At 47.5% G+C, this 57,671-nt stretch carries 38 protein-coding genes, 1 tRNA gene and 3 pseudogenes (1 of these 42 running past the window's edge); 24 read left to right on the plus strand and 18 right to left on the minus strand.

Annotated elements, in window-relative coordinates; genetic code table 11:
* Positions 1 to 412: pseudogene (locus PJF56_RS15000) on the minus strand (RNA-guided endonuclease TnpB family protein); the annotation flags it as partial.
* Between the two features lie 203 nt (positions 413 to 615).
* Positions 616 to 703, minus strand: a tRNA-Ser gene (locus tag PJF56_RS15005).
* Between the two features lie 151 nt (positions 704 to 854).
* Between PJF56_RS15005 and PJF56_RS15010 the strand changes: the two genes are divergently transcribed.
* Positions 855 to 1,196 carry a hypothetical protein gene (locus tag PJF56_RS15010; RefSeq protein ID WP_283763497.1) on the plus strand — a complete coding sequence of 114 codons (342 nt, stop codon included), beginning with the start codon at positions 855 to 857 and terminating at the stop codon, positions 1,194 to 1,196.
* A 97-nt stretch (positions 1,197 to 1,293) separates the two neighbouring features.
* The gene (locus PJF56_RS15015; RefSeq protein WP_283763498.1) at positions 1,294 to 1,446 is read left to right on the plus strand and encodes a hypothetical protein; all 153 of its coding nucleotides are present in this window, start codon (positions 1,294 to 1,296) and stop codon (positions 1,444 to 1,446) included.
* A gap of 10 nt (positions 1,447 to 1,456) precedes the next feature.
* Here PJF56_RS15015 and PJF56_RS15020 read toward each other — a convergent pair whose 3' ends face one another.
* Positions 1,457 to 4,168: an adenylate/guanylate cyclase domain-containing protein gene (locus PJF56_RS15020; RefSeq protein WP_283763499.1), complete on the minus strand. Its 2,712-nt coding sequence runs from the start codon at positions 4,166 to 4,168 to the stop codon at positions 1,457 to 1,459.
* Positions 4,169 to 4,327: 159 nt separating this feature from the next.
* Here PJF56_RS15020 and purB point away from each other — a divergent pair, with 159 nt between their 5' ends.
* The gene (gene purB, locus PJF56_RS15025; RefSeq protein ID WP_283763500.1) at positions 4,328 to 5,623 is read left to right on the plus strand and encodes an adenylosuccinate lyase; all 1,296 of its coding nucleotides are present in this window, start codon (positions 4,328 to 4,330) and stop codon (positions 5,621 to 5,623) included.
* On the opposite strand, the gene PJF56_RS15030 is transcribed toward purB, so the two are convergent.
* Both PJF56_RS15030 and PJF56_RS15035 read right to left on the minus strand, forming a co-directional pair.
* Entirely contained in the window at positions 5,605 to 6,483 is an 879-nt protein-coding gene (locus tag PJF56_RS15030) for an SH3 domain-containing protein (RefSeq protein ID WP_283763501.1), read from the minus strand. The genes purB and PJF56_RS15030 overlap by 19 nt on opposite strands.
* A 332-nt stretch (positions 6,484 to 6,815) precedes the next feature.
* Complete coding sequence (locus PJF56_RS15035; RefSeq protein WP_283763502.1) at positions 6,816 to 7,688, minus strand: S-layer homology domain-containing protein; 873 nt, start codon at positions 7,686 to 7,688, stop codon at positions 6,816 to 6,818.
* A gap of 263 nt (positions 7,689 to 7,951) precedes the next feature.
* Between PJF56_RS15035 and PJF56_RS15040 the strand changes: the two genes are divergently transcribed.
* From PJF56_RS15040 to PJF56_RS15055, 4 genes are all read left to right on the plus strand, one after another.
* Positions 7,952 to 9,787, plus strand: coding sequence for an NAD(P)H-quinone oxidoreductase subunit F (locus PJF56_RS15040; RefSeq protein ID WP_283763503.1), 1,836 nt, complete (start codon positions 7,952 to 7,954; stop codon positions 9,785 to 9,787).
* 21 nt (positions 9,788 to 9,808) lie between these two features.
* Positions 9,809 to 11,365, plus strand: coding sequence for an NADH-quinone oxidoreductase subunit M (locus PJF56_RS15045; protein ID WP_283763504.1), 1,557 nt, complete (start codon positions 9,809 to 9,811; stop codon positions 11,363 to 11,365).
* A 126-nt stretch (positions 11,366 to 11,491) separates the two neighbouring features.
* A complete protein-coding gene (locus tag PJF56_RS15050) occupies positions 11,492 to 12,793 on the plus strand; it encodes a CO2 hydration protein (RefSeq protein ID WP_283763505.1) in 1,302 nt (433 codons plus the stop codon).
* 65 nt (positions 12,794 to 12,858) lie between these two features.
* The gene (locus PJF56_RS15055; RefSeq protein ID WP_283763506.1) at positions 12,859 to 13,260 is read left to right on the plus strand and encodes a fasciclin domain-containing protein; all 402 of its coding nucleotides are present in this window, start codon (positions 12,859 to 12,861) and stop codon (positions 13,258 to 13,260) included.
* A gap of 131 nt (positions 13,261 to 13,391) precedes the next feature.
* On the opposite strand, the gene PJF56_RS15060 is transcribed toward PJF56_RS15055, so the two are convergent.
* On the minus strand, positions 13,392 to 19,712 hold the full coding sequence (locus tag PJF56_RS15060; RefSeq protein ID WP_283763507.1) for a translocation/assembly module TamB domain-containing protein: 6,321 nt from the start codon (positions 19,710 to 19,712) through the stop codon (positions 13,392 to 13,394).
* 304 nt (positions 19,713 to 20,016) lie between these two features.
* Between PJF56_RS15060 and PJF56_RS15065 the strand changes: the two genes are divergently transcribed.
* Complete coding sequence (locus PJF56_RS15065) at positions 20,017 to 20,418, plus strand: DUF3110 domain-containing protein (protein ID WP_283763508.1); 402 nt, start codon at positions 20,017 to 20,019, stop codon at positions 20,416 to 20,418.
* Positions 20,419 to 20,422: 4 nt separating this feature from the next.
* A complete protein-coding gene (gene murQ, locus PJF56_RS15070; RefSeq protein ID WP_283763509.1) occupies positions 20,423 to 21,334 on the plus strand; it encodes an N-acetylmuramic acid 6-phosphate etherase in 912 nt (303 codons plus the stop codon).
* 41 nt (positions 21,335 to 21,375) lie between these two features.
* Here murQ and PJF56_RS15075 read toward each other — a convergent pair whose 3' ends face one another.
* Together PJF56_RS15075 and PJF56_RS15080 are read right to left on the minus strand one after the other, a co-directional pair.
* The gene (locus PJF56_RS15075) at positions 21,376 to 21,696 is read right to left on the minus strand and encodes a DUF5615 family PIN-like protein (protein ID WP_283763510.1); all 321 of its coding nucleotides are present in this window, start codon (positions 21,694 to 21,696) and stop codon (positions 21,376 to 21,378) included.
* Position 21,697: 1 nt separating this feature from the next.
* Positions 21,698 to 21,916, minus strand: coding sequence for a DUF433 domain-containing protein (locus tag PJF56_RS15080; protein ID WP_283763545.1), 219 nt, complete (start codon positions 21,914 to 21,916; stop codon positions 21,698 to 21,700).
* 368 nt (positions 21,917 to 22,284) lie between these two features.
* On the opposite strand from PJF56_RS15080, the gene PJF56_RS15085 reads away from it, so the two are divergent.
* The 4 genes and pseudogenes from PJF56_RS15085 to PJF56_RS15100 all read left to right on the plus strand — a co-directional run.
* Positions 22,285 to 22,521: an HNH endonuclease gene (locus tag PJF56_RS15085; RefSeq protein WP_283763511.1), complete on the plus strand. Its 237-nt coding sequence runs from the start codon at positions 22,285 to 22,287 to the stop codon at positions 22,519 to 22,521.
* 200 nt (positions 22,522 to 22,721) lie between these two features.
* Positions 22,722 to 23,459 carry a ribonuclease III gene (rnc, locus tag PJF56_RS15090; RefSeq protein WP_347179554.1) on the plus strand — a complete coding sequence of 246 codons (738 nt, stop codon included), beginning with the start codon at positions 22,722 to 22,724 and terminating at the stop codon, positions 23,457 to 23,459.
* An 80-nt stretch (positions 23,460 to 23,539) separates the two neighbouring features.
* Positions 23,540 to 23,887 carry a DUF433 domain-containing protein gene (locus PJF56_RS15095; protein WP_283763513.1) on the plus strand — a complete coding sequence of 116 codons (348 nt, stop codon included), beginning with the start codon at positions 23,540 to 23,542 and terminating at the stop codon, positions 23,885 to 23,887.
* Between the two features lie 44 nt (positions 23,888 to 23,931).
* A pseudogene (locus tag PJF56_RS15100) lies at positions 23,932 to 24,078 on the plus strand (ACP S-malonyltransferase); the annotation flags it as partial.
* A gap of 119 nt (positions 24,079 to 24,197) precedes the next feature.
* Here the strand turns inward: PJF56_RS15100 and PJF56_RS22430 are convergent.
* A pseudogene (locus PJF56_RS22430) lies at positions 24,198 to 24,839 on the minus strand (PIN domain-containing protein).
* Positions 24,832 to 25,089: a UPF0175 family protein gene (locus tag PJF56_RS15110; protein WP_283763516.1), complete on the minus strand. Its 258-nt coding sequence runs from the start codon at positions 25,087 to 25,089 to the stop codon at positions 24,832 to 24,834. Before PJF56_RS15110 ends, PJF56_RS22430 begins: the two are co-directional and overlap by 8 nt.
* A 183-nt stretch (positions 25,090 to 25,272) precedes the next feature.
* Between PJF56_RS15110 and PJF56_RS15115 the strand changes: the two genes are divergently transcribed.
* From PJF56_RS15115 to PJF56_RS15125, 3 genes are all read left to right on the plus strand, one after another.
* The gene (locus PJF56_RS15115; RefSeq protein ID WP_283763517.1) at positions 25,273 to 25,563 is read left to right on the plus strand and encodes a hypothetical protein; all 291 of its coding nucleotides are present in this window, start codon (positions 25,273 to 25,275) and stop codon (positions 25,561 to 25,563) included.
* 5 nt (positions 25,564 to 25,568) lie between these two features.
* Positions 25,569 to 25,736, plus strand: a complete 168-nt coding sequence (locus PJF56_RS15120; protein WP_283763518.1) for a hypothetical protein — start codon at positions 25,569 to 25,571, stop codon at positions 25,734 to 25,736.
* A 175-nt stretch (positions 25,737 to 25,911) separates the two neighbouring features.
* Positions 25,912 to 26,544, plus strand: coding sequence for a nucleotidyl transferase AbiEii/AbiGii toxin family protein (locus PJF56_RS15125; protein ID WP_283763519.1), 633 nt, complete (start codon positions 25,912 to 25,914; stop codon positions 26,542 to 26,544).
* Positions 26,545 to 26,592: 48 nt separating this feature from the next.
* Here the strand turns inward: PJF56_RS15125 and PJF56_RS15130 are convergent, their stop codons facing one another.
* Both PJF56_RS15130 and PJF56_RS15135 read right to left on the minus strand, forming a co-directional pair.
* The gene (locus tag PJF56_RS15130; protein ID WP_283763520.1) at positions 26,593 to 26,904 is read right to left on the minus strand and encodes a type II toxin-antitoxin system RelE/ParE family toxin; all 312 of its coding nucleotides are present in this window, start codon (positions 26,902 to 26,904) and stop codon (positions 26,593 to 26,595) included.
* A gap of 2 nt (positions 26,905 to 26,906) precedes the next feature.
* Entirely contained in the window at positions 26,907 to 27,167 is a 261-nt protein-coding gene (locus tag PJF56_RS15135; protein ID WP_283763521.1) for a ribbon-helix-helix domain-containing protein, read from the minus strand.
* A 22-nt stretch (positions 27,168 to 27,189) separates the two neighbouring features.
* Between PJF56_RS15135 and PJF56_RS15140 the strand changes: the two genes are divergently transcribed.
* A complete protein-coding gene (locus tag PJF56_RS15140) occupies positions 27,190 to 27,429 on the plus strand; it encodes a hypothetical protein (RefSeq protein ID WP_283763522.1) in 240 nt (79 codons plus the stop codon).
* 32 nt (positions 27,430 to 27,461) lie between these two features.
* Here the strand turns inward: PJF56_RS15140 and PJF56_RS15145 are convergent, their stop codons facing one another.
* The 3 genes from PJF56_RS15145 to PJF56_RS15155 all read right to left on the minus strand — a co-directional run bounded on the left by PJF56_RS15145 (position 27,462) and on the right by PJF56_RS15155 (position 44,544).
* A complete protein-coding gene (locus tag PJF56_RS15145; protein WP_283763523.1) occupies positions 27,462 to 40,853 on the minus strand; it encodes a DUF4114 domain-containing protein in 13,392 nt (4,463 codons plus the stop codon).
* Between the two features lie 500 nt (positions 40,854 to 41,353).
* Positions 41,354 to 43,663, minus strand: a complete 2,310-nt coding sequence (locus tag PJF56_RS15150) for a protein kinase domain-containing protein (protein WP_283763525.1) — start codon at positions 43,661 to 43,663, stop codon at positions 41,354 to 41,356.
* 44 nt (positions 43,664 to 43,707) lie between these two features.
* Positions 43,708 to 44,544 (minus strand): PP2C family serine/threonine-protein phosphatase, encoded by an 837-nt coding sequence (locus tag PJF56_RS15155; RefSeq protein WP_283763526.1) that lies wholly within the window; start codon positions 44,542 to 44,544, stop codon positions 43,708 to 43,710.
* A gap of 166 nt (positions 44,545 to 44,710) precedes the next feature.
* Here PJF56_RS15155 and PJF56_RS15160 point away from each other — a divergent pair, with 166 nt between their 5' ends.
* Positions 44,711 to 45,229 carry a hypothetical protein gene (locus PJF56_RS15160; RefSeq protein WP_283763527.1) on the plus strand — a complete coding sequence of 173 codons (519 nt, stop codon included), beginning with the start codon at positions 44,711 to 44,713 and terminating at the stop codon, positions 45,227 to 45,229.
* A 34-nt stretch (positions 45,230 to 45,263) separates the two neighbouring features.
* Positions 45,264 to 45,746, plus strand: coding sequence for a DUF1824 family protein (locus PJF56_RS15165; protein WP_283763528.1), 483 nt, complete (start codon positions 45,264 to 45,266; stop codon positions 45,744 to 45,746).
* 116 nt (positions 45,747 to 45,862) lie between these two features.
* Here the strand turns inward: PJF56_RS15165 and PJF56_RS15170 are convergent, their stop codons facing one another.
* On the minus strand, positions 45,863 to 46,009 hold the full coding sequence (locus tag PJF56_RS15170; protein ID WP_283763529.1) for a hypothetical protein: 147 nt from the start codon (positions 46,007 to 46,009) through the stop codon (positions 45,863 to 45,865).
* A gap of 358 nt (positions 46,010 to 46,367) precedes the next feature.
* On the opposite strand from PJF56_RS15170, the gene PJF56_RS15175 reads away from it, so the two are divergent.
* The 4 genes from PJF56_RS15175 to PJF56_RS15190 all read left to right on the plus strand — a co-directional run bounded on the left by PJF56_RS15175 (position 46,368) and on the right by PJF56_RS15190 (position 50,655).
* Positions 46,368 to 47,711 (plus strand): nicotinate phosphoribosyltransferase, encoded by a 1,344-nt coding sequence (locus tag PJF56_RS15175; protein WP_283763530.1) that lies wholly within the window; start codon positions 46,368 to 46,370, stop codon positions 47,709 to 47,711.
* 192 nt (positions 47,712 to 47,903) lie between these two features.
* Complete coding sequence (locus tag PJF56_RS15180) at positions 47,904 to 48,491, plus strand: COP23 domain-containing protein (protein WP_283763531.1); 588 nt, start codon at positions 47,904 to 47,906, stop codon at positions 48,489 to 48,491.
* Between the two features lie 119 nt (positions 48,492 to 48,610).
* Positions 48,611 to 49,498: a S1 family peptidase gene (locus PJF56_RS15185; protein WP_283763532.1), complete on the plus strand. Its 888-nt coding sequence runs from the start codon at positions 48,611 to 48,613 to the stop codon at positions 49,496 to 49,498.
* A 44-nt stretch (positions 49,499 to 49,542) separates the two neighbouring features.
* Positions 49,543 to 50,655, plus strand: coding sequence for a S1 family peptidase (locus PJF56_RS15190; RefSeq protein WP_283763533.1), 1,113 nt, complete (start codon positions 49,543 to 49,545; stop codon positions 50,653 to 50,655).
* Between the two features lie 169 nt (positions 50,656 to 50,824).
* Here PJF56_RS15190 and PJF56_RS15195 read toward each other — a convergent pair whose 3' ends face one another.
* The gene (locus PJF56_RS15195; RefSeq protein WP_283763534.1) at positions 50,825 to 51,727 is read right to left on the minus strand and encodes a hypothetical protein; all 903 of its coding nucleotides are present in this window, start codon (positions 51,725 to 51,727) and stop codon (positions 50,825 to 50,827) included.
* A gap of 457 nt (positions 51,728 to 52,184) precedes the next feature.
* Here PJF56_RS15195 and PJF56_RS15200 point away from each other — a divergent pair, with 457 nt between their 5' ends.
* Positions 52,185 to 57,194, plus strand: coding sequence for a CHAT domain-containing protein (locus tag PJF56_RS15200; protein ID WP_283763535.1), 5,010 nt, complete (start codon positions 52,185 to 52,187; stop codon positions 57,192 to 57,194).
* Between the two features lie 316 nt (positions 57,195 to 57,510).
* Here PJF56_RS15200 and PJF56_RS15205 read toward each other — a convergent pair whose 3' ends face one another.
* On the minus strand, positions 57,511 to 57,671 hold the 3' portion of the coding sequence (locus PJF56_RS15205) for a toxin-antitoxin system TumE family protein (RefSeq protein ID WP_283763536.1). 223 nt of this gene lie beyond the right edge of the window; the window shows 161 of its 384 coding nt (coding positions 224–384); its start codon lies beyond the right edge, outside the window; it ends in the stop codon at positions 57,511 to 57,513.

Consider the following 57,671-nt stretch of genomic DNA (forward strand, 5'->3'; position numbering starts at 1 on the left):
TCCCTTTTAACTTAAGTGTTCCAATCTCCTTTTTATCACTAAAATAAATAGTTTTAGGATTAATAAGCTTCCATCCTGTTGTTTTGTATTCAACAGAACGGGAAAACTTCTTAAACTGAGGATAGCCTTTTTTTCCTACTACTTTCTTTTTACAGTTCTCTAAGAAACGGGAAATAGAAGACCATGCTCTCTCAGCCGATGCTTGCCTTGCTTGGGAATTTAACTCACCAGCAAAATTAAAGTCGTGCGCTAAGACCCGACAATAAGCCGATAGGTCGTACTTGCCCACACCTTTGTTGTCCATCCAATACCTTAAGCATTTGTTACGGATGAATTGAGCGGTGCGGATAGCATCGTCTATAGCTTGATATTGTTTTGTTTTAGCCTCAACCTTAAATTCTAAGACAAACATTTACGCTAAGTTTGACAGAATAAACTTAGTTTAGCGCACTTAACGCTAAATTGACAACGGAAAAAAATTAACATCACGGCGGTTAAAACCGCTCGTGTCGCATTTCATCCCCCACTTAAAAGATGGAGGCTTTCATGCTCCCGCTATTTTCCCGTAAACCCGCCCCTACTTAATTGGGGTGGTTGTTCCAAACGGGTTATCAACGGAGAGGGGGGGATTCGAACCCCCGAACAGCTATTAACTGTTAACACATTTCGAGTGTGCCGCATTCAACCGCTCTGCCACCTCTCCAGGGGTTAGGTTTTATGGATCTTAACATAAAGTGGCAAGATCGATCCAAAATTCGTACAATCAGTTACTTAAAACCAGGCGATCGCCGATTATAGTCAAATCTATCAGCTCTCAAAGAGCGATCGTACCCTAAGATTGAGGAGAAAGGTCTATGAATTACACCTTTGACATTTTGGGGATTTCACCCATCCTACATTTTTTCAATCATCAACAAGAGAAAGCCACAGAAGATCCTCGCCAAGGAGCCGAGTATGTTGCCACCTATGAATGTACCCTAGACGCATTTCTGCAATCTGTTGAACCCGTTCCTCCCTCCAGGGGTTGGGAATTAGATCGAGTGGTTGATACAGTCATCCATTACTGGATGAACAACGCGGAAGGGATTCAACATTGGAAAGAGCGCTTAGACCGGGCTGGAAATGATAACCTACTGGTGGCGCGACTAGCAGATATCAAAGCCTTACAAGCCGAATTTGATTCCTTACTCGGTTAGCGCTTTGCCCTAGGCAATAGGGGGATAGGCAATAGGCAAAGATCCCCCCAAGCCAGACCCATTTTTAATTTCTAATTTTTAATTTTTAATTGATATCATGTCCCTCAAACGTCCCTATGTATTCAGTAGTCTTCTACTGTTAGCCCTGATCCTGCTCTTATTAAATCGACCATTTAACATTGTGGGGATGGCTGGACTCACGACTTTTGGTTTAGCCTATTTCACTAAGGGAATGAGACGCACATCTTAGCCGTAGCCACTCACGATCTGAGGGTTGGTTGATGTGCAACTAACCAGTAAGTATCCATTTCTCCTTTCCCTTTCACGAAAATTTTACCCCGTTTTTCCAAAACATATTGCTCTTTTAAGGATTCATAAACCGCTTCCGTCACTTGAATTTTCCCCGGTTCTCCAGATGATTCCATACGGGAAGCCACATTCACCGTATCTCCCCATAAATCATAGATAAATTTCTTCTTCCCAATTACCCCCGCAATCACCGAACCGATATGCATCCCAATCCGGATCTGGAAATCATCTCCCATGGGAGTTTTGAATTGACCCATATAAGCTTGCATAGACAAGGCCATCCGAGCCATAATATCCAGATGATTCGGCATCGGATCGGGCAATCCTCCAGCTACCATATACGCATCACCAATGGTTTTAATTTTTTCGAGTCCATAGGTTTCCGTCAGTTGGTCAAAGCTGGAAAACACTTGGTTGAGCATATCGACGAGTTGAATGGGTTGAACTTGAGCTGCAAGCGGCGTAAATCCGACAATATCAGCAAATAATATCGTCACGGATTCAAAATCTTCCGCTAGAGAGCTTTGATTGTGTTTGAGCTGATTGGCGATCGCCTCCGGTAGAATATTCAATAGTAGCTTTTCTGACCGCTCCTTTTCCTGTCTAAGCGCCTCTTCTGCTTGCTTGCGCTCCGTAATATCCCGGAATCCCCACACCCGTCCCATGATTTGATCGCCGACTTTTTGGGGACGGCTAAATTGCTCAAAGACTCGACCATCCTTAAACGGAATAATGCCAACCCCTTCCGCGTCTAGACTGTTCACCATTTCTTGTTGACGTTTCAGGAAAGCAACCGGATCTTCCACTTGCTGCGCTAGAAAATTACGCTGCTGTTGTACATCTTGAGAAGCTAACACTTCTGGAGTCACATTCCACATTTTGAGAAATTGATTGTTGTAGGCGATAATCCTCTCCGCGCGATCGACAGCAATAATACCATCAGCAATCGATTCCAATACCGCTTTCTGCAACGCCAGAGCATTTTCTAAGGCTACTTGAGCCTCTTTTTGAGGCGTAATATCTCGGACAACCCAGATTACCGACCAATCGGAAATGGGAGAAACATTCGCAGCAAACCAGTGTTTTTCTCCTTGGATATCCATCTGATATTCGACTCTCTGAGTCTCACCTATTTCTAGAACATGAGCAATGGTTTCTAAATGCCAATTAGCTAATTTTGGCTCCATAAACTCCCGGATGTTATGATTAAGTAAATCTTCCTTATGATGAACCAAAAGCTCCTCACTTCCGGAAATAATTTTTTCATACTCTCCCTGTCGATTAAACACTAAAATCAGTTCAGTCATGGCTTCAAACAAGCCTCGTAATTCCGCCTCAGCCGCCGCTAGAGATTCGGTTCTTTCAGCCACACGCTGTTCTAAATCTTTATTGCTTTGATCGAGAATCGAAAAGGTTTTAATAAGCTGCTCTGCCATACTATGAAAAGATAGGGCAAGTTGTCCTAATTCATCGGAGCGATCGGGTAATTCGGGAGAGTTCCAACTCCCGGCAGCTAGGTCTTGAGCGGAGCGATTTAAGGTTAAAATGGGATAGGTAACCCAGCGAGCAGTCAAGATACCAATGATTACAGCTAAAATTAAAGCGATTACACATAAGATAATGGTATTTTTTGTGTTGGCATGAATGCGATCCATAAAATCAGATTCTGGCACAACAATCACAATTAACCAATCTAAACCGTAGTCATCTTGCAAGGAAAAAACTTGTAAAAAGTTTGGCTCTCCTTGTACATCAAATTTTATTTTACCCGTATTTTTTATGTCTTCAAAATTGCCGAATCGATTTTTGAGAAATGCGGCAGAATCTTTAACGATCTGATTGTCGCTTTGGTCTACAGGAACTTGTTCCGCAGAATCTTGAATAAACAGTTGCTGATCCCGATTGGATGAGGCAACCAATTCTCCGTTGCGCTCCATGATAAAAATTTGTCCCGATTGACCAATATTTAAGTCTTGCAGAAATTGACTAATATTAGATAAGGAGACATCCACGCCTAATACGCCCTGAAAGTCCCCTTGACGATCGTAAACGGGTAAACTGGCTGTTAATCCTAAACTTTGGGTGGAGACAAAGGGATAGATATCACTCCAAACGGCTTTTTGGTTGGCTTTTGCTTTTTGAAACCAACCGCGAGTTCTCGCATCATAAGTAGTGGTCTCTAGCAGGTTTTGGCGGTTGCCTTCGCTATCGACGGAATATTTATAATAATCACCACTGACTAAGTTTTCAGTGACCCGAATAATGGACTGTCCATCATCTCCTTGACCGGATAGGATGATTCCACCTTCAGGAGTGCCAAAATAGATAAAGGTGACGGACTCATGAACTTGGCTTTGGTTCCAAAATCTCTTTTCTAGGAGTTGAGGAAAATCGAGATCGAGAATGTTTAAGCGAATGTCTTGGGCGTTGCTTTGATTAATTTGATGGGGTTCCTTAAGACGGTGGAGTAAGTCACCTTCTACGCGATCGCCAATTTCTGTCATTAATTGATCCGCTAAATCCTGCACAGCCTCCTGTCCAGCCCGATAGGAGAGATAACCGACAACTCCCACCGTGGCGCAGATTTGCACGACAAAAGGAACGACTAAAACCAGGCGCAAAGGAAGGCGTTTTAGGTATTGGGACGTTGCTTGCCAAACCATTGAGAGGATTGTGGAGAAGTGCAGAAAGAGGAAGAGAGTGACAAGGTTGACAGATGGGCCAATCTTGTCCTTAAAGTTAGCACACTCGATTCCACCCGATCGCCAACAAATGGCCCTTCAAGGGTAAAATAAGTCGTTGGTACTTCTGCAACACAAGCTGTGATTGAGCGTTATACTCTGCCCGAAATGGGCAAAATTTGGACAGATGACTTTAGGCTAAAGACTTGGTTACAAGTTGAAATTGCGGTCTGCGAAGCCCAAGCTAAACTGGGTTATATTCCGACTGAGGCCGTGGAGGAGATCAAAGCGAAAGCCAAGTTTGATCTCAAGAGAGTTTTAGAAATTGAAGCCGAAGTCCGTCATGATGTGATTGCCTTTTTGACCAATGTCAATGAGTATGTGGGGGATGCTGGGCGGTATATCCATTTGGGATTAACCAGTTCAGATGTTCTGGATACGGCTTTGGCTTTGCAAATGGTGGCCAGTTTGGATTTAATCCAACATCAGGTGGAGGAACTGGTGCAAGCGATTCGCTATCAAGCGGGCCAACATCGGGATACGGTGATGGTGGGCAGATCCCATGGTATTCATGCGGAACCGATGACCTTTGGCTTTAAGTTAGCGGGATGGTTGGCGGAAGTTTTGCGTCATCGCGATCGCCTTTGTCGTCTCCAGTCCCAAATTGCTGTAGGTAAAATTTCTGGTGCAGTGGGAACCTATGCCAATATTGATCCTAAAGTGGAAGAGTTGGCTTGTCAAAATTTGGGATTACAACCGGATTGTGCCTCAACTCAAGTGATTTCCCGCGATCGCCATGCGGACTATCTGCAAACTCTGGCCCTGCTTGCGGCCTCAATAGAACGGTTTGCGGTGGAAATTCGCAACCTCCAGCGCACGGATGTTCTGGAAGTGGAAGAATACTTTGCTAAAGGGCAAAAAGGGTCTTCTGCTATGCCCCATAAACGCAATCCCATTCGCTCGGAACGACTCACCGGTTTAGCTCGGATTATTCGGGGTCATGCGATCGCTGGTTTAGAAAATGTGGCCCTGTGGCACGAGCGCGATATTTCCCACAGCTCCGTCGAGCGGGTTGTTTTGCCGGATTCTTGTATTCTCATGCACTTCATGCTGCGTGAAATCATCAACCTGGTGAAAAATTTGTTGGTCTACCCCGAAAACATGAAGCGCAACATGAACGTTTATGGCGGGGTGATCTTCTCCCAACGGGTTCTCTTAACCCTGGTAGAAAAAGGACTACAGCGCGAAGAAGCCTATAAAATTGTCCAAGAGAGCGCTCACCAAGCTTGGAATAATCCTGATGGAGATTTTCGTGCTTTGATTAGTGAGCATCCCCAGGTGACTCAAGCTTTGTCTTCTGAAGAGCTGAACGCCTGCTTCGATCCCCATCAGCATCTGAGACACCTGGATCGGGTGTATCAACGGTTGAGTATCTGAGCGTATTCCTGAAGGGGAGTGATTTCCACAGACAAGGCATACTGCAACTGAGCATCATGGGAAACGACTTCTATGGTGTAGTCTCCAGAGGCGATCGGTTCCCCGATCCATTGCGGGCGACCTTCCTCAGTGGTGTCCCAGGGCTGACTCAATAGCTCCCCATCAGGACTGAGAATTCTCGGTATCGTCCCTTCCACGTTTTTCAGAGTTAAGGTTTTTCCGGGTGGAACATGGACGACATAACGGTGGACTCCAACGCCAACCATTTCTTCTTGAATGCTTACGGAAGCTTGGCGCGGGCCTAAATTTAACCGTTCTACTTTTTCATTACAACTGCTCGCCACATCTGAGCGTTGTACCCAACCTTTGGTGGGGTCAATAATTTCAAACCATTGGTCAGTGGCGTTCATAATGCTAATCCATCGTCCGGTTTCTAATTCGCCGACAATCTCTCCCTCTTTTTCTGGATGCGATCGCACATATAAGGGAGATTTTTCCGTAGACAGTTGGGCCATGCTAATTACACAGTATTCTAAGTCTCGAATTTCAGAGGGTTTAGAGTTATTTAGGGCTACTGGAGTCCAGTTTTCATGTAAATGGGGAGGAAGTAGAGATCCCGTTTGGGAAGTGTTATTCGGGTCTACCCAAGTGGCTGTTGTTTCAGTTTCTTCAGGTGCTGTTGTTTGGGTGGACAGGGTCTGGCTGGACACTCGGTCTGTTTCTTGGCCTCGATCGAGGGTTGCTTGCTGTTTCTCCGTAGCAGGCGATCGCCAATATTCTGAGGCTTCTAGGCCAAGGGCGGTAAACAAACCGGCCAACACTAGACCCATAACTTGGGGGCAATTTAAACAATTATACATATTATAATATCCTCTGATTCATCGGGACTGATACTATTACCGGTTTTGTCTGACAGCGTTTAGCTACATTGGCTTCTATTCTTGACACCATAACCGATCCTCTCCAGAACTGCAAACCCTATTCTGGCAATGATCCCCGGTTTTTTTTATTTTTTTATCCGTAGAGTTTTCGGAAGTAGCAGTTGGCAATAATACTATTTCTTGGCCCATCAAAAAAGGGTTTGGAGATCAAACCCTAGCTTTAGCTTATTTTAAGAATTTTTCCTCTAGGTATAGAAACCACCCAGATCGGGTTAATCGATGAACCCAGTTGTACCTTTTGCCTAGCACTTCTATTGCTCTCTAGAAATTTTGTCGTAGAGTCGCTTGAGCATCACCACCATTTCCGCCCGGGTAACCAGTTGGTTCGGTCGGAAAGTTCCATCTTGGTAACCACTAATCAAGTTTTCTTGGACGGCCCATTCCAGAGCGTCATAATACCACCGGCTTCGACCATCGGGAAATACATCTCTAAACATGCGCTTTTTCTCCGTTGCAAACATATAGCCAGAATAATAAAACACGCCATTTTCCACCAGACGACTAATATCGCCCACTCTGACGCGATAGTTATTAAACCGTTGGACTCCATAATAATTATCGATCATCACCCTGGCATAACTGGGATTTTGCCGATCCTGGGTCATTCGTACTGCATGGCCGTAGGTGAGATCGCCAAACGACGTTTGATCCAAAAACCCATCGGCGTTAAAATCCGCATTATATTGGGCACTCCCTCGATAACCCGTGACCACACTATAGCCTTTACCCAGGACTGAACCGAGTTGCGAACCGATCATATCCACCCGATAAGAAACAATTGTCTCTCGACGGTTATTCCACCATCGGCGCAACAAGTCTACAGCCTGATTAATATACCACCCCTCAGTATCGGAAAACCCGTAACGCCGGGCTTCCTGAATCAGTTGCCCAAAGTCCGCTAGACTAAATCGATACCCAGTTAAATCCGAAATTGCCCCAGCAGCCGCAAACAGGGTACAGGACATCGGATGCAGATCGAGTTGATTGTATTGGATTTGGCGATCCCAAAAGTTCGAGGGAGCAACGGGAACATCTTCCAAGACATTACCCAATCGCCAGTCTAAGGTACTATAGGCTTCCTTGGCTGCATAATAGCCATAAGGAACCGTTTGTTGTTGAGCCATAATTCCCTACGTTTGAGCCAAACTGATTTTAACCTGAGTTTGACCCAGAGTGATACAGCGCTATGGGCGGCAGAAGGGTAAAAAGTAGGCGATCGCCCCAGCCCGATTACGTTTGTTTTTTGATCGAGAAGACTTTATAATCCGTAAAGGTATAGACTTTTGGTAATGCAAAGTTGCAAAAATGAGGATAAACCTAATCCTCTACTTTTAGGTTGCTTAAGTCTAGCTTATGTTTTCCTCCCAAAGGGATCGCTGATTCACCCATGAACACCTTTAGTCAAACGATTTGGTTAGTCCCGATGTATGCCGTACTCGGTGCATTATTGACCCTTCCCTGGTCACCGGGTTTCATTCGTAAGACCGGCCCCCGGCCGGCGGGTTACATTAATTTATTGATGAGTTGTGCGGCTTTTATCCATAGCCTCCTCGGTTTACGGGAAGTGTGGGGTGCGCCTGCTCACTATTCCCTCAATTGGCTCCATGCCGCTAATCTGGATATTACTTTTGATGTGGAAGTTTCCGCCACCACCGTCGGCGCATTAGTGGTGATTTTGGGCTTGAATATCCTCACCCAAATCTATGCCATTGGCTATATGGAAATGGATTGGGGTTGGCCCCGGTTCTATGCGCTCCTGGCGGTGTTTGAAGCGGGAATGGCTACCCTGATGCTGACCAATTCCCTATTTTTCAGCTATGTGATGCTGGAAATCCTGACTTTGGGAACCTATCTGCTGATTGGCTTTTGGTTTAATCAATCTCTGGTGGTTACGGGAGCAAGGGATGGGTTCCTGACGAAGCGGGTGGGGGACTTGGTGCTGTTGATGGGTGTGGTCGCGCTCTATCCTCTGGCGGGAACCTGGAACTATGATGAATTGACAGTTTGGGCCAGCAGAGTCGAGCTGAATCCTAGTGTAGCTACCTTCCTGGGTTTAGCCCTTTTAGCCGGGCCGTTGGGTAAATGCGCCCAATTTCCCCTGCAACTGTGGCTTGATGAGGCTATGGAAGGGCCGATGCCAGCCACAGTCCTGCGAAATTCGATCGTGGTTTCTACAGGGACTTGGGTGCTGATTAAGATGCAGCCGGTTTTGGAGTTATCGCCTTTAGTGGTGAATACAGAAATTGCGGTGGGGGCGTTTACGGCGGTGAGTTGTGCGGCGATCGCCTTAGCCCAAGTGGATATTAAGCGGGTATTTTCTTATGCCACCAGTAGTTATTTAGGCATTGTGTTTATCGCCGTGGGCACGGGAAACAGCCAAGGAGCCTTAATGCTGCTGTTGACCTATGCGATCGCCATGGCCCTGATGCTGATGGCGGTAGGCGGTATTATCCTCAACAACGTTGCCCAAGATATTACCCAACTGGGTGGCTTGTGGTCTCGTCGCCCCATTTCTGGCATCTGCTATGTCGTCGGCGCTCTCTCGTTGGTGGCGGTTCCTCCCCTGGGCTGTTTCTGGGGATTAGCAGAAATTGCCAACGGTTTACCCCCAACCTTATTAACCGTTTTGTTGTTGGTGAATGGATTAACCGCCTGTAGTTTGGCGCGGGTGTTTGGACAACTGTTTATGGGTTCAATTACCGACTGGACAAAGCGATCGCCAGAAGGATTATGGGCCTTAGTGATGCCGATGATGATTTTACTCGGTATAGCGCTCCATTTGCCCCAATTATTGGCAGTTTTAGGACTATTACCGGCTTTAAGTCTGGTGACTCAACCAACTTCTATCTTCTTAGTTGGCTCGACAGTTATCGGTGCTGGCATAGGTTTATCCCTCTATGGGCGCGAAAGCGTACCTAAACCCATTCAGCTACCGGTTCGAGGGATTCAAGATTTCTTTGCCTATGATTTCTACACCGCCAAACTCTATAAGGTAACGGTGATTGCCATTGTCGGATTTATGGCGAAAGTCATTGATTGGTGCGATCGCATCCTAGTCGATGGAGCCGTGAATTTTGTCGGCTTGTTCACCCTCGCCAGTGGCGAAAGCTTGAAATACAACACCACCGGACAAGTGCAGTTTTATGCCCTGTCTATCCTCTTCGGTACACTCCTCTTTGGATTATTACTGGTTTATCCCTTACTTTCTGCCCTACCTCAATAACAATCAACCGTTGTCATTCCTATGCTATCAGCCTTACTCCTGATTCCTCTCTTAGGCGCGATCGCCATTGCCCTCTATCCTAAACCCCAATCGAGTCGGGCGATCGCCACTCTGACTACTCTCGCCAGTTTAGGGTGGAGCCTGTATTTACTCACTCAATTTGACCTCAACCCAAGCGGACTGAGCGGAGCAGAAATCCAATTTAGTGAATTCCATACTTGGATTCAACCCCTGGGACTCAACTATAGTGTCGGTGTCGATGGACTCTCCTTACCCCTACTGGTTCTCAATAGTCTTTTAACCCTTATCTCCCTCTATACCAACCGCAAAGATCTAGACCGCTCTCGGCTCCATGACAGCCTGATCCTGCTGATTAACGGCGGAATTTCAGGCGCTCTAATGGCCCAAAATCTGCTCTTATTTATCATCTTTTATGAATTAGAACTGGTTCCCTTTTATCTGCTGATCGCCATTTGGGGAGGAGAAAAACGGGGCTATGCTTCCACCAAGTTTCTGCTCTATACGGCCGTTTCTGGCTTAATGGTGATTACCGGATTCTTGGGGGTTGTCTTCCTAGGTGATACGGGTAGTTTTGAATTTAGCCATCTGCAAATCAATAACCTGGATCTGATTACCCAATTGCTGCTCTTGACTGCCCTACTGATTGGGTTTGCCATTAAAACTCCCCTGGTTCCCCTACACACCTGGATGCCAGATGCCTATGTGGAAGCCTCCCCCAGTACCACGGTGCTACTCGGTGGTGTTTTTGCCAAATTGGGAACCTATGGCCTATTGCGCTTTGGACTGCAACTGTTTCCCGTGGCTTGGCAAGCCATGGCTCCGGGTTTAGCGATTATTGGTACAGTGAGCGTGATTTATGGTGCTTTGAGTGCGATCGCCCAACGGGACATCAAACGCATGGTCGCTTACAGTTCTATTGGTCACATGGGGTATATCCTAGTGGCTGGAGCTGCGGGGACTGAATTAAGTGTTTTAGGGGCGATCGCCCAAATGATAGCCCACGGCCTCATTCTCGCCCTCCTCTTCTTCCTCGTCGGTATCGTCGAACAAACCACCGGAACCCGCGATCTCGACGTTCTCAACGGCCTAATGAACCCCATTCGCGGCCTACCTCTCACCAGTGCCCTGCTCATTTTAGCCGGAATGGCCAGCGCCGGTATCCCTGGGTTAGTGGGCTTCGCGGCTGAATTTGTCGTCTTTCAAGGCAGCTTCGCCACCTTCCCCATTCCCACCCTAATCTGTATCCTTTCTTCAGGATTAACCGCCGTCTATTTCGTCATCCTGATTAACCGCACCTGTTTCGGCAAACTAGACAACCAGAGAGCCTACTATGCCCGCGTCACCCTCAACGAACAATGGCCAGCCCTAGTCCTAACCGCCATTATCCTCTTTCTAGGCATTCAACCCAACTTCCTCTTGCGCTGGATGGAACCCACCACCACCCGCATTGTCGCTGAACTCCATCAACCCCAAGTTACACTAGCATTTGCCCCTCATCCCCCAACCCCCTTCGGCTTCGCTCAGGGCAAGCCTTCTCCCGCAGGAGAAGGGGAGTAGAAGTCCCTAACCCCTTCTTCCATGAGAGAAGAGGGATCAAAAGTCCCTCTCCCCTGGGAGAGGGATTTAGGGAGAGGGCATTCCCCATTCCCTATTCCCTAATTACCCATTCCCTATAAAAAAACCATGACTACAACCCTAGATTCATCAACCACAAAAATCCCTCCTTCAACCCACAAATACGCCGAAGTCATCCATCGCCTAGAAGCCGGTGGCTCCATGTTACCGGACACCCCAGAAAACCTAATGCAAATTATCGGCATTTATAAAGCCTATGCCGTGCCCATGGATTTCTATTGGCGGGATTTACTCTATATTGCCGAGCGCGTTTTTCTCGATCCTTTGCCCTTCTTTAAATACTTCTTACCCCAAGAATATTTAGACCTGCCCAATCACTATGCAGGAGAAACTGCCGATTTTCGCGTGTGGCAAAACGGAGAAGCCAGCGCCCACCCGGAATTATTAGAATTTATGGACAAGGGAGAACTGAAGAAAAAACTCCCCAAATTATTCCATCATCTCTGGCACGATCGCATTAACATGGAGTTCGCCGAAGCCTGTATGCGTGCCATGCTCTGGCATCAGGGAATGGGCGGCCAGTTTTATGACTACCTAGAGAGCGAGGAATATATCGCCAACTGCGACAAAGCGATTAAAGCCTACTTTAAGGGTAATCCTCTGATGTTGGGACTCTATAAGCTCTTCCCGCAAATGTTCTACGAGAAAGTGCGCGAGCTGTCCTATTACGCCAACTTGGGCTTATTCTGGGAAGTCATGGCTCCCGTCTTCTTTGAAATGAGCGATCTTTATGATGCCGGAGAGTTCAAAACCGTCCCTGATGCCATGAATTTCCTGGTTAATGGCATCTTCATTGCCGCCGGACGGCCCATTTATCACCATGTCTACATCGGCGATGAATGTTATGAAATTATCCCCAAATCAAAAGGGTTTATGTGGCTCTACGAAGCCGCTTTGCCCTATGTCGAAGCCGTGTTCTATCGCACCGCTCCCTTCCGAGGCACAAAATCCTATAACGCCCAAGCCAAACAAGTGCCAGAAGAGCAAAAAGACTTCCACTATGGCATCCTCTACGCCGATGTCTTCCCCGTGGGAACCGCAGGCATCCCCCCCACCCTGCTCATGCAGGATATGCTCCACTTTCTCCCCCCCTATTTAGAGGAGTATTACCAAAAATACTGTCGGGGTGAAGATGATATGCTGATTCAATTGGGCATCACCTTCCAGCGATCGATGTATAATGTTACCTCGGCGGTCATTCAAGCTCTAAGAGTGGCTCTCCTCTATCCCTTAGACGATCCCAACCCCGAACACCTATTAAAAAATCGTCAATTCTTTGAAGCGCAAATGGACAGATTTATGCGTCCAGAAGCCCGTTTATCTGACATTCAAAGCCAAGATTATCGTTAACTCCGCCCAGCCCAAGAAACCGGGTTTTCCCTATTGCCTATTCCCCATTCCCCATTCCCTAAAATATGCCTAACATTGTTGAAATTGCCGTTAGTAATGATGCCTTCTCGACTCTCGTCACTGCGGTTAAAGTAGCTGGATTAGTCGAGGCCTTGCAACAACCTGGGCCGCTCACGGTTTTTGCCCCCAATGATGATGCCTTTGCCAAGTTGTTACCGGGAACCGTAGAAAGTTTGGTACAGAATGTGCCCCAACTCCAACGTATTCTGACCTATCATGTGGTTGCCGGACGCTATACCACGGCAGAATTAAAAGAGCTAGAGAGTGTAACCTCTCTAGAAGGTTCCCCCATTCCCATTCGCTGTGGTGAAATTTTTGAAGTGAAAAATGCCACGGTTTTAGCCCCCGATATTGAAGCCAGTAATGGAATTATTCATGTGATTGATACGGTGATTTTGATGGGGTAATGTCAAGTCCGCTTGTTTCTGTCCGCGAAGCGGAAATACCCTAATTAAGGAGCTAGGGAGCGAGACGCTCCCACTCCTTAATATTAAAGGTTTTAGGGTTTTCCCATTACCCTTCTGCCGCGCGGAGCGCTCTAAAACCGCTTGCGAAACTCAAACTGAAGACGACTATCTGTCCGGCGTTGTCCTGAGTTTTCATTGGCTAAATCAGTGGCTGCCCGCAGCACTAAATTATCGCTCAAGCGATAGCGCAACCGCAGACGTACGGGATCGCTAGAGGTTAGGGTTTTACCCAAAGAGGTAGAAAACTGATCCGTAATATCTAAAGTGGCTTCTCCGGCTAAACCGATCGCCCCTTGACGCGATCGATCTTCCACCGGATAGAGTCGTAACTCCGTCAATCCCAGGGCATCCCCCAGACTCGTTTGTAAGTTGGATAACACTGTCGATCCGGCAATATTTACCAGTGCCAGGGTGGTATTGCCACCCCCGCCAATGGTATTCAAAAACCCACCCCCAATCAGGGCAACAATTTCTGAGCGGCTGCGTACCGGAGAACTGGTTAATTCCAAGTTGCTTTCTAAGCGGGACGCGGGTCCAGTGACTGCGGCTTGAATGCGTACTGTTTCCGTCTCATTATTATCTATGGGTGGGGTGTCATCAATTTCATTTTGTCCCCAGAATACAACCTCTGGTTGCCGACTGCCTCTGACTTCAGAAATTGAGGCTTCTAGACGCAAGTTTAGGTCAGGATCTAAGCCTTGAGTGGGAATAAATCGAGCTTTATTCTCCTGTTCGCGATCGATGCGGAACTGGGTGGCAATAATATTAATCCATCCCCGGTCAAGATCGATTTCACCATCGGCACGAATATCATCAACTGGGCCATTAATGGTGAGGGTTCCTTCACCCCGAATATCGACAAAACCGGGTTGTAAAATAGCAATTCCATCGGTTAAATCGACCTTAAAGCGATCAAATACCGGAACCAATGGATTAGACGAAGGAGCCGCATCATCTTGATCCGTCTTTTGGAGCTTCGTGGCTTCTGCGGGAAAGATTTTTCCTTCGGTGAGGACAATATTACCTTTAAGCACCGGTTCTAAGGCGGCTCCGGCAATTTCAATATTGCCATTTACGCCCCCATTGTAGATATCTTGGAAGTTCAGATCGATCCCTTCTAACTGAATTTTTAGGGGGAGTGCTGCTTCTTGTTCCGATAAGGGTATATCTGGATCGGCTAGGGGAATTAAACCAGAAACTTGCACTTTTCCTTTGCTAAAATCTCCGGTCAGCCTCTCGATATAGACCTTTTCACCGTTAAACTTAACCAATCCATTGACATTATTCAAGGGTTCTGACAGGATTTGAGATTGTAGGGTGGCATCAGTGATGGTGGCTTCTCCGTCAGCGATGGGGTTATCCACGGTTCCAGAAACTTCGATGTTGACGTTTCCTGTGCCTGCCACCCAATTGACCTGTTGGCGGGTGAGAACATTTAAGATAGCTAACCCTTCATTTTCTAGGTTTAAGTCTAACTGAATCTCTTGGGAAATGGGAGAGACAGAACCAAAGGGTAGGGGGCTGGGAATACTGCCGGTTAGAGTTACGGGCGAGTCTCCGGTGACTAAGAGTTTACCGCCAAATCGTAAGCGTCCATCAGAGAGGGAAAAATTACCGGTGGCTTCTTGAATCGGCTCTTCATTTAACGTGCCATCGGACACACTTAATTGACCAATGACTTGGGGATTTTGGATGCTTCCTCCTAAGAGTGTAGCGGTTGTATTTATATTACCGGTTAAATCGACCGGTAAATCGGGGATAAATTGCTGAATTAAGTCTACGGGAACGTTTTCAACTTTGAGCTGACCGGATTGTTGTTCGCCGCCAACTTGTCCGGAAAATGTGATTAATCCTTCACTCGATTCAATGCGAACGGGGAGTAAGGTGAGGACATTATCTTTCAGGTTTCCTTTGACAATAATGGGGTTAAAACTATATTTACCCCAGACCCAGTTTTCACCCAATAAATCGATGTTGGCAGATAGGCCTTGTTTGAGGGAACCGGAAACTTGAATATCACCATCAAATACGCCCTGAAGTTGGGCTAGGGCAGGAATGGGGTAGCGATCGCGCTCTTGTTGTCGTAAATCCTGTAATCTGAGAATTTCGGAGAAGCGACGTAACTGCTTTTGTACCGTCTGCTCCCCATCACTAACATCATTGACGGTCAAAACGCCTAGATCGGCGGCTGTTCCAGTTGGCGGTGCAAAACCCTGGGCAATATCTTCTAGGTCAAAAATCTGCAAGGCTTGCAGGATATCTTGCACGCTGCCTTGGGCAATTTTCACTTCGGCTGCAAATTGAGGATCGCTCAGATCGCTCAGATTAACTGCCCCTTGTAAATCGTATTGACTCTCACCAATCTTTAACTGCGTATCGGTTAACTGTCCCTGACCTCCCGCATAGTTCAATTTAGCGGTGAGTAACTCGCCCTCAACTGCACCAATGGAGGGTTTAACGATTTTGATTTCCCCTTGGGCAATGACTGCCATGGGATAAGGCTCCCCATCGCTGGCGCGATCGAAGGTTTGGGGGAAACTGAGGTTAAAATTACCGGAAACTTGACCCGAAACTGGCCCTAGGGGACTAGCTGTAGGAATGAGATTCACCAAATCTAGGGGAAATTGGGCGATATCGACCTGGAAATTGGTTAACGGTGAGCCTTCAGAGGGTGGGGTGCGTTGTCCGGTGGCGATCGCCTCCCCAACCTTAAAGGTAAACGACTCTGGCATAAATGTGGGGCCAATGACTGCCGAAATCTCATCGGATTCTCCTGTTAAGGCGATTCTTGCCCCTTGACTGGGTGTAAACTGGATCGGCCCCTCGATCGTTGGATCGAAGGCCAGTTGATTAACGGCCATATTTCTCAAGCGCAATTGCCCGTCTAAACTCGGCTGTAATCCTGTCCCAGAAATGCGTCCGGCAAAATCCACTCGACCTCGCACCGCCACACCATCGGGTAAGGTAAAGGGTAGAGTCGCTACATTAAAATCCCTTACTTCGGCATTGAAATTGTACCGAGAAGCCATTAAATCCTGGAAATTGGGCACAATTTGACCGGCAACTTGTAGACCAGAACCTGGGGTAGGGGCGGGTGTGAATGGGGTAGGGGCGGGTGTGAATGGGGTAGGGGCGGGTGTGAATGGGGTAGGGGCGGGTTTCAAACCCGCCCCTACGGGTGACTGGGAAGACGAGGAAGGAACCACCACCGAACCTGCCCCAGCGATGATATCCAAAGAGCGGCCATTCCAGACCATTCGAGAGAGAAACGGCCCTTGCTCTAAGATCGGTAACTTGGAGAGTAAGACCTCTGCTTGGGCTTGTATCGCCGTCGGATCGAAATTATCCAACCGTCCCCCTGCTACCATTTTCCCTGCCCCCGTGAGCCGTTGAAACTCAGGCGGTAAGGCTAAACCCAATTGGTCTAACTCCACCTGTTCGGCGTTTATTCTCGCTTGCCATTGGCCTTGCTGGGCGATCGCCTCCACATTAACCACGCTCTCACCCACATTCACAAAACCTTGGACTTGGGCAAAAACACTATTCAGAAGACTATCAGGCGAAAGATTATCTAATTGTCCCTGGGCATTGGCTACGCCACTAAAGGGTAAACGGGGCACATCGGCCGGCACTTGGGGCGATAATTGGTCAACGTTGACACCATCAGCGCGGACTGAGGCTTTCCATTCTCCATTCAGGGCTTGGGCGATGGCATTCACTCGACCGCCAGCAATATCTAAATCGGCTTGGGCTTGGGCGACGATCGCTGCCGGTGAAAAATTATTGACCGGCCCCCTTAAATTCACGGTTGCGGTTAGGGGAGTTTGCAGAAAAGCTTGTTCCCTTGCTGCTAACTGTAACTGGGGAGACAAGCGTGTGGCTTGCACCTGGTTAATGTCGAGGGCTGCTTCCCATTGTCCCCCCTCTAATCTGCCCCGGCTTCTGATTGTGCCTCCGGCTAATTCCAGAGTTCCTTGCAATTGTGCTTGAAATGCTGCCAGATCGGGGTTATCAGCCGGGCCAACAATTTCCACGACTCCGGTAAAGGGTGCAGCTTCGGCAAAGGGGAGTTGAAATTGTTCTGGGGGCACGAATTGCTCCAGTTGAGTGCGAAATTGCCCCAATTGCAGATTATTGGCTTGGACTAAGCTGGCAATCTGGTTATTCTGCAAGCGGCTCGATATATTCACCCGTCCTCCGGCTACATCGAGTTGCCCTTCGGCGATCGCCTCTACCTGATTCAGACTAAAGTTTTCTAAGGGGATAATCATCCTAGCTCCACCGCTAAAGGGGGCAGCCAGTTCAGGGGGAACAAGGGGAGAAAGGTTAGGGAGTTGGATGTTTTGGGCCTTAATTTCCGTTTGCAGTTGTAGGGGGATTTTGGGTGTAGGTTGCGTTGCCGATCCCCCCGTAGGGGCGGGTTGAGCAGTGGTTTGGTCTGCCTGCTCAGATGTTGGTGTAAGGGCGGGTTCATCAGTTGTTTGGTTTTCCAGGCGAGAGTTGGGTGAACCCGCCCCTACGGAACCCTCTGTATCTGTGCCTATATTTAAACCGATAAGGCGGGAAACGGCTTGTACTTGTCCCCCGGCGAGATCGGTTTGGGCGATCGCCTGTAAATCATTCAGGGGCCCCATCACGCGCAGTTGTGGGGAAACCGTTCCCACGGTAATATCTGAAGGCACTTGGTAAAGTTGGGCGATCGCATCTACAGGCACATTTTGCCCTTGAGCTTCAAAGACGAGAAAGGGTTGTTGCAAGTTAGGATTAGGAGGATTAGGATCTTCTATCGGCGCAGACGTAGGGGCGGGTTCACCCAATTTTTCGTCTTCCAAGCCAGAGCTTAGTGAACCCGCCCCTACATTACCTCGATCGGGGTTGGCTTCCTCAAGGCTTGGTGAACCCGGTTCACCATCACCTTGACTTGGATCTGGATTGGCAGGCTCACTAACAGGTAATTGCAACTCTCCCCGGCCTAGGATTTCGCCGCCCAGGGTAGGAACTAATTTCAGGTCTTGAACGGCGATCGTAGAATTAGCATAGGCAAATTGGGTACTAATTTCCGTAAATTCCAGGCGATCGATTTGCGTCGGTTGGGTGGTTTCAAACAATCCCACCAGCAACGGTTGCTCAAACGGCCCCTCCAACTTAGCCTTCACTTGGAATTCTCCAGTCGCCTTTACGGGCAATTCGGTCTTTATCGTTTCCTCTAGGGTTTCAAACGTCACCGGAGGCAAGGATGCCACCACTTGAATTCCCTGTTGCAGATGAATCCCCCCTTCTAGGGTGAGGGGAATCGTATCTGCATAGAGAATAGACCCTTCTTCGACTAACACCAACTGATCCTGGAATTGTAGAGTAAATGCCCCTTGGGAGAGATACAAGGGAACTTGGGTGATATCAAATTGAGGGGTTTCTTCGCTCTCTTCTGGTTGCTCCTCTTGCTGATTCTCTTCTGGGGTAGGCTCTGGTAAAGTATACTGTCCCGCCACTTCACTGACGAAGAGCGTCCCATTAATCAAAGAGCCTTGAATATCTTGTAAATTAATCTGTCCATTGAGATTTCCATTCACTGTACCGCCCGTTAATGCCACTTCGGGCGGTAGATTGGGCACTAAGTTAGTTAAGGGAATCAGGTCTAGATCTTGCGATCGCACCTGCACCCTTACCCGTTGCTCCTGCTGCAAAAATTCTCCCTTGGCTTGCACCTCTCCCGGACTGCTATCCTGAGCCACAGTTGCATCAAAGCGAATTCGATTATACTCATCGAAAAAGTCGGCAGTGGCGCGAATCGGCTTAAACGTCACGCTATGTTCAAGACTCGCCCCTTCTCCTTTCCAGGGAACCAATTCCACGGTGGCATCTTGAACCGCAGCCTTAATCACATTAATCTTAAATTGCCCTTCCTTCGGCTCTTCCGGGGTAATCTCCAGATCCAGCCATTGATGTTCTGCATCCTCTTCTAAATAAACTTGGGGATTAATTAACGTCAGATCGAGATTAATCTGATTGTCAATCACATCAATGGGATTAAACTTAACCTCCACCGCTTGCACCGTAGCGTTATCAGGATCGGTGGCTGTTGCGGGCATTCCAGAACGGCCAAAACGAATACTATTGAACGAGACCCTCTCTACTGGGCCAATTTCTAGGGGACGCTTGAGGATTTCACTTAAGGCTTGAGCCACCATCGGCCCTAGTCCATTATGCACCCAATGCCAACCATAGCCTCCTCCAGCAACGAGCAGGAGTGCCACCCCTCCTAAACCGAATCCAGCCCAACGTCGCCATTGCCCAGGCTCGTCCTCATCTTCCCATTCCTCGTCTTGATCTTCAGCATCCATCGCTTCAAGCTCTTCTTCTGGTCGTTGATTGCGATCGTTATTGCTCGTCATATTCTCACACCGTTCTGAATACTCACACCTTGGATCGATCATGCCACGAGAATGGGGGAATGGGGGAATGGGGGAATAGGCAATCTCCGTGTCTCCGTGTCTCCGTGTCTCCGTGTCTCCCCATCTCCCCATCTCCGTGTCCCCGTGTCCCCGCGTCCCCGCGTCCCCGCGTCCCCGCGTCCCCGCGTCCCCGCGTCCCCGCGTCTCCGTGTCCCCCACTCCCCCATCTCCCTACCCCCCATCCCCTAACTGCTATAAGATAAGGGAAAATATCGAATTTGGGAGCGTTAACTTCTAGTAGCTTATGCGAGTTTATGTCCTGTTGTTTAATGTCGGCACGGAAAATGAGGGGATTCATACGATTAAGGTTCCCCACCCCGATCCTAGGCAAGCGCGGAATAAGGTTTTAATCTTTGAGATGGAGGATGATGCCACTCGGTTTGCCTTACAGTTAGAGGCTCAGGATTTTCCTTCTCCTAGTGTAGAGGCGATCGATGAGGAGGAGATTAAGGCGTTTTGTGCAGAGGCGGATCTAGATTTTGAGTGGATTGGTGAGGGTAAGCTGGTGATTCCGCCAGATAGTAATGTGGATTCTTTGGATTGGAGTGAGGAGGAGTCTGATGTACCGAGTGCTGAGGAGTCGGACTCGGATATGAGTTCTGAGGAACTTGAACGTATTCGCAAAAATTTGGAAGGATTGTTATAAGGGTATGGAAAATCGCGGTCATCTGTTAACGGAGCAAATTAATCCCCAAAGTTTGACTTTAGATGAACTGGGGACGGTGGAGTTGGTGGAGTTGTTTAATCGGGAGGATGGCCAAACGGTGGCAGCTTGTTCCGAAGCGAAGGAACAGTTGGCAGAAGCGATTGACCGGACGGCGATCGCCCTTCAGAATGGAGGACGGTTGTTTTATGTGGGTGCGGGCACGAGCGGCCGCTTGGGGGTGCTGGATGCGGCGGAATGTCCGCCTACATTCTGTTCTGACCCCCAGATGGTACAGGGGATTTTGGCAGGGGGTGAGGGGGCGCTGGTACGCAGTTCTGAGGGCTTAGAGGATAGGTTTGAGGATGGGGTGCAGGTGGTTGAGCAGTATCAGGTGACCTCGAAGGATGTGGTGGTGGGGATTACGGCTGGAGGGACAACACCTTATGTTCAGGGGGCATTGCAGGGGGCGAAAGAGCGGGGGGCAACGACGATTTTTATGGCTTGTGTGCCGGTGGAGCAGGTTTCGGTGGCGGTGGATGTGGATATTCGCTTGTTGGTGGGGCCGGAGGTTTTGGCGGGTTCAACGCGCCTGAAGGCGGGAACGGCGACGAAGATGGCGCTGAATATTTTGTCTACTGGGGTGATGGTGAGGTTGGGTAAGGTGTATGGGAACCGGATGGTGGATGTGGCGGTGACGAATACGAAATTACGCGATCGCGCTTTACGCATTTTAGAGGATTTAACCCAGTTGGGGCGATCGCAATGCGAGCAACTTTTAGATGAGAGCGGACAACGGGTGAAGGTGGCTTTACTGATGGCTTGGACAAGTGTGGATGCTGAAATGGCTCAAGAGTATCTGGATCGAAACCAAGGAAATCTGCGATCGGCCTTGGCAACATTTTCTACCCGCGAGTAGGGTTCAAGTTTAGCCTAGAAAAAGACTTAATATTGATTCCATTAGGCGCTTACTATGGTTGCTTGTCCCTTTGCTACCCGATCTAAAATCGCTAGAACCGAGGGAACTAAAGGCTGGAGATCTACTAAACGATTAGAAGTTGCTTGTAACACGATTACTGCGATCTGAAACTGTGGTAAATTTTGCTGAAATGGCAAATTGTGATCCACTGTAAGAAAAACATCAAACTCTGTTTCCGCAAGGGAAAGGAGCTGACCATTTTTGATTCCAGACCATCCCATCTGAGGGACAGTGACGATCTCGTGACTCACAAACTCTCGCGCCAGTTTACGATCGATACATTCGTCTAACAGAATTCTCATCTTAGGCAACCTGACCAAAAATGTGTTTTCCCGCTTCTTCAAGAACCTGAATCACTTGCTCTTTAGTCACTGTGGGAAATCCATCTAAAAAGTCATTAATGGATTCACCCGCTTTGAGATAATCCCAAAGCGTTTGCACCGGAACCCTAGTGCCTGCAAACACTGGCGTTCCACTCATGATATCAGGGGATATAGTAATCAGTGAGCTATCTTTAAGCATTAGTCTGGCATCTCCCATAGTCTAAACTCTGTTATTTTATCAATGTATACCTGAGAATCTTGACATTAAAGATTATTTTGTGCCATAATCCAGGGTAAGAATATCCATGGGTGTTCGTCTCATGGGTACTACCTCCGATTCTCAGGTGAGTGCAAGTCCAGTATTCTGGCCTAGCATGGATCTGAATCAGGAATGAGTCCTTCAGATAACTGGTAGTTCAGCAGACTGGATCTGCACTGGTTTGAGGGTTGAAGGTAGTAAGTTTGAGACGTTTACTAAGGTGTCATAGAAAAACTGTCGCTTATTTACTTAAGCGTGTCTTTTTGTTGCACGCGATATTCCAATTGTAGTTATTGGAATAATCAACTATGAATTCCAAACAAAAACACAATAAAATTGCCAAACTTACTGAACTGTTTGGCAACGAGTGTTATTGGTGTGGATGCATTTTATCTCCCCAACAAATCACCCTCGATCACCAGATTCCTAGAAGTAAAGGAGGTTCTAACTCTTTAGAAAATCTGCGTATTTGCTGTTTTTCCTGCAATAATCAACGAGGAAATAGCCTTTTTCCTCCCCCATTTTTTAGGAAAAAAGTGAAGTAGTCTTGTTGTAGTAGGGGCAGGTTTCAAACCTGCCCCTACAATTCAAACCTGCCCCTACAATTCAAACCTGCCCCTACAATTCAAACCTGCCCCTACAATTCAAACCTGCCCCTACTTGAATTGAATATACAGTATAATAAAAGATAGCAATAAATCATCAAAAAACCATATCTATGACCTTTGATATAGACCATCAAGAGATGAATTCAAAACAAAAAAAAAAGCAAAAATCACGGGAAGAATATGGTAGTCACTTCCACAAACTGTTGATGTTTAAGGATGAAAAACTTCTCCATCGTGCCTTAACCCATCGTTCTTATGTGAATGAAAATCCTGGAACCATAGGACACAATGAACGATTGGAATTTCTCGGTGATGCCATTTTGACCTTTATCAGTGGTCAATATCTCTATCAGCGCTATCCGGAAATGGGAGAAGATGAAATGACCAGACGGCGCTCTGCTTTAGTCGATCAAAAACAATTGGCTAGATTTGCAGTTGAAGTGGGTATAGATTTAAGAATGCGTCTAAGTCAAGGATTAATCAAAGAAGGGGGATATCAAAATCCGAATTTACTCAGTAGTACCTTTGAGGCGATTGTTGGGGCGTACTATTTAGATTGCGATCAAAATATGGAAAAAGTTCGTCCTGTAATAGAAGAACTGTTTGATTCTGTTCCTCAAGAGCAAATGATTGCTCGTTCCAACATCGACTCAAAAAATCGATTACAGGAATTAGTCCAATCGAGAGGAGCCAAAACTCCACCCAAATATGTGACTGAAAAAATAGGGGGTATGGATCATGCTCCAGAATTTATGTCTAAAGTTTTTATTAGTGATAAAGCCTGGGGTAGAGGCAAAGGACGCAGTAAAAAAGATGCAGAGAAGGAAGCGGCTGCTGATGCCCTAGGAAAGTTGAAGGAAAAGGGAATTATCTAATATAATTCTCATCTTAGGCTATAATTTTAGAGACTATCTGTTGTAAAGCTCATGATTCTCAGACTTCAGGACAACAAAGGATGATTATTCGCACAGAGCGTGGATTAACTATTAAGGGCAGCCGCGTTACGCTGTATGATATTTTGGATTTTCTAAAGCTTGAGTATCCACCGAAATTAATCCGCGATAAGTTTAATTTGAGTCAGGAACAAATCGATGGCGCTTTATCTTATTTGCAAGGTTATAGGGATGAAGTCGAAGCAGAGTATCAGGAAGTGCTGAAAACTAGAGAAGAAATTCGTCAATACTGGCAAGAGCGAAATCGAGAGCATTTTGCGCGAATATCTGCCCATTCTCCCGCACCTGGAAAAGAACATTTATGGAAAAAACTTGAGGAGCAAAAAGCTAAACATTCCTCGGAAAAATAATAAATTTTTTGGTTGATTACAATTTGGATGGCTATGCTTTCATTACCAGTACATCATTGCCTGTAGTGACCATTGGAGATCTAGAACGCCTTGATGAATTTTTCTATCGAGAGCAGTGTATCGATCGTCTTCTGGAAATCGTTCTGGATATTGAAAACTATAGGGGAGTAGGTCGCCTATTTATTCCTTAGTGTATTTATCCAGCAGGCTGTAGTTGTGGTTGTTTTTCTTCCGGTTCAGGATATTTCAACTTGACATTAGAGAAATCCAACATGATCGGTTCAGAGGCGGAAGATGAAGATGATGAGTTTTAGATATGCGATCGCTGAGGTAATGATGGATTATGGTAAAGGCGATCTGAAAGATACATACCTGATTGGCGTAATTGTTCTAAAATTGGCCTAGCTCTGGAAATATGACCTCTTTGTTTCGCTATCAATACTAATCCTAAAGTTCCTCTAGTTGGAATACCCAAAGTATCTGCACAACGGCGAGCCGCTAAGTCGTCCAAAATAACTTCTGTACCCGGGTTATTATATCCCCAAGTTAACACTTCTGATTCGCCAAAACCTAAATCATTCTTCTGAATAACTTCAGGAATACAGCGCTTCGCGCGGTAATGGGTAATGGGTAATTGGTAATGGGAAAACCATTTTTTACGCTATGCGTGCCCATTCTTCAGGCTTTTCATGGGACAACACTCTCAAGGAACATTTCGATTACTGTACCTCATAACATCGAAAAACGCTGTAAGTCCCACATTTTTAGCAATTAACCAATCTGTTTCGTTTAGAGTTTTGACTGTAATATCTTCCTCTCCATAAGCGGTAACTTCTATAACTACTGCTTGAGGAACTAGGATCTCAGGACTGAAGGCTTGTAATAAATCAATTAAACTGGCTTTGGATAAGAAAATCAAAGGGGATGTATCGATTGCTGGAGATTTAACCACGTTCTAGCTCTCGGTCTAAGTCCTCGAAATCTACTGGAAAAACATTGATTTTTTCTTGTGCCAGCTTGACTAAAAAATCTCGGCGGTTCAATCCCGCAATTTGTGCTGCTTTTTCTTGGGATATTTCTCCTTTTTGATACCAAAAAGCTGCGGCAGCTAATCGCATATCTTGTACAAATTCTTCTGGCGATCGCTTTTCCCCTTGGCTGACAAAGGCTTCTTCGGGTAAATCAATGGTGACTGATGTCATGGTTATTTTATTTATTACTCAGCAGTTTATTATACTCTAGAATTAAAGTGAATTCAAGGGAGCGATCGCCCCCAACCCCACAAAGAAACCGGGCTTGTGCCATAAGTTCCGACGCTCAACTGCCATCTGGCTTGAGAAACCCAGTTTCTAGTCATCTGGCGATCGCTGAGGTAATGATGGATGATGGTAAAGGCGATCGCGACTCAAGCTACAGAAGGTGTAGATTTAGTCCAACAACTGATGTCAGCATTTCCAGATAACGCTATACTCATCCAATTTTTTGCTTACTTCAATACTTCGTTATTTTTTATTGAAACTTCGAGAAAGCAAATAGAAAATATACGGCGTACCCTAGCCTCATCGAATGTACCTGATGAGGTGATTCAAGTGGCGGGTGAAGATTTAGGAGATCTGTTGGGTCGAGTTTTAGAGGTTAAACTTAAAGTTGAACGTCTTATCAGTCGATTGGAGTAAGGGTGATGGAAACACTTCCCGATGAGCAAACGATGCTAGAGATTTTGGAACTCGCTAAAGATTTTGAACATTCGACCAGAGAACTATCAGAGCAGTCAATGGCGATCGCGATCGCGTATGAAAAACAAGTTCGTGAATCTCAAGAGACTCAATCTAAACCAGCAACGATTTAGAGTTGTCTGTTTCTAGCCAACAGAGGCGATCACCCCCCAACCCAAAAAGAAACCGGGTTTCTGCCATATGTTCGGACTCCCACCTGCCATCTGGCTTGAGAAACCCGGTTTCTAAGCCTTGCGAGAGGCGATCGCTGGTATAGTCATTAAGAAGAGAGCGAGGGAACGGAATGTTATGGTACTTAGTGCAGATGCCTTGAGCTTTCAAGAATTTATGAATCGCGAATCTTTTCCATTAGCAACATTACATGGTGCGGTATTTGAGTTTCTGCGCGATCGCCAAGATGTGGTTGTTTTTGGAGCGCAGGCGGTGAATGCTTATGTCGGCGAGCCTCGCATGACTCAGGATATTGATGTGCTGTCTCCACAAGCAGCAGCTCTGGCAGAAGAGTTACGAGGATACTTAAGCGATCGCTTTTACATTGCCGTGCGGGTGCGAGAGGTGAAGGAAGGACAAGGTTATCGCTTATACCAAGTGCAGAAGACTGGAAATCGCCATCTGGTCGATCTTCGGCAGGTGGATGTTTTACCCGCTCATCGTTGTATCGAGCAGGTATTGGTAATGGCTCCTGTAGAGTTGGTGGTGAGTAAGGTAATTTCTTACCATCAGCGACGGGGGAAACCGAAGGCGGGGACAGATTGGCGAGATTTGGCTTTGTTATTGCTAACGTTTCCAGACTTGAAGGTGGAGTCAGGGGAAGTGTTGGAGGGTTTAATGGTAGCCGGTGTGGATGAGTCGGTGGTGTCATTATGGCGAGAGATTGTGAATATGGAGATTGAGGCAGAAGATGAAGATGATGAGTTTTAGATGTGCGATCGCCGAGGGAATTCTGGATTATGGTAAATGCGATCGCCTCTATCCGCTTTCTTCTTCATCTGGCTCAAACAATGGGTTTAAGTTTCGAGAACCATGGACTACCCGCAGAATTTCTAGAGTATCATCAGTAATTTGATACAGAATAATATATCCATTTAAGGGAATGCCGCGTAAACCTTCTCTAATTTCTCCATAGCTACGTCCTAGCTGGGGAAAGTTCATTAGGTTTTTACACTTTTTCTGGAAAGCTGCAATAAAACGCTCTCCTACTTCAATGTTCAATTGGGCAAAGTAATCTATAATCTCATTGAGATCGCGACTAGCTGAAGGAGCAATAATGTAACGGTTCATCGTTAACTTTGACGAGCTTGGTTGAGTTTATCTTTCAGTTGAGCAATAACAACTTCACCATCAATACCTTCACCTTGCCTGAGTTCTTCAATGGCTACATCTACTTTCTGTCGGGTTTCTTCTACCCAATTCTCGTAGTCTCTATCTCGTTGATTTAGTAATTGTAGAGCTTCAGAAATCACTTCTTCTGGAGTCTGGTATTTTCCACTATTTATTTGTTGTTGAATTAACTCAGCTTGTTCGCTCTTTAAGGTAATATTCATCAGTTTAGTGTTGCCAAGAAGCATGTATGATTGTAGCATTAGCGATCGCTCCAGGGATGGGTCACATTATCGCCCCCCAACCCCACCAAGAAACCGGGTTTCTGCTATAAGTTCCGACGCTCAACCGCCAGGCTTGAGAAACCCGGTTTCTAAGCCTTGCGAGAGGCGATCGCTTTTAATCCCCAAAGACCGAGAAACGCCAGCGTCCCCACAGCACTCGGTTCGGGGACAGATTGGGGAGTCGAGTCCGGTTTGTCGATAGGGTTTTGATGAGGTTCATGGGATGCTTCTACACTATGGCTTTGATTTATTTTGATTAGTAAGTTTCTTCCAACCTTGTTGTAGCCACTTGACAGTGGATTGACCCACAGAAGAACCCCCCAATGCTCCACCTACGCCAAAAATTATCGCACCAGCACCAGCACCCACAGCAGTACCAACACCTGGAACAACTGAACCGAATGCTCCACCAACTTGTGCCCCAAATACTGCACCGCCTGCGCCACCTCCCCAACCGCCAAGTACGCTACCTGTTGTTTGTTGGAAATTTTCTCCGAAGTTTCCGCCATCTGCTTGATATGCTTGATGGAGATCGTGTGCATCAAGTGCAATTGCTAGAGGTCCCAACACTTTTTGACCCGCTTTACCAACCTTACCTAGCAATTTTATACCTGAATTGGGCTTTAAATTAGGTTTTCCTTTTGGAAGTTTAGGTTTTTCACGTAACTTTTGTGTGCTAGTGAGGGTTTCAACTTTATCCCATTTTATCGCGTTATCTTTTCTTACTAAACTATTCCTTTTGAGTTGATCATTTAAACGAATTTGAGCATTGGGATCATTGATTTTATTAACCACATTCCACTGCTCTCTGGGAATACCAGCCTTTTCTAGTGCAGCCGATGAACGAGTATTGAGAATCAAAGTTCTTCCTTCTTTACGAATATATTCGATCGGCAGATCTTTGGGCTGGATTTTTCCAGTATCTAGTTCACTCACTAAATCATCAACAGTCTTACCTGAAAATTTTGCTCCTGGCTCTTCAGAAAATGCTGTAGTGTAATATTTTTGTGCAAAAAGACCATTATTAACAACTCCACCATTATGTAGCTTATCAGGAACTTCTTGAGCTAAACCCTTAAGGATTTCATTTGTCCATGGATGATGATAACTACCATCACTATGATAATAACCACCATCTGTGTCGTAATAGCCACCATCTGTGTCGTAATAGCCACCATTTGTGTCGTAGTAGCCTCCATCTGCGTCATAGTAGCCTCCAAATGCATCATAATAACCTCCTTCTTCATCATAGTAACCTCCTAAGAAGTCATAGTAACCACCTTCTTCACTATTAGAGTTAACGTTTTGACCATAAACACGAGTAACACCACCTCTCAAAACAGTCTCCTGAGAATTTCCTTTTTCATCGGGTATAGTGTCTTCTTTCCCAGGAGAAGAACTTTGTTCTGACTCAACAAAGTGATTAGATAAAGAAAGTACAAAATCCGGATCGGTTAATTCTTGATCGACTTGTGACATTAAATCTGAAAATTCTTCAAGAGTCATAGATTTAACATATTCCTCTAAAGATCCCGCAGGTAAGCTATTATCTTGTTCTATTGCCCGTGCAATTTCATTAAAATCTGGATCATTTAAAAGCTCCTGTCTATCTTCTTCGGAAACTATATTTTCATTTTCAGGCTCTGATTTATCAGAACAAATACACTCCTCTTTACCAGAAATTTTATCCACCAAACCAACGAGATCGTCTTTCCAGATATTCAAAATACTATTGAGACCAGAAAGCAACCCTTCAATGCCACCATCCTTAATAACTCCCGCTAATACCAAACCGGTATTACCGACATTACCGGTAACTTCCAAAACTTTAGACAGAGTGCTATTGAAATTACCGGCAAAACTCTGACCAACGGAAAGAACGGCATTGAAAATATTGCTAATGGCGTTCAACCAGTCGCCATTCTGAATCGCCTTAATCCCTCCATAAATCATTTGTGGGGCTTTTTCCAGACTTTGCACCACGGAGAGCATCACTTTTTGCGTAGTTGCGCTCAAGTTTTTAACCAAGCCACCCACACCCGCAGAGGCAACACTAGCAATACTACCGAGAATTTGTAAGAAGCCCAGAATGCTCTCGCCAGACATAATGGAACGTGCGCTACTAAAAGCACCCGCAGCCACAGATTGTAAGGATTGCAAAGCTAATTTAGCTCCGGCTGTAAGGGTATTACTCATGCCCATGGTAACCGCATTTAAACCCGCCATCACCACACTGAAAATACCACCTAACCAATCTCCGTTCATGACGGCTTGAATCGCAGTAATTCCAGCAGTTGCTAGGTTTAAACCAATGGCAAAGGGAACCAACACAGGGAAAGAAACGCTGAGAATAGAGACAATAGTGCTAAGAACAGTCATGACTTGCGAAATCAGTCCCAATGTGCTGTTCCAGAAATATTTTTTCCGCGCCTTCCGTTCGGCAACCCGTTGTTGGATAATTTGCTCCAACATCTCCTTCGATTGTTGGGCGAGTTCGTTGGAAATATCAACCGCTTGCTCGGCTAGAGCGACTTTATTTAACGTCTCTAAATAGAGCGGGTTGATAATTTGTTGTTCGCCCTCCAACTCTTCCATTCGCTGCAACTCTTTCAGGAAATCTTTAGAGGCTTTCTGGACATCTTGCTCGGCAGTTTGTAACAGGGCAATATCCCACTGTTCCTCTAGCTCGATGCGATTAATATCGGCTTTATAGTGTTGAACTTGGCCAATTAAACCGCCCATCACCTTAAACAGATTGTCCTGAATAGTTGCCGCTTCTTTCCCTTGCAACGCCTGATGAATATCGCCCTCAACCTCAGCCAACAGCGCCTTCAAATCATCGGGTAAATCCGGTTGTTGCTGTTCCAAGTCTTGCAACTGAGTTAACAGTGTCGCCATTTGCGACTGCACCTGCACCGGGTTAAAGTCGCCATCAACGCCGTCTAAACCGACTTCACTACGCACCGCATTCACGCCTTGCAGCAGGGCATCTTCTGCCTGTAACTGCTCTAGTTGCTCCAACTTCGCCCGCGCTTCCAACCGTTGACGCTCTAGCTCAATAGCTTCACGCTCCAGGCGCTCCTCTACCGCTTTCTCGATGTCCTCTTGCCGTTGGGTAGCGATGGTTTGTTCTAACTCCGCTTGGGCGAGGTTCAGTTGTTCTAAATTTACCAGGGTGATAAACGTTTGCTCCGTTTGTTCCCGGATGCGAGTAATGCCATCGAGACGCGCTTGGGCAACCGCTAACTCTTGTTGTTTCTGCTCCCGCTCCTCCTGAGTTTCGGCAATGCGGTCATTAATTTCTTTCAGCATTTTCGCTGCCGTATCTTGTCGCGCTTGCAACGCATTTTTCTGAGCTTGGGCCGTGCGCTTCAGGTGGCCGAAGTGGTTGGCTTGCGCTTGGGCGCGTTGTTGCAACTGCCGGTGGGTCAGCATTTCGTGATAGTAGCGGTTCGCTAGGGCGCGGTCTTCCGGACGGGCAATACCCCCGGCACAACTGCCACCAGTATCGCTGGCAATATCGTTGTAATCTCGATAGTAGATTTCCGCAGCCGTCGCCATATCATTGTGCTGGGCTACATCTAGCAGGTGTTCGGCTTCCTTATTGCCTGCGTCAATCATCTGCTGTAACCGTTGCTGAATCTGGAATTCCAGGTCATTGACTTCCCGTTGTTTCTGGGCAGCTTGCAAGGTATAGTTGGCGTTCAATTCCGTCGCTTCCAACAAGTCGCGCAGAATTTGCTGATGTTCTTTGGCTGCGCGTAAATGCTCGTCATTTTGCGCCAATAAGTCGGCTTGCACCTCTTGCAATGGAGCGGTGAGCGCCTGACTGCTGGCTTCCGCTTGTTCAGCTAACCGTTGGGCTTCGGCGAGTGCGGCGCGAGCATCAGCGAGCTGTTTTTGCAACTGCTCTAAGTCGCCGGGAGAGGTGAGATAGGCATCGAGCAGCCGTTGCTCGGCGAGAATGACTTCATGTTCGGCAGTCAATAAGGTGCGTTTTTGACTGAATGCCCGTTGCTGTTGCTGCAAGACGGTGGCTTTATTATCCAGCAGCCCTAGGGCGTTTTGCAGTTGCGCCTGTTTGGTTTGCAGGTCAACATTGCTGGGAGATTGGGCAATTTGTTCGGACAGGGTTTCCCGTTGGGCAATTAAGTCTTCCCGCAGGCGGTTGACTTCCTCGGTTTCTGTCGTCAGGGCAACGGTTTGCCGCTCTACCCATTGCTCGACATCGGCAAGTTGATGCTGCAATTCCTGGGACTTGCGGTTGAGTTCGCCGCGTTGCTGGAGAATATCTTCGACAATGGGCAGATATTCGCTGTCGTTGTCTTCGAGTTCTTTCCACTCGGCGAGAACTTTGGCGTTATAGGCATCCGCTTCTTTTTGCGCTTGGGCTAACTGTTGTTCTACTTCGGGTAAGATTTCTTCGAGCTGCTGCAATGCTTCCTGGGCGGCAGGAATTTGTTCGCGAGAGGCTTCTAACTGTTCGACTAAATTGCGACTGGCAGTAATAGATGGTTCGGCTGCATTGATGGCGTTGACGGTGCTTGCCCATTGTTCGGCTAGGGGTTTCAGCCGCTCTTGTTGCTGAGACTGGTTATCGGTGGCAACGAGTTGACGAACGGCTTGTTCGCGCAGTTGCTTGGCATATTTAGTATAAGTATCCCAAATAATCCAGTGATGATCGATATGGGTGAGGGTAACCCAATGCTCTTTCTTCTTACCAGATTTACCGCGTTTCCAGGTTTTCCGTTGTTCTGTCCAAGTGGGGCCGTTTTTGCGACTACGATGCCAGTGGTGGGCTGCTCGTTTTTCGTACCAGTCGGCTTGGGCAATGGCAGCAGAGGCTTGGGCGTTGGTTTGCGCGAGTTCGGCGCTGACTTGGGCGAGTTGGTTGTTGTATTTTTGGCTGTTGATTTCTGCTTCGGTTTGCAGGAGGTCAATGGCTGTACCATTATTGGGAGCATTGTTTACAAACTCGGTGCGGTAGGCGTTAGCGGTGGGCAGTTGTAAAGCTAGATTCCGTTGGTGAGCCGCAACATTAGCGGCATGTTGAGAGGCATTGCGTTGAGCTTCAGCATGGTGGTTGTGAATCCATCCGTAAACAGGGGTACGCTTTCTCTTGCCAAAGAAATTGCGTGAGTTGTTATAACCCGTAATCCCCCAAGTGCGAATCTGGCTATTCCAATGATTGGCATTCATTTGATGCTGATGCCGTTGAGCTTCGTATTGTTGTGCCCGCGCTTCATCCTGTTGCTTGTATATTTGATATTGTTGCTGATAAGCTTCTAACTCCTCGGACTCTGCACCGTAGCGCTCGGCAATGGGGGCAATTTCTTCCCATAGCTGGGCATCTTGTTCAATCCACTGTTTGAGCTTGTCGATTTCTTGAGTTAGCGTGGTTTGTCCTTGTTCGAGTTCGTCAGAGCGCGGCGCAACCACTTCCAGGGTAGTAATAGCATCGCGCAAATTGGCTAACGTGCGATCGCGCTCGCCATCAATTTCTCCCAGATTTTCCTCAATATACGCCACCAAGTCATCGACAGATTGGGATAATTCTTGCTGACGTTCGCCAATCTCAATAGTTTGCTGATGTCCTTCGAGCAGTTGTTCTGTCCAGACTTTGGCTGCATCGCCCAGGTCTTGATGGAGGCGATCGCCCAATTGCGCGTAAGCTAAGATAGTATCCTCGCTCAATGCTGTCTCTGTGGCTTCTTCCGTCTCCAATTGACGCTCAAGCGCGGCTAACCGCTCATCATTGGTTTCCAGTTGTTGGCGAATTTCCAGTTCTTGCTGTTGACGCAAGGGTTGAATGGCGTTGGTGGCTTCTTCCAGACGGGTAGTGAGAGCGGCAATGATATCATTATTATCATTTTGGCGGGTTAAGAGGCGATCGCGCTGCTCCTTCGTTTCTGCAATTAACTTGCTCAATGCTTCCCGACTCACCTCATCCGTAGTTTGATTTAACTCATCTTCCCAATCAGCAATCATGCCACTTAATGTAAGGGCGGGTTCACCCAGATTTTGGCCGCTAGACGAGCCGCTTCCTGAACCCGCCCCTACGGTTAATTGGGTATTTCGGGCTTTCAACTGCTCGATAAACTCATTAACCTTGGGTTCCACTTCCGTCGCAAAGAAATCCACATCCGATTCTGTTCCCAAAACCCCAAAGCTAATCATCCGTTGCAGCGCTTCCGCTTGTTCGGAGGTCGTTTCCGCCAACGCATCCGCCGCCTCAGTCGCCTCATTCACCGCATTTTGGAACGCCCCTAATTTAGCCTTTTCAGCCTCTTGCAGAGGTTTTAATCGCTCAACAATCGGGGTCATATCCCCTTCAATTCGAGCCACTTCTGCCGTCAACTGAGTCACTTTCGGAGTCACTTCAGCTAGGGCTGCTTGCTTCGTATTCACCTCAGCCGTTTTCGGAGGAATTTCTCCTTTCAGTTCCGCAATTTTAGCCTCAGTTTCCTGAATTTTCGGCCAATTATTATTGCGCTGTTCTGCCAACCGCGACGCTTTTTGCATGTTATGGCGATAAGCCGCAGCATGACCACCATGATAAGCATAGGTGTGCCCATTCCAATACCAGATATTCTGACGATGGTATTGCGCTTGTCCGTAATAATAACTTTCCGCACTGCGTAGGGGAGCATCCTGCGCTCTCAAGCTGTGCAACTGCAACTCTTGCGTCCGCAATTGATGTTGAGTAAACGCTAAATCTTTCTGAGCATCCGCAACTTCAGCTTGCAATTCTTCCTGCTGTGCAGTCACTTCCGCCAGATTAGTTTGAGTCTCAGCCAAATCCGATTGTAACCCTAACAAAGCTTGCCGGTCTTGTTCCCCTTGCTGACGAATTTCCACCAACTCTTCAGTGGCTTTAACTTGATTTTCCAGCGCCTCTTGCCAAGCATCAGCCGCATTTTGATAATCCGATTCCAACGCATCCGCCTCATTCAGAACCGTCAACCGATTTTCCAGCCGCTCCACTTCCGTATTCATCTGCCGCAGATAGCTATCAGTTAACTCAATTTCCCGATATTTGTCGGCAATTTCTACTTCTTTATCGGCAATGCGTTGATTAATTTCATCCAGAGTTGCCTGGAAATAGTCGCGCTCTTCCTCATGAGTTTGCCGTTGCGCCTGCAAGTCCTCAATCTTGACTTGATTGGCAGCAATATCATAATTGATATCGGCAATTTTATCCTCAATCTCGGATAACTCAGTTTTCAACGTCTCTAAAGCTTGTTCCTGATTCGCCAATTGAGTTTCTTGGGCAGCTTTTTGAGCCTCTAACCCTTGTTTCTCCGTTTCCAAATTAGCAATCTGAGCTTCAGTTGCTGTAATTTCCGGTTGTAACTGAGTCGCCAGATTTTGTGCGTCTTGAGCAGCAATGTCCCGTTGTTGAGTTGCATTTTGCGCCGCAGCAAGAGCAGCGTCGCGATTAACTACAGCTTGAGGATTGTGAATCCAACCATAAACCGGAACTTGTCGCCATCCAGTGCGCCATTCTTTTCCAGATTGATATCGATAAGATTCCCAGCGATGTCCGGTTACTCCCCAAGTATTAATTTGTCCATTCCAATAATTAGCTGCATTTTGATGATGCTGCCGTTGATGTTCCAAATTCTGAGTTACCGAATTGGCATCTTGAATCTGCTGATGATACCCTTGCAAAACAGCTTTTTGTTCGCCAATTTCCGCATCTTTATCAGCAATCTTGCTCGCAGTATCCGCAATTTCAGATTCAATGTTTTCAATCTGAGCTTCTTTATCAGAAATTGAGCTTTCTTGCCCAACTTTGTCTTGTTTTGCTTGCGCCAGATGATGCTCAAGGATTTTAATCTCTTCTTGGGTTGTCCGGATAGCTGTATTCGTATCAGCAATCTGCTGTTCTTTGAGGGCAATGGCATCCTCTAAATCAGCCTCAGCATTAATCGCTTGAATTTCAGTAAACTGCGCTTGCGTCTCTTTCAAGTTAGCCAAGTTTTGCTCGGACTCTTGAATCGAAGGTTGTAAACTTGCCTCCAGTTCTTGAGCGTTCTGAGTCGCTAAATTCCGTTGATGAGCTGCATTATTCGCTGCCGCTTGAGCCGCGTTACGATTATGTTCAGCTTGGGGATTATGAATCCAACCATACACTGGTCGCCGAGGTTTACCGTGATGACCAACAATACCCCACGTACGAATTCTACTATTCCAGTAATTCGCACTATTTTGATGGTGATGCCGTTGATTTTCCCAGTTGGAAGCCACTGCACGAGCATCCTGGAGTTGAGTCTGATAACCGTTGAGAACATCCTGTTCTTCGTCAATCTTCTCTTGCCATAGCTCCACTTGCTTCTCGATTAACTTTTCTTCCTCAATCGCCGCTTTTTCCAGTCCCAACTGGCGATATTCTCCCTGCAAGCGTTCCAAGGTTTCATTGGTATCCGTTTGTTGAACTTGCGCCGCATCTAACCGTTCTTGTAAGTCGTCAAACCCATTCAAGAAACTGGTACTGCGGTTTTCCATTTCCCGCAAGAAATCGATATACTCTTGCAACGGCAAAGAATTCGTTTCCGGTACATTATCGCGCCGATTTTCCAATTCTTCAATCAGCTTCGCCAGAGCCAACCGTTGCGGAGATTGGGGAGCAGACCAATTAATCTGGTCTTCCTGTAATTTCGCCCAATCCAGTTGTTCGTCGATATCGGAGATATAGGCTTGCACCGATTCAAACTGCTCGACTAAATCCGGATTCGTCGTGACTGCATTGCCCAACTGTATCAACAATTCCTGAGCGCGAATCTTCTCATCTTCCAGTTGCTGGATTTGCTTTTTAATCGCCTGCAAGCGCTCTGGATAGGGCAAGAGATAACCATAAGTTTCCAGGAATGTTTGTAAATCCTTCTGAGTAGTTTTCCGTTCCTCGCGATTGGCTTTAGATTGCTCTTGCAAATCGGTTAACCGAGTTTCCGTAGCACTGGCTTTATCTTCCTGGCTGGGTAACTGCTTCCCTTCGAGTTTCGCCAATTCTTCCTCAGCTTGTTGAATCTGTAAATCCAGGGTTTCCAGTTGCTGCCGTTGCACTGGAGTTTGCAGGGCGAGTAAATCTTCTTCCGCTTGCAATTTTTGCTCGTTGGCATTGATTTCATATTGAATTCCCTGCTTCAATTCCGGCCAATCTGCAACCCGTTCTGCTAATGCTCGCGCTTGTTTATTTAAGTTATCTGCCTCTGTTTGTGCTTGTCGCGCCCATTGTTCAAAAACACGCCGTTCATTCTCGGAAACATTGGCTTGATGTTGCGCTTGGTCGCGAGGTGCAATATGTTCAGGATAATGTCGCCAACCATGAATAGGTTGAACACCACAACGGCCACCACGTCCCACAACTTCCCAGCGCCGAGACAAATTATTATGATGGTTAGCCGTATCTTGATTCTGCTTACGCCGTTGTTCGGCCAACGCAGCTTGCTGCCAATATTTTTCTGCCAGTTGAGTTTTTTGTTCTGCCTGTTCTTGCAGCGCTTTTAAGATTTGATGGGCATCTTGAGACTCACCGGTAAGTTGAGACAGGAGTTGATTATTATTCTGCACCAGTTGCTGATAACTGCTCAAAACATCAGTTTGATGATTCATCTGAGCAGTTAGTTGCTCGACTTTCGCGGCATTTGTTGACAAGATATGACCTTGTGAATCAGCACTATAGGCATTTTTGCCAGCTTGATTGGCTATAGCCATGTGGTGATTGTATTTAGCTGTATCTCGCTTGCGAAGAATACGCCCACAAAAACCACGAGTTGTTGCCCAAGAGTTATGAGCAAGATGAGTATGATGTTGCTGTGTTTGCCGGTGCTGCGCTCCTTGCTGATAGAAACTTGAAGCAGTCGCTCTCAAAGCCGCAGATTGTTGTTGATACTGGGAAATTTTCCCTTTCAACTTATCAATCTCAGCTTGCACTGCATCGGGGTCAGCGAGTAAAGTATCGGGGTCAACTAACTGGTATTGCAGTTTCGCCAGCGCGTCTTTCACTGCTTCTTTGCTCTGAGCAATGGCTTCTTCGAGTAACTCAATCTGCTCGGTATTCCCTTCAACTGCTTTCTCGCGCTCTTCCTTCAACGCTGCCAACTGTTCGTTTAACTCCTGTTGCCGAGTCTGCAAGGTTTGCAAGCGTCCTAACTCCAGTTGATGATGGCGGGTTGCCAAGGCTAAAGCGTCGGCTAACTGTTCAGACTCGGCAAGGGAAATGGCGGCATCGGTGTCTACTTGTTGATAGCGCTCTAATGCCTGTGTTTTCTGCTCTGCTAGTGCTTTTTGCAAGTCCTCTAAGGTTAAATCGGGATTGCCCAAATCGGATAGGGTTTGCCACTGTTGCAATAACTGATTTTGGGTATCGCTGAGAGCCTCTATCGCCTGCTCCGTGGCTTCACCAGCCGCACGAGTTTGCGTGATAACCCGCCCTTCTCCGGTAAAACGCCTCACGTCGATATCTTCGCTCTTAACGACCTCTTCTGGGGCAATTAAGCCCGCCATCAGCACGGCTTCGGTGACGTTGAGCAAGCCCGCGCCGCTCTCGGTATCCCAGCCTTCTTCACCTAAGTCTTGGGCGGTTTGTGCCAGGATTTCTTTGACTTGCTGATAGCTCAATTCTGGATTAGCCTGCCAGACTAAAGACGCAGCACCGGTAACATAGGAGGTTGCCCGCGATGTACCGACGAAGGCATTGGGGTCATTTTTATGTTCTCCTCCGGGAGCAACGAGGGTAAGGGTTTCACCGCGACTGGAGTAGTCGGCGACTTCTTCGGTGGAGTTGACTGCACCGACGGTGATGATGTTGTCGAATTCATCGGCAGCTTGTCCCAATGCGGACATGGCATCGCCGGTATTTCCGGAGGCAACCACGAGGAGGATGTTGTTATCGCGAGCGTATTGCAGGGCGAGTTGTTCTTCTGGGGTGAGTTGATAGCGGGTGGTGATTTGCCCATTCTCGTCGATTTGGGTTAAATCGAAACTGAGGTTAACGATACCACGCACATTTCCCGCGTTGATGGTTGGGGAAAGGGCGGGTTCAGGGAGATTTGGGTTGGTGTTGGAAAGGGTTGCAGAACCCGCCCCTACCGGGTTATTGGTATTGTTTGTAGGGGCAGGTTCACCCAGATTTTGGCCGATAGACGTATCAATTTGTGAACCTGCCCCCATACCCGTGGCATTTTCACCGGTAATGTTGTCCCCATTGATGGTTGGGGAAAGGGCGGGTTCAGGGAGATTTGGGTTAGTGTTGGAAAGGGTTGCAGAACCCGCCCCTACGGGGTTATCGGTATTGGCGACATCTGTGGTGGTGGGTAATCCGGCATCGTCGCGGAGATTATCGACGTAGGCGATGAGTTGTTGTGCCCAATTGTTCCCTTCTATGCCTAATGTTTCGTACTCATTGCTGGGATTAACGGACTCGAAGACTTCGGTAACGTCTTCTCCATGGTCTCCGGCAAAGTCAATAAAGGCAACGGGAACATCGGGCGAGTCAGGTAAAATCAGGGAGGCTGCGTCTTGGGCGTTAATTAGATAGTTGTCCCATTGCGAAAAGTCTTCGTTGGTGAAGGCTTCTTGCAGAGAACTGGGTAAGCCGAAGAGTTCGCCGATTTCGGGGTTGTCGATAATGGCGTTGAAGGTTTCTGCGGCTTCGGGAGCCATGCCGACTTTTTCCAGGAGGTCGGGACGCTCTAGAACGTTGTAAATTGTGCCAAAGTTGTCTTCAAGTTCGGTGAAGACCTCTTCGACGACGGGTAGAAGTTCAGGATTTTCGAGGATTTCGATGAGGTTATCGGGATTGTCGTCAAGGGCGGCTTGAACTTTCTCTAAGCCAGTATTCAGGGATTCTACGGATGCTTCGGAGACGTTGTTGTTGATGAGTTCGATGGTGTGGATGGCGCTTTCTCCGGTTTCGGATACGGCGCGGACGGCAATTTCGGTGATGTCGGTGATGTCGGTTTCGGGTTGGGGGTTGATTTGGAGGCGATCGCCCTCTAAACTAGCCGCAGGTTCAGGTAGGGTGGGGGCGGGTTCATCTATATCTGGGAGAATAGGCAAGTCATTGGGTGAACCCGCCCCTACAACAGCGCCCCCTTCGACTAGCTCATAGGTAACGGTTTTATCTTCTGCGACTGCGAAAATCTCGGATAATTCAATCACTGGCTCAGGCTCTTCTGGGTCTATCACCACCGATTCAATCTCGCTAATTACCTCTAGCGGTTCCGGTTTAATATAATCGAGAATCTCTTGCCCTAATTCGGTTTCGCGCCAGTCATTCTCAGCATCAATGACTTCATCGAGGTTAACGGCTTGACCTGTTGCGCCCTTAATTCGGAAAATAATATCGTTGTAGTCGTAGTCGCTCTTACCATCAACGCGGATATCTTCCATGACAAAGGTGTGTCCATCTCCGGTGACATCGGCAATTTGCCCGATATGCAACCCATCATCAGGATTAGCGGTAGCTAGAGAGAACAAGGGACGGCCGGAACCGCCGATACTGGGATTATCGAATACCTGTTGTACGCTCTTGTTGGGAACGAGCATGACACCGAAGGTATCTCCAGGGCGCATCTGCACGGTTTTTACACCCGCAAATTCCCCTTTATTCCAGTTTTTTTCGCCCATAGCGCCCTCGAATTTCGCGCCTTCTGTTTTGTCAGAAATGACGATTTCACCGAATTGAGGGGCATTTTCGGCGGGGAAATCGGTGTCGGTGGGGGCGGGTTCACCCAAATCCGGGTCAACCAACGAATCGGTTGATAAACCCGCCCCTACATCGGATGGGGTTTCGGTGGGGGTGAGGGCGGGTTCAGGGAGATTTGGGTGGGTGGACAAAATGGTTGTTGAACCCGCCCCTACATCGGATGGGGTTTCGGTGGGTTCGATACCCAAGGCGCGAGCGGCTGCTTCTTGGATAAAGGCTTCTGAACCGGGTTCTAGGTTGTCCATGCCTTCTAAGCTAAAGAAGGCGACTTCTCCCTGATATTTCCCGCCGTCGAAGAGATACTCAATTTCTACTTCTCCGGTTTCGCCAACGGTGAATACTCCGGAATCAAATTCAAAATCGGGTTTGGCTTGGGTAAGCTGTTCAATGACTTGTGTTGGCTCATGCTCGTCGGAATTTTCTAGGGTTTCATCGACTTCTGTCTCATCTTCGCTGGTTGTATCCTGGGTTTCGGATGCAAAATCAATTTCTTCTGTTTCACTGCTTTCATGGAGGGTGGCAGCTTGTGCAACGACCTGCTCTGGGGTACTGTCGGTTTCGGATTCAGTCTCGATGACTTCGCTGGGTTCTGTTCCTTCTTCTGTGGGGGAGTCGGTAATAAATTCAATCTCTTCGATGTCTTCGTCGGGAATGAGATTAGTTACTTCTGCCGTTTCGATTTCCTCGCTTGTATCGGGTTCTGCCTCTTGGGTTTCTCCTGTGTCGGCTTCTTCAACGAGGTCAGCGTCGAGTTCGGGAAGGTCAACTGTGTCTACATCGAGGGACTCTGGGGTTTCTTCTAAGCTATCGACGATGCCGCTAGGGGTGAGGATGGGTTCGAGAATGAAGGTCTGAGAGTCTTGATTTTTCTCGGTTTTGGGTGATTTTTTGCCAAACCAGTTTAAGAATGACATGGGGGTAATCCTTGGTATATGCACAACAGATGATTGAGCAGAAGCGATGAAGGCTTCTATAAGGTAGTCAGATTTTTGGTGCTGATTTTATGCAAAATCGAAAATTTTGTAATAAAAGTTCATATTTGATTGGAGCAGTAATTTCAACTATGTTTCCTCAATTTCTTTCCAGGAGAGGGTTTTAGCTGATTTATAAATTTTGCTGAAATATCAAGTTTTGTGAAGAGTTACTGGTTAGATCTAGTCCGGATAATTAACTAAAGGATATTGGCAAGGTGGGCAGGGTCTACTTGTAGAATTTGAATGATACTTCGGTTTTCTCCTGCCCACCCTACTGGCGTGACATAGCTCATTTGGTGTTTTAGTAGCGCAAATAAATAGATTTGATATTAGAGGTGACAGCGAGCAAGATGCTCGCACTCCTTGCTCTATTGCTCATTTTAGCTGCGTCACGCCACTACGATTGATACGGTAGAGCGATCGCCTAGTAGGGACTATCGCTAATTGTTGCTTTCACTGACTTGCCAGATCTTAATGTTGCCATCGGCTCCCCCACTGACTAATAGATCGCCTTGGGGACTAAACGCGAGGGATAAAACTTCGTCATCATGATCTCGGAGGAGGCCGATCGCTTCCTGGGTTTCTAAATTCCAGATTTGAATGGTGCGATCGCCGCCACCACTGGCTAAAAGTTTACCATCGGGACTCACGGCTAAGGCTCTCACTTCCCCTGGATGCAGCAGTGTCACTTGTACAGCGCCCGAAGCCAGATCGCGGATGAAAATTTGGCTACCTTGACCAACGATAAACCCTTGATTATCGGGCATCACAATCAGAGCTTCTATGGCGGAATTGGTGACTTTGGGTAACACCTTGTCTTGTAAGTTAATTAAATTCACTTGATATAAATTCCCTGTATCCGTACCCGCAATCAAGGTTTTTTGATCGGGAGTCAGAGCCAAACGGTTCACCCATCCTGTTTCCCAGGAAAAAGTGAGGCGGCGAAAGCCATTATACAAGTCCCATAACTTGACGGTGCGATCGCGGCTTCCCGTCGCCAAAATTTTATACTCGCTACTAATCGCCAAGGTCACCACACCTTGCAATCCCTCCTGGGATTCAATCTGCCGTTGTTGGTTATTTTCCAGATGCCAAAGTTTTAAACTATTATCACTTCGACTAGCACTGGCCAAGAGTTTGCCATCGGGACTCAGGGCGATCGCACTCACCGCATAGGAGCCGCGTCGATCCTGATGAGCATTCAGGGTGCGGCTGAGACTTCCATTGGGTAATTCCCACAGCTTCACCGTTCCTTCTGTGCCATTGCTGGCCAAAAGTTGACCCTTGGGACTCATGGCGATCGCGTTAATGGGTTCTTTCTGGGAATCAATCGTATGAGCCAGCCGAATCTGCACATTGCCTTGGCTCAGTTCTATTTTTTGGGGGGCACGAAACCGAATTTCTCTGAAATTGCTTTGATTCCCATACCAAACCCCAGCCACAGCCAAACTTAAGACAAACATCCCCGCTAATAGGGGATGCAGAGACGGTGGCTGTCGATCTCTCCAAGAGGCTTGCATCACTGGAATTGCCCCTCCTCCCCTATGCTGGGGATAACCCGAATTCGAGGGCGGTAAAGGCGTAAAACTAGACCATCCTGGAACGGTTGAGGGAGCATTAGACACCCGATGACCTCCCCAATGATGGGTCGGAGCAGGTTGAATGGGAATCTTCTTCCGGTTGACCGGTTTCAGGTGTAGTCCCCGTTGTACAGCCCCTTGAGAGGGAAAGGGATCGCGACCATTTAACCGTTGAGTGCGATCGCACCAGGGACAGCGATCCAAATGATTGCCATAGCGATGTTGGTCGTTTTTACTACAAGTAATTAAATCCCGTTCCGCATCCTGAAGCGCCAACTGCCACATCTTTGCATCCGGTCGCACATGGGGATTATCAAACCCTTCCTCAAAGCAGCGCCGAAACAACACTTGCAGTTTTGGATGTAACAGAGTAAATGGAGGAGATACGGGCATCGGCGTTAGGGGAACCGATCGCGTCCCGTGGGGAAAATAGCCCTCAGAAATCCGTTGGGCGATCGCCGGAGGATCGCCAGGCAATTTATACACCCCCGCAAACGGATGGGTTCCCTCCATTAACAACTGAAAAATCAACACCGCTAACCCAAAACAATCCTGTTCTGGAGTGCGATTCAAATTACCAAAAGATTGACCTTGCAACTCTGGGGGCGTAAATTCCGGCTTACCCACCGGACAACGATAAACCTCTTGGGTTTGCGGATGTTTCACCTGAATCGAATCCATATCCACCAGGGTAATTAACGTCGTTTCCGTAACCAAAATATTCGACTCATTCACATCCCCAATCACATACCCTCGCTCATGCAAACTCTTCAGAGCGCCCGCCAAATTTCTCGCCGTTCGATGCAACCGAGAATATTCAAACCACGGCCATTGGGTGCGACGAGTTTTCGGATTATACAAATCAATAATCGGTCGCATTCCACTAATGCGCGGCATCAAAAACCCCACCACCTCCTGCTTCTGATTCAACAGTAAATCCTCTGGCCAAGCAAAAGAAAGATGATTTTGACTCGCCGTGGGATTATTCGGCGGATTTTCCACCATCGCCGCCAATTTAGGGCCATATTCCGGTTTGAGCTTATGGTAAACCTTCGCCACCCGGGTCAGATCTTCGCTAAGTCCATAGACTTTCGCTTCACCACCCACCCCTAATTCTGTAGCAGCTTGTAAATCTATCCATTCTTGATTTGAGTGGCGTTGAAGCTTCATAATCGGTTTACTTTAAACAAGGAAAAATTGTTAATTATTAATTGTTAATTGTTCATTGACTTCAGGCTGCCTAAAACCAGGGTCAGGTCATCATCTGTCCGTTCCGTAATTCGCGGATGAGCAAGAAACCCTTCCAGTTGACTTTGGGCTGCTTCAGAATCGTCCATTTGATCGACAAACCGAAACAGGGGAGTAAAGAACGGAGCATGGGGCGTACCTTCAGGTAATTTTAAGGCTAATCGTTGCAGTCCATCCGAGAAGAGAGCAAAATGGGCAATTTCCCCCTCCCAAACCTTGATTTGGGCGCTTTCTAAGGCGTTGGGAGAAATTAAAAATGTGGTTTCATTCGCATATTCGCCGTTTTCTGGCTGAGTCAGTGCGGTAAGATGACCGTGGCGATCGCCGATCGCCACGGCTCCATCTCCGACTTGCGCGACTGCCACCTTCTGGGAATTGGCCACCAAAATTAACAATGTACTCGCCAACTGGCGCACTTCCACATCACGACTTAAGCTTTCTGCGGCGATCGCATTTTGAGCCTGTTCTAACACTTCCCCCAGCAGAGCTTCCCAGCATACCTCTGAATTCTCAGCCTCTAATTTATCCCATCGGCGCTTAATCTGCTCCACCGCCGTTTGCGTCGCCACTTGCGCTCCCACATCCGACAACGATGCAGAACCCGCTCCATCTGCCACTGCTGCCACAATCCATCCCGGCCCTAGAATATCCCAATAATGGGCATCTTGGCAGGGTTGTCCCCGCTTCTGATGACTCGTCCCTAACACCGAACTGGCGATTACTTGCCACCCGTTCAAAGGGGATAAAATATGGTCAGGATCGTGGGAAGTGGGGGTTTGCAGATCTCCAGACAGGGTACTCATGGTCATCGCTTGCTTCAGTTTTGGATAGTTATCACCAATTTTGTCATTCTCAAGCCAGGGAAGCAATAAGCGTAATGTATCTAGAAGAGGAGGTACTCGAGCAACTGAACGCTATTTACCCTCAAGAGTCTTCCCAACTCGATCCAGTTTTAGCTCAAATATTCATATGTTATCTTTCCACAACATCCCCCTCTATGGCTTCACTTTACTGGGAATCCTCACCTATGGGAATCCAACCCTGGGTCAAATGCGCCCTACTCCCCCCCTGAACATTCCCCAAACCCTCCAGTTAACCATCGATGGAGTCAGTTCGTTTAGAAATATCAATCTCGACAATCGCCTCCTCACCATTGAGTCCCTGGAAACATTCACCGATCCGAGCCAATTGATTACCGTTGGCTGCTCGGAAGATGAAGGTAATGTTTTTGTCGTCAAAGGACGGGGAGGATTACCAGAAGATCCCACCCAAACCCTAAGCACGGCTACCCTTTGGTCAGATTTACGACCAAATTTAGGGACAGAAGATCGAGGCGATGAACCGGTTTCTCCGACTTCTTTTTGGCAACGCCAACCCATTGTAGAAGCCCAAACGTGGATTATTAATCAGCGAGGAAATATGGAATTAGTGGCAAATGAACCTTCTCCCCCGACTCAATTCGGTATACTGTCTCAGCCTTGTCGTTGATTACTCATTACTCCTTGAGAGCGCTTGGCGCTGTATGATATGGCTTGCAGTTTTATTCTCCTTACCCATTGTGTCCTTATCTTTGAGTCTTGAAACCCAAGCCGCCCTTAAGTATCTGAAAGTGTTGAGTGTGCAACCGGATTCTGTGGATCTGAGTATACCAGAGCAACAGCAGCAGTTGCGATCGCACTTAATCCATGTTGCCAGTTTAGCCGATCATCATAATTTCGGGGTTTGTGCCGATGAGGGGACGCAAGGGTTTACCGCTCTTGCCCATTATTTGAGCGCTTTGGGCTATCCGGTTCCCTTTAATTTGGTGCAACTTCCGGCTATTGATGAACCGGTTTATATTAAGTTTAATGGCCAGACTTTAGCTCATTACCATGATAGTTATACGGGAGACTATCGAGGGGTTTTGATTTCTTGTTTATCTTCTGACTACGATCAACTCAATGGAACTTTTGGCCATTTCCCTCTCAATCTGTTTGACAATCAACCCATTCCACCTAAGTCTTAATTCCTAGGGTTGCCCCAGTTGCTAGAAACCCGGTAGCCTGTTTGGGAACAGACTACCGGGAAGGGTCAACATATTCATAAAATTTAAGCGTTTCTCTCAAAAGGTTGCCAACAGGATTAGAATTCCATCCATTCGGACAAAGATTCACCATTGAAGGGTTGTACGCCAACGCTAGGATATTGATCGTGATTGGGACTAAAGATTTCGCCAATGGCATCAGACATATACATCATGAGATCGTTTAGGGAAGAGAAGATATTCATAACTGTCTCCTTTCTTGAATTGAGATAATTGATTTATTCCTGATGTCTTGATTATAGCAATTCCCTGACAAGTGGGATCGCTGCTCTACTATTCTTTATATTCTGTTGCGTTTAGTAATATAGCGCTTTGTGCTGGTAATGGGTAATCGGTAATGGGCAATAGGGATGGGGAGGACTCGGAGAGAGTTATATTAGTGTGTAAGACTATAAATTAGTGGGGTACAGGAGGAAGGACAGAGGCTAGGATTAGTTCTTCAAGCTTATTTAAGGTTGTTTTATGAAAAATAGATTGACACAATTATGGTTTAATCTACTATAATAAGGAGAGGAAGCAGCCTTAAAGGAGGCGATCGCCAAAATGCAACACTCCTTACTCACCCTCAACCGAGAAGACAACAGCCTACTCACCGATCTCTATCAACTCACCATGAACGCCTGTTATATCGGTGAAGGCATAGAGGAACATCGAGCCAGCTTTGAACTGTTCACCCGCCGTTTACCCCCAGGTTTCGGTTACCTGATCGCCATGGGGTTGCAACCGGCGCTGGAGTATCTGCAAAACCTGACATTTACCCCCGCTCAAATTGAAGCGCTGCGAGCTACGGGCATTTTTGACCATGCTCCAGAAGCGTTTTGGACAAAATTAGCTCAATTTCGCTTTACCGGAGATGTTTGGGCTGTACCCGAAGGAACCGCGATTTTTGCCAATCAACCCCTATTGAGAATAGAAGCCCCCCTCTGGCAAGCTCAACTGGTGGAAACCTATCTACTCAATACCTTAAATTATCAGACCCTAATCGCCACCAAAGCCGCTCGAATGCGGGATATGGCGGGTGACGATGCCTCGATCCTAGAATTTGGCACAAGACGGGCTTTTAGTCCCCAGGGGGCACTCTGGGCAGCACGAGCGGCGATCGCCGGGGGAATGAATGCCACATCTAATGTATTAGCCGCCCTAAAATTGGGTCGCAACCCAGCAGGAACCATGGCTCATTCTCTCGTAATGGCGATCGCCGCCAGTGCAGGAACAGAAGATGCCGCCTTTCAAGCCTTTTACCGCTATTTTCCCGGCGCTCCCCTACTGATCGACACCTATGATAGTCTGGCAGCAGCCCAACGGTTAGCCGAGCAAACGAAAGCAGGAACCCTAGACGTTGCCGGTATTCGCCTAGACTCCGGAGATCTGGTTACCCTATCCCAGAACATCCGCCAAATCTTGCCCCAAGTGCCCATTTTTGTCAGTGGAGACATTGACGAATACGAAATGCAGCGCTTAAATCAAGCCGGTGCTTGTATCGATGGCTACGGTATCGGCACAAAATTGGTCACTGGTTCCCCGGTTAATGGAGTCTATAAACTGGTGGAAATTGAAGACAAACCGGTGATGAAGCGCTCAACTAATAAAGTTAGCTATCCTGGACGCAAACAAATCTTTCGGCGCTTCAGTGAGGGAGAATATAGGGGCGATCGCCTGGGTTTAATCCATGAACCCCCCGAACCCGAAGAAATCCCCCTCTTGCAACCCATGCTCAAAGCCAGAGAACAAGTCACTATGGGCGATACTCTGGATATCATCCAAGAGCGTACCCGCACCTCTGTCCTCAAACTTCCCTCCTCCTGTCGCCGTTTAGAAGATCCCGTTCCGCTTCCCATGGAAATTTCCGCTAAACTCCAACAACTAATTGGGGAAATGGGGGAATAGGGCAATCTTATTCTAATTGTTCATATCCGTTACGATCGTAAAAAATCGCCCCAATCCCCAAGTTAGTATTTTTTTGCACTTTTAGTAGATTCACGTATAAATACGGTAGTAACGGGTTGTTGGGCATAGTTAAAATATAATTGCCTATTCAATCTTGTCTAATTCAATAATTAGACCTAGGAGGTATACATGATGTTGCGTAAGTCTTTAGGAATCTTAGCGGGTGCAGCTTTTTTGACGGGCTTAGGAGCTGTTGTTAGCCAACCCAGTTACGCTCAATCGGTTCAGTTTCGCTGTGTGATGTATGATGGTCTACCAACAACAATTGCCACGAATACACAGACAGGTAACAGTATTGCTGTCGTTCGCTGGTACTCCCAGTATTTTGCTGCTGCTGGGTACGATCCGATGACCCGCTGTCAACAAGTCTCAGGGCGGTTTCAATCGGCTCGTGATAGTGGACGACTCAACTATATTACAGCAGGTATTGTCAATGGATTACCTGTAGTGTGTGCGACGACAGCAGGAGGCAGGTGCGATCGCTCCAATGTTTTATTTACCCTGAAACCCGGTCAGAATGCGGCAGATAGATTGCAAAGACTCTTTGATGTGCGAGACTTAGGTGCAAGCCCCCTGTATGAAAGTGGAGGTCGCCCTTATATCGATGTGTCCAAATTGTTAGCACCTCTAGACGCTCCGGCTGACTCAGAAATGGTGATCCCCAGTGTTGAAGAAGACCCACAACCGACAACACAACCGGCTCCGGGTGGTAACTTTTAGTCTTGAGATCGCTTAAGCTAGTGTTAGCTTGTTGTTGAGAACAGAATTAGATGAACTTTAGGTTACTAACTTCAATAGCTTGTGCTGGCGCACTCCTAACTGGATCGTCAGCGCAGGTTATGTATGCCCAAGTTGTACCACCGACGGGTGCAGTTCCTGGATCGGAAATTCAAAAAGGGCGATCGCCGTTATCAGTTGCACAAATTCAGACTATAGCTCGTTCGATTACGGTGAAAGTGGCATCGGGACAATCGTGGGGTTCTGGTATTCTAATTCAGCGACAAGGCTCTACCTATACAGTTCTGACGAATGAGCATGTTCTCCGCTTAGGGAACAGTTACCAGATTTCTACCCCAGATGGACGAGTGTATCCGGCACAAGTACGTTCTGTGGGTGAGTTTGATGGCAATGATTTAGCGCTGTTGCAGTTTAATAGCGCTCAAAGTTATCCGATCGCCACCTTAGCCTCTGCATCGGCGATATCTATCGGAGATGCAACTTACGCTTCTGGGTTCCCAGCAGATCGCGAAGAGTTTACCTTCACAACCGGCCAAGTCTCTTACTTGTTGCCTAAACCCTTTAAGTTAGGGTATCAACTGGGCTACAGCAATGATATCTTTAAGGGGATGAGCGGAGGGCCTCTCCTGAACCGCTATGGCGAGGTAGTGGGAATTAACGGTAAGCACAAATATCCGCTCTGGGGAAATACTTACATTTTCCGAGACGGTTCTACCCCAACAGCAGCAGTGAGACAGGAAATGGATTCTTCGAGTTGGGCTATTCCGATCGCCACCTTTTTAGAGTATGCTCCTGAATTTATGACGATCGCCCAAACCCCGGCTCCCTTTCCCTTCAATTCTACTCCCGTTCCCATAGAACAAAATCCTCCGGCGATCGCCGCTCCGGTTGAATCAAATCAACCCATGACGGGTTCTCCAGGCTGGGGAGGGGAAGAACAGCCTGCTAATCCTGCTCATCGCCCCCCCCGTCCGGGTTCGTTCTGGTAACTGAAGCGCCCAACCGTCTGCAAATTAATAATTGAGGAATTAGCATGAGATTTTATCAACCCCTTCTGGCCAGTGGTTTAGTCGGTGCAGTCGTCGTTATGACGGCTCAATCCGTGAAAGCCAATGCCTTGCTCCCCACTCAAGTTGCAGACATTGCTAGAGCTACTGTAGTGCAAATTCAACCCACCATTGCTTCCCCTGGATCGGGAGTGGTGATTGGACGCTATCGAGAACGAGGTAGCAATGTCTACGTCGTTCTCACGGCCGCTCATGTGGTTCAATATTCAGACGATCTGTACAGTGTGATTACGCCTTTACCCGCAGATGGATCGAAACGGCGACAAAAAATTGCTATTGAACCGAGAGATATTCAAAAGTTGCCCAATCTAGATTTGGCGATCGCCCGTTTCCGGAGCGATCGCTCTTACGAAACCGCAACGTTAGGCGATTCTGACTTTACCACTGAAGGCGCAGGCGTTTACATTGCCGGTTTTCCCAATCCCGGTGAAGCCATTCGGCGGCGGATATTTCAGTTTACCTCTTCTCTGGTTTCCTCTCGTCTAGACCAAGAAATCATCGTGGAAGGGGAAGAAGAAAGCGGCCCCTTACCGGGCGGATACGCGATCGTTTATACTAACGTGACACGGGCGGGAATGAGCGGCGGTCCGGTGTTCGATGTTGCCGGCCGCGTCGTCGGTATTCACGGCATGGGGGATGCGGAACGAATTGTCGGCACCGATCCCAATGCCAGACCCGGACAGGAAGCTGCCCGTACCTCTAGAACGGTCAATATTAAAACTGGATTTAATTTAGGCATTCCCATCCGCGCCTTCCTCGAAGCCATGCCCCGTGCCCGGCGAACCCTAGCCCTCAGTTTTGACCGCTCCGAGCCAGGAATTCTACCAGGGGGAGGCCTCATTGCCCTCAGAGGGGGGAACAATCGACCGGCAACCAATATCGTTGAAGAAGAAGACCCAACCGAGGATATTGTGGTTGAATCTTCGGAGCCGGTGGAAGAGGAAGAAACGCCCACTCAACCCCAAGCGATGCCAGAGTCAGAGCCGGTCGAATCTCCCCAGCCCGCTCGCCAAGCACCAGCCGCTCCCCTAGAACCCCAGCCTTCCCCAGACAACGGCGGCGGCGGCCCCTGGTTCTAAATCCAGTAGGGTGGGACACTGCCCACCTCCTAATTGTAGGTTGGGTTGAATGGCAGTGAAACCCAACCAATCTTGATCTGTAGGGGCGGGTTATACCCAAATCTTGTAGACTGACAACTATTGCAAGTAAACCCGCCCTCCCCCACTACGCATTGCTAGGGCGATAATGCTACCCATCGCTAGGGCGATCGCCAAATCGCGCCAACAACTCCTCACGAGATAACTGCAAACACAACGGCATACACTGATCCGGAGATAACACCAATAAAGAGTCAACTATACCCAACATTGCCTCATCTAATTCACCAAACCGAGTTCTTAACAGTGCTTCAACCATTAAACGCTGTCCCCGTTCAATCCCTTGTTGAATAGTATCTTCTCGCCATTTTAGATAAGCTGGTGATAATTCCATAATCAACTCCCTCTCTTCTGTGTCTAACTCTATTTTACTGGCAACATTAATTCGCCATATCCCCACTAACTGTAGAATATTGCGCCGTTGAGGATCTTCTCTCGGTAGCTCCAGCACTTGCTCAATGGCTCTTTTCTGTGTTCCTCCTTTTCCCAACATCCTCAACCATAGAGTTTCTGGTATTTCTGGCAGTTGATTGATGGCAATAATCCCGGTTTGGTTAATCTGTGGTAGTCGATACACGCCCGTATATTCAAACTCAGTATCTTCCTTAGCACCTAACTCTTTCAAGAGTCTTTGGGATGCCGTGGGGGTTAAAATCCAAAGTCGAGGCAATTGCTCTTCCTTCAGGGTACGTTTTTCCCGTTTTGCCTGACGTTGTAGCTCGGCGTGAACATGGAAGAGCTTAAGGATACAGTTGCGAATTTCTGGATTGCTGGGACAATTGCGATAGGGTTCTAACAAGCAGGGAGTCGAAGCGAGTTGAGCCAGTAAACCCAACGTCGGTGGATCGCTTGGCGGTTCTGGAGAGGGATCGAAAATGAGATCAATGTGCAGGCTTTCCCCTGGAATTTCTTCACTGATTTTGACCTCTCCCAAAGGTTCGAGTAGTTCCTTTAGGTATTGCTTGGCAAATTGGTCGTGGGGTTGCTGGGTCACGGAGCAGTTAAGTAGGATTAACGATCTATTTTATGACGGTTGGGGCGATCGCCCTGAAACAATCCAGTAGTAGTAGGCTGGCAAGCTTAAAATTTGGGGTAAACTATGTACTACAAATCACAACTCAATTTGATTACAGCGATCGCGTTGCCCACTATTTTAAGCTTGCCGGTCCAGTAGGGTGCGTTAGCGACAGCGTAACGCACCGGTTAGCTAAAGCGCTAAAGCGCCAACATCGAACAGGCCATCCCCACCGCCCCCACAACCCCCCCAATTCCCTAAAAATGGTCACACGGGTCACAATTTAATCAAGACTTAACTGCTTCCTACTCAACTCAGAGCAGTTTTTTAGTTATATTAAATCCCAAGCCAGTTAAGTCCCTCTCCCGTGGGAGAGGGATTTAGGGAGAGGGCATCCCCCATTCCCTATCCCTTTTGCCCATTCAGGAGTTGTCCCATGTCTGTATCTAAACCCGTTGCCTTCCTATCCACCGTCCTCGTCAGCCTTTCTCCCCTATCAAGCCTCGCCCAACCCATCATCCCCGCAGCCGACGGTACGGGAACCCAAATCACGCCCCAAGGCAACCAATTCAACATTCAGGGGGGACAACTCAGCACAGATGGGGCAAACCTATTCCACAGCTTCGAGCAATTTGGACTCAACCAAAATCAAATTGCCAACTTTTTAGCCAACCCCAATCTTCACAATATTTTAGGTCGCATAGTTGGGGGGAGTCCATCGTTTATTGATGGCTTGATTCAAGTCACAGGGGGTTCTCCCAATCTATATTTAATGAATCCAGCCGGAATGGTCTTCGGGCCGAATGCTTCTTTGAATGTTCCCGCATCCTTTAACGCTTCTACGGCTAATGCGATCGGTTTTGGTGACAATGCTTGGTTTAATGCCACAGGTGAGAATAACTATAGCGCCCTCTTGGGCAATCCCACCAGCTTTGCTTTTATTACCCCTCAACCCGGCAGTATTGTTAATTTAGGCACATTGGCGGTTGAGAGTGGAGCAGATTTAACCTTGTTAGGGGGGAATGTACTGAGTCCGGGGACGTTATCTGCGCCGGACGGGAATCTCACCGTCGCGGCAGTTCCTGGGGAAAGTTTGGTTCGTCTGTCCCAAGCGGGAAACCTGTTAAGCCTGGAGTTTCAACCCCTATCGGCTGAGAGTGGGATTAATCCGTCTAATGTTCCCATTACCACGCTACCCGGTTTGTTGACGGGAGGGGGGGTTGCCGAAGGGTTAGCCACGGGAGTCACAGTTGAAAATGGTCAACTGTATTTAGCCGGTTCGGGCTTTAGTGTGGAAAATGGCGATATTGTGGCGAGAGACGTGAGCGCGGGAAATGCGACTCTGGCGGCTCATCGGAATTTAACGTTAGTGGAAAGTCGGTTAGAAACGGGAAATAATTTAACGTTAGCCGCCGGAAATGCGGTGCAAATTCGCGATAGTATTGCTAATCCTTTTATCGCCCATGCTGGCGGAGATTTGACTATTCAGGGCAATCAATTAATTGATATTTTGGCGCTCAATCATCCCGAAACGCCCTTTCAAAGTGGTGGCAACTTAACCTTAATGAGCGATGGTTTGATTTCTGGGGATGCTCACTATGCCTCTGGGGGCAATTTCCAGATGCTCACCACCGAAGGACAACCGGGAACGTTTGTCAGTTTCTTTGACCCCATTATTAGCGCTGATGGTGATGTGACGTTTGGGGATTATAGTGGAGTAGCGCTCAAGGTTGAAGCGACGGGAAGTATTACTGGGGGAGATATTACGATTACCGGGCCGGATACGCCTGCTTCTATTCCGGCAACTGACCCTCATTTTACATTATTAACCACGGAAAGAGCCTTAATTCTGCAAGCGGGGAAAACGTCTTTAGATAATGCTCCTCCCAATTTGACTTCAAGTTTAACTGAAGGAGGAGCGACTTTTACTTTAGGAAGTCCAGCTACCAGCCCTGGAACTATTCAAGTAGAAAATATTGATACCAGTAATTCTTCAGGTCAGGGAGGGCGTGTAATTGTAGAGGCAACTGGTGATGTTAATATAGCCAATATACTGACAGAAGGAAATCCAGGTGGAGGTAATATTGAAATTACTAGCCAAGGCAGTATTAATTCTGTTGGTGATTTCTCGTCATTCTCTAGCGGAGCTAATGGTAGAGGCGGTAACATTACCCTTGAAGCCAGAGATAACATTAACGTTCCAGGCATCACTACAGGAGGTTCTGCTGCCTTAAGTGGTGGTGATGTTCTCTTGACAACAACCAACGGAAATATTGAAGTAGGTCGTATAGGGACAAGCGCTTTAGAATCTGGAAAGGTTGAGATTCGCAGTGGTGGTCTTGTTACTATGCAGGGTATTGTGACATCCTCGCAAGATGGAAGCGGGAATTTTATTGGACTTGGAACTTTAGCATCAGGAAGTATTGATATTGAAGCCAATGGTGACATTAATATTAATCAAGGTATAGCTTCATCTATTTTTGAGCCTAATCCTGGAGAAAATGCTGGCAGTAGTGGCTCTGTAACTCTCACTTCTAATGATGGCAATGTTACGCTAAATTCTATATTCACCAGTTCGATCACTCTATTTGGACAAACTGGTGATGGAGGTTCAGTAGAAGTTAATGCTCCAAATGGGAGTATTTTCATTCTCGATCAAATCCAGTCAAGGTCATCAGCGGCACAAGGAGTAAATGCGAATTCAGCAGCAGATGCCGGTCAAGGTGGTGATGTCACCTTAAGAGCTAGAGACGATATTTTCATTGATTCAATAGACACTCCTTCTTTTAGTAGTTTGGGTAACACTGGCAATGGTGGAGATGTTAGAGTTACCAGCACAGCAGGTGCAATTCGTATGGTTGGTATTTTCACTAACGCAAGTGTAATTCGTCTATTTGGCAGCAATGCAAATTCTCTTTCCACTGGAAATGCAGGGAGGGCAGGGGAAGTCAATCTGAATGCTGCTACAGGAATTAATATTATAGGGGGTATAGAAGCGAGTTCTTCAACTGCCTCTGGCAATACCGGTGGTGGTAGCCCCATTATTTTGGAAACAACCAATGGTAATGTCACTGTAGGTTCTATAATCGCAGGTTCGCAAAGTGTCTCTGGACAAGTTGGTGATGGAGGGCCAATAGAAGTTAATGCTGAAAATGGCAGTATTACTATCAATAATCGAATTTTGTCAGGCTCACTAGCACAATTTCAAGGAGATTCTGGTGAAGGTGGTGATGTCACTTTAAGAGCTAGAGATAATATCGTAACCGGTGAAATATTCACACAATCTCTTTTGGATGAAGCTTTCGCTTTTCCTTTTGGTATACCTGGTTCAGGCACAGGTGGCAGCATTACTTTAAATTCAACGAACGGAAGTATTACTACTCAAGATATTGATAGTAGAGGATTAAATGCTGGGAATGTGACCCTAAACGCACAAGAAGCGATTCAAGTCGATTCTATTCAAGCTGAAGGGGGAACAGGAACTGGCGGCACTGTTGATATCACCACTTCAGATGTTTTTCGTGCCACGGAAACATTCACCACCAACAATGTAGAAGCCAGCATTTCTGCCCTAGCCGATACAGACAATGGCAGTATTATCATCCGTCAAGGAAGGCCGGGTTTAGAGACTCCCTTCATCATTGGCGATGCCACCACCAATGGTACAGCCGGAAACATTGTTGGCGGCAGCGATAACCAACTTTCTGCCCAAGAAATCCGAGGCACTTTTACCCAAGGCAATATCACCATCGAAAACTCGGCAGGGACATCAACCCCAACCCCGACTCCAACGCCAACCCCAACGCCACCAGAGGTAGAACCAACGCCAGTACCAACACCCACACCAGCGCCAACGCCAACACCAGAACCACCTCCAACACCAGAACCACCCCCAATACCAGAACTCCCCCCAACGCCAGAACTCCCAACTCCAGCACCAGTTCCAGCACCCGCGCCAGCACCTGCGCCCGCGCCCGCACCTGCGCCCGCGCCCGCACCCGCACCTGCACCCGCGCCCGCGCCAGCACCCGCGCCTGCACCTCCCCCCCCTGCGGAACCTGCGGAATCTACCGAACCTGTCTTGAACAATGAAAATGAAAATACAGTTGCCAGGGATATCACGACCACAGACATAGAAACGGAAAACTTACAAGTTGATTTGCCCAACCTGAACGAAACCACTACCACCACTCTCGATACCGTGGTTGCAGGCTTAGATGAACCCTTGAGCCAACAATTCACCCAAGCATTAGGCATTGAGGGCGGCTCAATTGTCACCTTGGCAGAAGCCCAAGCCAGTTTAGCCAGTATCCAAGCGGCAACCGGAGTCAAACCCGCCGTCGTTTATGCTCTGTTTAATCCCCAAACTATTCCCGGTGTTGCCAGCGCCAAAACCTTAATCCCCAGGGACAGCGATGAACTGGAACTGGTGATGGTGACAGCAGAGGGGGAACCGATTCAAAAACGGGTTCCTGGAGCAACCAGAGCCAAGGTACTGCAACTAGCCAACCGCTTCTATCAACAAGTCTCTGACCCCAATCAACTCAATAGCAACGCTTATTTAACCTCTGCTCAACAACTCTATCAACTGCTGATTGCGCCCATTGAAGCGGACTTAGAAGCTCAAGGTATCGAAAATATTGCCTTTGCCATGGATGTGGGGTTGCGCCTCACTCCCTTAGCGGCGCTCCATGATGGTCAACAGTTCCTCGTGGAAAACTACAATGTGGGCTTAATTCCCAGCTTGTCCCTCACCAGCACCGAGTATGTCGATATCAAAACTGCCCCCGTCTTAGCCATGGGAGCGTCCGAGTTTTCCGCCGAGCAAAGCCAATCTGCTTTACCAGCCGCCGGAATTGAAGTGAGACAGATTGCCGAAGAATTGCGTCAAGGTCGAGTGCTGCTCAATGAAGAGTTTACCTTGGATAACGTCCGCTCCCAACGGGAACAGTTCTCTATCGTCCACCTCGCCACTCACGCCGACTTCCAACCCGGAGATTTGAACAATACCTATATTCAGTTATGGGACGAAAAACTCGGTTTTAATGAATTGCGGCAACTGCAACTCGATAGTCCCTCCGTAGAATTAATGGTACTGTCCGCTTGTCGCAGTGCCTTTGGTGACGAACAAGCTGAATTGGGCTTTGCGGGATTAGCCGTCCAAGCTGGAGTCAAAACAGCCGTTGCCAGTCTCTGGTATGTCGGCGACACGGGAACCCTAGGCTTGATGAGCGAATTTTACCGCCAATTGACCACGGCTCCGATTAAAGCCGAAGCCATGCGCCAAGCGCAACTGGGGATGATTCAAGGCAATATTCGCGCCGAAAATGGAGAAATTATCACCCCGGAAGGCAATATACCCCTTCCCTCGGCAACCGGTGTTCAGGAAGATTTATCCCATCCCTTCTATTGGTCAGCGTTTACCATGATTGGCAGTCCTTGGTAAGTATACCCATCAATCCGTAGGGGCGGGTTTTTCAACCATTTAGAAATCCCACCAATAACCTTCGTGAACCCGCCCAACCCGATGTCGATATGATCATTTCTGGTGGGTTATCGGTGGGGTGGGGGCGGGTTTAGGGGGTTGTTTTGGTAAGTGCATTAGCGTAGTGGACTGTTTCAGCTACAATAGGGCTTTGTTTGTAGTAAGCACGAAGAGTGCTTAAAAGCCTAGCTAGAGAGGGCTGAAGCCCTCACTACAAACAAAATCTAATGCACCAAATTAGATGAAACAGTCCAGTAGGATGTAAATAGTCTCCCCTTTAAATCAACTCAGATTCCATAAAATCTATAAATTCCAAAATATTTCGAGACTGTCCGGGTTCAACATTCGTTTCCGAGCCAATATGAATATGATGGGGAAAGTTGGGTAAATCGGGAAAATGCTTGACACTATCCCAGCGTTTTCTGAGAACTTGTTTTG

This window comes from Roseofilum halophilum BLCC-M91, from assembly GCF_030068445.1.
GTDB lineage: Bacteria > Cyanobacteriota > Cyanobacteriia > Cyanobacteriales > Desertifilaceae > Roseofilum > Roseofilum halophilum.

What these genes read in the sequence shown, in the direction of transcription:
- PJF56_RS15010 (WP_283763497.1), top strand. Translation starts at nt 855, where the DNA reads ATGAATTACACCTTTGACATTTTGGGGATTTCACCCATCCTACATTTT.
- PJF56_RS15015 (WP_283763498.1), top strand. Translation starts at nt 1,294, where the DNA reads ATGTCCCTCAAACGTCCCTATGTATTCAGTAGTCTTCTACTGTTAGCC.
- PJF56_RS15020 (WP_283763499.1), bottom strand. Translation starts at nt 4,168, where the DNA reads ATGGTTTGGCAAGCAACGTCCCAATACCTAAAACGCCTTCCTTTGCGC.
- PJF56_RS15030 (WP_283763501.1), bottom strand. Translation starts at nt 6,483, where the DNA reads ATGTATAATTGTTTAAATTGCCCCCAAGTTATGGGTCTAGTGTTGGCC.
- PJF56_RS15035 (WP_283763502.1), bottom strand. Translation starts at nt 7,688, where the DNA reads ATGGCTCAACAACAAACGGTTCCTTATGGCTATTATGCAGCCAAGGAA.
- PJF56_RS15040 (WP_283763503.1), top strand. Translation starts at nt 7,952, where the DNA reads ATGAACACCTTTAGTCAAACGATTTGGTTAGTCCCGATGTATGCCGTA.
- PJF56_RS15045 (WP_283763504.1), top strand. Translation starts at nt 9,809, where the DNA reads ATGCTATCAGCCTTACTCCTGATTCCTCTCTTAGGCGCGATCGCCATT.
- PJF56_RS15050 (WP_283763505.1), top strand. Translation starts at nt 11,492, where the DNA reads ATGACTACAACCCTAGATTCATCAACCACAAAAATCCCTCCTTCAACC.
- PJF56_RS15055 (WP_283763506.1), top strand. Translation starts at nt 12,859, where the DNA reads ATGCCTAACATTGTTGAAATTGCCGTTAGTAATGATGCCTTCTCGACT.
- PJF56_RS15060 (WP_283763507.1), bottom strand. Translation starts at nt 19,712, where the DNA reads ATGACGAGCAATAACGATCGCAATCAACGACCAGAAGAAGAGCTTGAA.
- PJF56_RS15065 (WP_283763508.1), top strand. Translation starts at nt 20,017, where the DNA reads ATGCGAGTTTATGTCCTGTTGTTTAATGTCGGCACGGAAAATGAGGGG.
- murQ (WP_283763509.1), top strand. Translation starts at nt 20,423, where the DNA reads ATGGAAAATCGCGGTCATCTGTTAACGGAGCAAATTAATCCCCAAAGT.
- PJF56_RS15075 (WP_283763510.1), bottom strand. Translation starts at nt 21,696, where the DNA reads ATGAGAATTCTGTTAGACGAATGTATCGATCGTAAACTGGCGCGAGAG.
- PJF56_RS15080 (WP_283763545.1), bottom strand. Translation starts at nt 21,916, where the DNA reads ATGCTTAAAGATAGCTCACTGATTACTATATCCCCTGATATCATGAGT.
- PJF56_RS15085 (WP_283763511.1), top strand. Translation starts at nt 22,285, where the DNA reads ATGAATTCCAAACAAAAACACAATAAAATTGCCAAACTTACTGAACTG.
- rnc (WP_347179554.1), top strand. Translation starts at nt 22,722, where the DNA reads ATGAATTCAAAACAAAAAAAAAAGCAAAAATCACGGGAAGAATATGGT.
- PJF56_RS15095 (WP_283763513.1), top strand. Translation starts at nt 23,540, where the DNA reads ATGATTATTCGCACAGAGCGTGGATTAACTATTAAGGGCAGCCGCGTT.
- PJF56_RS15110 (WP_283763516.1), bottom strand. Translation starts at nt 25,089, where the DNA reads ATGACATCAGTCACCATTGATTTACCCGAAGAAGCCTTTGTCAGCCAA.
- PJF56_RS15115 (WP_283763517.1), top strand. Translation starts at nt 25,273, where the DNA reads ATGGTAAAGGCGATCGCGACTCAAGCTACAGAAGGTGTAGATTTAGTC.
- PJF56_RS15120 (WP_283763518.1), top strand. Translation starts at nt 25,569, where the DNA reads ATGGAAACACTTCCCGATGAGCAAACGATGCTAGAGATTTTGGAACTC.
- PJF56_RS15125 (WP_283763519.1), top strand. Translation starts at nt 25,912, where the DNA reads ATGGTACTTAGTGCAGATGCCTTGAGCTTTCAAGAATTTATGAATCGC.
- PJF56_RS15130 (WP_283763520.1), bottom strand. Translation starts at nt 26,904, where the DNA reads ATGAACCGTTACATTATTGCTCCTTCAGCTAGTCGCGATCTCAATGAG.
- PJF56_RS15135 (WP_283763521.1), bottom strand. Translation starts at nt 27,167, where the DNA reads ATGAATATTACCTTAAAGAGCGAACAAGCTGAGTTAATTCAACAACAA.
- PJF56_RS15140 (WP_283763522.1), top strand. Translation starts at nt 27,190, where the DNA reads ATGTATGATTGTAGCATTAGCGATCGCTCCAGGGATGGGTCACATTAT.
- PJF56_RS15145 (WP_283763523.1), bottom strand. Translation starts at nt 40,853, where the DNA reads ATGTCATTCTTAAACTGGTTTGGCAAAAAATCACCCAAAACCGAGAAA.
- PJF56_RS15150 (WP_283763525.1), bottom strand. Translation starts at nt 43,663, where the DNA reads ATGAAGCTTCAACGCCACTCAAATCAAGAATGGATAGATTTACAAGCT.
- PJF56_RS15155 (WP_283763526.1), bottom strand. Translation starts at nt 44,544, where the DNA reads ATGAGTACCCTGTCTGGAGATCTGCAAACCCCCACTTCCCACGATCCT.
- PJF56_RS15160 (WP_283763527.1), top strand. Translation starts at nt 44,711, where the DNA reads ATGTTATCTTTCCACAACATCCCCCTCTATGGCTTCACTTTACTGGGA.
- PJF56_RS15165 (WP_283763528.1), top strand. Translation starts at nt 45,264, where the DNA reads ATGATATGGCTTGCAGTTTTATTCTCCTTACCCATTGTGTCCTTATCT.
- PJF56_RS15170 (WP_283763529.1), bottom strand. Translation starts at nt 46,009, where the DNA reads ATGAATATCTTCTCTTCCCTAAACGATCTCATGATGTATATGTCTGAT.
- PJF56_RS15175 (WP_283763530.1), top strand. Translation starts at nt 46,368, where the DNA reads ATGCAACACTCCTTACTCACCCTCAACCGAGAAGACAACAGCCTACTC.
- PJF56_RS15180 (WP_283763531.1), top strand. Translation starts at nt 47,904, where the DNA reads ATGTTGCGTAAGTCTTTAGGAATCTTAGCGGGTGCAGCTTTTTTGACG.
- PJF56_RS15185 (WP_283763532.1), top strand. Translation starts at nt 48,611, where the DNA reads ATGTATGCCCAAGTTGTACCACCGACGGGTGCAGTTCCTGGATCGGAA.
- PJF56_RS15190 (WP_283763533.1), top strand. Translation starts at nt 49,543, where the DNA reads ATGAGATTTTATCAACCCCTTCTGGCCAGTGGTTTAGTCGGTGCAGTC.
- PJF56_RS15200 (WP_283763535.1), top strand. Translation starts at nt 52,185, where the DNA reads ATGTCTGTATCTAAACCCGTTGCCTTCCTATCCACCGTCCTCGTCAGC.